The sequence below is a fragment of the Bradyrhizobium sp. HKCCYLRH3061 genome, assembly GCF_051168015.1.
GTDB lineage: Bacteria > Pseudomonadota > Alphaproteobacteria > Rhizobiales > Xanthobacteraceae > Bradyrhizobium.
In genome coordinates, this window is the sequence record NZ_JBNPUE010000010.1 from 54,947 (window position 1) to 111,716 (window position 56,770).

The window sequence follows — 56,770 nt, forward strand, 5'->3', positions numbered from 1 at the left end:
CTGCAGAACATTTCCCTGACCCTGTTTGCCAACGTGGCGATCGCAACCTCGCTGGCGCTGCTGCTGTATCTCAGGGAGGGCGGCACCCTCATCTTCGGCTGGCTGGGCGCCGCCATCGTTTTCGCCGCATTCCGCGCCGGATGGGTGTCGTACCTGAAGGCATCCGGACGGATCGAGCGCGATGCACAGCGCGTGCTGCGCAATCTCACCATCATGGCCTTCGCCAGCGGCGTGCTGTGGGCGATCGTCCCGATCGCGCTGCCGGCCTTCTCCCGCGCGCACAACGTCAACGACGTCGTCTTCATCATGGCCGGGACCACCACCGGCGCCATCATCCAGAGTCTCGCTTATTCGCCGATGGCGATCGCCTTCGGCGCGCCACTGATGGGCGCGACCGTGCTGCGGATGCTGATCTCGGGCAGCGACGTCGACTACGTCGTCGCGGCCGACGTCGCGTTCCTGACCTTCATGCTGTTCCGCGCCTCGCGGCTCGGCGAGCGCAACTTCATCGCGAGCCAGAATACCGCCATCGAAGCGACGGTGCTCGCGGAGTCGGTGGCCGAGGCCAATCACGCCCTGGAGCGTCTGGTTCGCACGGACTCGCTCACCGGGCTCGCCAATCGCAGTCACTTCCGCACCGTGGCCGCCGCGGCGTGCCGTTCCGGACGCGGGGTCGCATTCCTCCTGATCGACGTCGACAACTTCAAGACCATCAACGACGCGCGCGGCCACGATGCCGGCGACCGGGTCATTCAGGCCATCGCCGCGCTGCTGCAATCCGCCTGCCGCGGTGAGGATCTGCCGGTCCGCCTGGGCGGCGACGAGTTCGTCGTCGTCATGCAGGGCGACGATGTGGCGAGCCGATCCGCCGCACTCGCCGAATGGCTGATGGCCGCCCTCGCGCAGCCGCTCGCGATCGCGGGCCAGTTGCTGCCCGTCAGCTGCTCGATCGGCATCGCGACGCAGGCGGAAGGCCCGATCGATCTGGAAGAGCTCTCCGCCCGCGCCGACGTCGCGCTCTACCGCGCCAAGGACGACGGCCGCGCCTGCATGCGCGTGTTCGACGCCAAGATGCAGTCCGAGCTGACACTGCAGCGCCGGCTCGACGCCGAGCTGCCGGCGGCGCTGGCCCGCCGCGAGCTCCACGTCGAATTCCAGCCTCAGGTGGCGATGGCGACCCAGGAGGTCATCGGCTTCGAGGCGCTGCTGCGCTGGAAGCATCCGAGCGCCGGATTGATCCCGCCGCCGGACATCGTGTCCGCGGCGATCCGGTTGCGCCTGTCGGGCCAGCTCACGGAGTTCGTGGGCGAGCGCGTCTGCGCGTTCCTGCGCGCGCTCGACCGCAAGAAGGCGCACGGCATCCGGGTGTCGATCAACGTCTCGCCGCGCGAATTCCCGCTTCACTCGCCGGCGCAGACCCTGAAGACCGTCTCCGAGCGCTACGGCGTCGATCCGCACCGGATCGAGATCGAGGTGACCGAAGAGGCGATGTTCGATCCCAGGCGCTGCGCCGACGAATTGAAGCTGATCGACCAATATGGCTTCGGTCTTGCGATCGACGATTTCGGCGTCGGCCATTCCTCGATCGCCAACCTGATGGCGGTCGAGATCGACACCATCAAGATCGACCGCTCCTTCATCCACGGCATCGCCGGCAACCGCCGGGACCAGCAGCTCGTCGCCGCGATCACCGCGGTGGCGCTGCCGCTCGGCCACCGCATGATCGCCGAGGGCGTCGAGAGCGAACAGGATGCCGAGTGCCTTCGCATGCTCGGCTGCTCCTACGGACAGGGCTGGCTGTATGGCAAGCCGATGAAGGAGGACGACGCGATCGCGTGGCTCGTCCAGCATCGCAGCGGCGCTGCGGCCGCGGTCGAGCCCTTGCCGCGCAGCGCGTAGGCGCTGCGCTCGTCTCACGGAAGGATCAGCATCTGCGCAAGGCTCGGACCGAGGGCGCCGGCCCAGGCGGCGGCGATGACCAGGATGAGTCCGGGAACGAGGCGCAGGGCGAAGGACGACCCGCCGCTGGTCCACGCCACCACGATCTTGCTGATCGTGTTCGCCGACAGCGCCGCCAGCACCGGCGCCACGGCATCGGCGGCGCCGATCTTGCCCGACGCGGCAAGCGTGGCCGCGGCCACCGCCGGCGCATGGGTGTCGACCAGGCCGGCGACGGCGGCGCTCGCCACCAGGCCGGCTTCGCCGAACGCCTCGCGCAACGCGGCCGAGAGCACCAGCACCGCCGAGATCGTCAGCGCCAGCAGCAGCGCGCCCGGCAGGCTGAAGGCGCGCCCCGTCGGCAGGTCGGCGGCGCCGCTCTGGCGCAGCCCGACGATCGTGAAGATCCCACCGTAGATCGCCGCCGCCGCGCCGGCACAGAGCAGCGGAATCAGCAGCGCGTGCAATGCCGGCAGGCTGGTGACGGCCAGCACCGCGGCGAGCTGGGCGATGGTCGCCACCGTCGACAATGCCGCGCCCGCGGCGGCGGCACCGCCAAGCTCCGGCGCCTTGCGCGCCCGCGCGCCCATCGCGCCGATCGTGGCGGTGCTGGAGACGAAGCCCGAGGCGAAGCCGGACACCGCGAGCCCGCCGCGGGCGCCGAGCAGACGCATCGAGACATGTCCGGCGGCGCCGATGGCCATCATCAGCACCACGAGCGTCCAGATGCCGCGCAGGTTGACCGCCCCGAACGGACCGATCGGCTGATCCGGAAGCAGGGGCAGCACGACCAGCGTCGCCGCGGCAAAGATCAGGCCGTCCTTGAGCTCGCTCTCGCTGAGCACCGAACGGACGAAATCGTGCAGCATCGGCCGCGCCGCGAGCAACACCGCCAGCACGACGGCGACGCCGGCCGCCAGGGCCGGACGCTCGGTGGCGAGGCCGCCGAGCAGGACGGTCAGGATCAGCGCCGCCTCCGAGGTCAGTCCCGGATCGTCGCTGCGCGAACGCCAATAGGCGATCGCCGTCAGGACCATGATTCCAGCGGTGACGACGGCCAGCAGCAGCTTGCCGCCGATCAGCATGCCGATCGCGCCGGCCAGCGACGCCACGGCAAAGGTCCGCAACCCCGCGGACGAGCGACCGGGTCCCTCGCCCTTGCGCCGCTCGCGCTCGAGACCGATCAGCAATCCGATGCCGAGTGCGACGACGATCGCGATGATCTCGGGACTGAGGCTCATGACATCCGGCATCGCCATCGTCCTGAATCACACCTGTTCACGGCGCGACGAATGCGCTGACGATCATCAGCAGACATGTGATGAGACCGAGTGCGGGAATCCATAGCGGCACCCTGACATGGGGAGCATCCGACCCGATGCGCCGGATGCGAATCCGCAGCAGGCACAGGTTGACGATGGCAAAGATCGTCAGCGTCGCGAGCGAGGTGCCTTCCGCCAGCCGCTCCAGCGGGAAGGCCAGCGCCAGGATCGCGACCGCCAGCATGACGAGGCCGGTTGCGATCAGCGGCGTTCCGGTGCGGGGATCGACCCGGCCGGCGATGCGCGGCAGGTCGCCCTGCCCCGCCATGCCGTAGACGACGCGGGCCGTCATCGTCATCTGGGCGAGAATGGTGTTGAGCGTGGACACGATCGCGATCGCATTGAAGGTGGCCGGACTGATGCCGGCGACGGCATTGAACACCAGGCTGAGCGGCGCCGGCGAGGCCGACAGCACGGCCGGCGGCACGGCGGTCACCGCGATCGCGGCAATCAGCACATAGAGCGCGGAGGTGATCAGCAGCGTCAGCGCCATCGCCCACGGAATGTTGCGCTGCGGGCGCTTGGCCTCTTCCACGACGTTGGCGAGGTCCTCGAAGCCGACGAAGGCGAAGAACGCCAGCAGGCCGGCGAAGGTAATGCCGGAGAGAACGCCGAGCTCGAGCGGCGGCGGGATCAGCAAGGCCGGGCCGAACGCGACGCCGGAGTGGACGGCCGAGACGATGATCCACAGCAGGCCGCCGGTCTCGATCAGGGTCAGCAGTCCGGCGAGCATTACCGATTCGAGAATGCCCCAGGACGCCACCATGCCGAGCGCGACCACGATCGCCATCGCGATCAACGGCGTCGGCAGGTCGATGAGCTGCCGGATGTAGCCGGCGCCGCCGAGCGTCACCGCGGCCGCGGCAATGATGCCGGTGGCGAGCCGCAGCGTGCCGACCGCGGTCGACAACAGCCGCGACTTGAAGGCCGCGCGGACATAGGCGGCCTCGCCGGCGCTCACGGGATAGCGGGTCGCAAGCTCGGCATAGGAGGCGGCGGTGAACGTCATTACGAACGCCGCCAGCGCAAACGCCCAGGAGGAATGGATGCCGGCATGGCCGGCGACCGCGCCGATCAGGACGTAGATGCCGGCTCCGACGGTCACGCCCGTGCCGTAGAGCACGAGCAACGGCAGTCCGAGGCGACGCCGCAAGCCGGACGCAGGCACGATTGGATCTTGCGGCACCACGAATTCCATTCCTGATCACGACGAACAACAGAGTTGTAGGGGCTTAGGGGAGCAGGCGCGAGCCCTGTTGATCTCGGTCAACCGGGACCTGCGCAAGATCCGCTCGGCTGCGGCATTCGACCGCCTGTCAGCGCAACGCGGGTCGCCGACGCACCGGCGCCCAGTCGCGTTCGTGCTACATGCGTCTGCCGAGACACGCGTCTGCGCTCTCGCGGCGCAATCCGCCCGAGCCGTGCTGATAGAACTCCCTCTCTGCAATCGAGAGGGTGCAGGGAAGACCGAGCCTCGGCTGAGGCCCGTGGCCCCCGTGCGGAGAAAATGCACGGGGCAGGAACCACAGGTACAGCCGGATCGACCCGGCCTTCCCCGCGCGATGGTTTTCACGGCTGCTCCGCGCTCTCCCCGGGGACCGGCTTGTTTGCCCCCGTCATCCGCACGACACGTCATGTCGCAGCAGACTTGACGCCAGCGTCGGGGCGCCAGGACCACACGGCTTGACCGTCCGTCACGGCGTCAGTCGTCTGCGCGCGAACGCGCCCGACATCGCAACGGCCACCACTCCCCACCCCAGCGTATCGTGACGACGCGTACGCCCCTCTGCATGAGGCGGGATGGCGATAGATGACCACAAATTCCGAAAACAAGAAACAAGAATCTTTTTCGTCGAGGCTCTGGACAATGTCGGCCGATTGCGCGCGAAACATTGACTGATTTGGCCGGCGGGCAGCCCCGCACGACCTGAATACGCCTGAGCGACTCCATCACACGCGCGTTCGCCGCCTTCCACCGCGAGCCGCAGCGGCTTAGGATGCCACAACATCGCATCATTCCGGAACAGGCACTGTGCCCGAATTCGAGCCGCTCTACACGACAACCAGCGCCGAGAGCATCGGACGCTTCGTGGCCCATCACTACGTGCTATCAGAGCCGCTCGCGTGCCGAATGGTGAATCGCGGTTTCAACGACGTCTATCTTGTCACGACCGCGAGCGGCGACCGCTACGTCTTTCGGCTGTCGCATCACCGCGCCCGAGGCGCGGCCGATGTCCGCACCGAAACCGACTTTCTCGCGCATCTGGCGCGCTGCGGCGTGCCCGTAGCCGCGCGGCGAGGCGGCGGAAGGCCGACGGGAAGGCGTGCTGTTTCCCGCAATCGATGGACGAATGCCGGACGTCGCCTCGCAATCCGATGCTCACGCCAACGGCGTCACGCTTGCGAGAGTCCACGATGCGGCGATGTCTTATCAGCCGGGAGCGCCGCTCTACCGGCTGGACCTCGACCATCTGTTGCACCGGCCGCTCGCGCGCGTTGAGAATCTCTGTCGCACCATCGGATCCGACGACGGCGGCTTTCTTCAGGAGGTCTGTGCGCGAACAGCCGCCGGAATCGAGGCGATGCAAGGCCTGGCGTGGACGCATTGTCACGGCGACTGCCATGGCTTCAATGCGCGTATCGGCGCCGCTGGCGAGGCCGTCTTCTTCGATTTCGACGATGGCGGCCGCGGCTATCTGGCCTATGACCTGGCTGTGTTCCTGTGGGCCAAGCTGTCGTTCGGTCGGCGCTTTCACGCGGCGTGGCATGCTTTCGTCGACGGCTATCGATCGGTCCGCCCGATCTCGGCGGCGGATTTCGAGGCCGCGCATGCCTTCGTGATCGTCAGGCACATCTGGCTGATGGGCGAACAGGCCAGCCGCTCGCGCGAGTGGGGCAGCGAGCCGGTCCGCTGGATCACGCAGCAGCGTGAATTCCTTGAAGGCTGGGAGGCGCAGCAGCTGGGGGCACGCCTTATATGAGCTTGACCGACGGCAGCATGGGAGACTTTGAACCATGACTGATACGATCGTTCGGGTACGCCGGCTCGGCATCATCGGCTGCGTGGCGGACATGTCGCTCAGGTCGCAGCGCTTCCGTCGCATGGGGTGCTCCCGGTAATCGATCCGCCACCGTCCTTCGACAAGGTCATCGTCGACGCATCGATTTCCTGGCGTTGTTCTGATCGCTGCGGCGGTTGCCGTGTCGCGTCCGCCACAGCCAGCAGATCAACTCATCAGACACATTGTCAAACCACGAACGATGTGATTAGTACGCCACCGGCGTCGAGCATTCCGCTCCGCCGATTGGAGAAAGACGATGACTGCGATCATCCGTTGCTCCGCCAGGAGCCGCCGGGCCTGATCCTCGCGTGAGGCGAGGTGTGGCGCGGCCTGCGTGCGCCTTCGCGCGCGCTGATCATCCCTGACCATATCTCCCTGTCTGTCTCCAAGGTACTCCCATGGGCAATTCCCATCGCGTGGACGGCCGTGCGCCGATTCACGGTTACTACTCGTCCAGCTCCTGGATCGAGGGCGCCGCCGTGCGCCAGCTCGAAACGGTGGCTGCCATCTCCGGCGTGCGTGCCGTCGCCGGCATGCCGGACCTGCATCCCGGCAAGTTCGGCCCGGTCGGCTGCGCCATTCTCGCCGACCATATGCACCCGGCCTTCGTCGGCTCCGACGCGGGCTGCGGCATGGCGCTGTTCGCGCTCGACCTCGCGTCGCGCCGCATCCGCGTCGACAAGGCGGCCGACCGGCTGCGCGACGTCGCCACACCCTATGACGGCGACATCGCAAGCGATCTCGCGAGATGTGAGCTGGCACCGTCCGACTTCGATGCCTCGCTCGGCACGATCGGCGGCGGCAATCATTTCTGCGAGCTGCAGGCGGTCGAGGAGGTGTTCGATCCGTGCTGCGGCATCGATCGCGACCGCGCGCATCTGCTGGTGCATTCGGGCTCGCGCGGCCTCGGCCACGCGCTGCTCGAACGGCAGGTCGCGGACGGGCTGAAGCCGCTCGCCCCCGACAGCGAAGCCGGTCAGGCCTATCTGGCCGCGCATGACCACGCGCTGCGCTGGGCGTCGCTGAACCGGCAGATCATCGCGCAGCGGGCCGCGACGGCCTTGCGCTGTGAGGCCGATCCGGTCTGCGCGTGCTCGCACAATTGCATCGAGCACCGCGCAGACGGCGTGCTGCACCGGAAAGGCGCGGCGCCGTCCGACCAGGGGCTCGTCGTCGTGCCGGGCTCGCGCGGCGCGCTATCCTATCTGGTCGCGCCGCTCGCGTCAGCGCCAAACGAGGCGTTGTGGTCGATCGCCCATGGCGCCGGTCGCAAGTTCGACCGGTCATCGATGATCGGCCGTGTCGGCGCCACGCGATCGGATCGCGAGCGTCTCGCGCGCAATCCGTTCGGCGGCCGCGTGATCTGCGAGGACCGCGCGCTGCTCGCCGAGGAGGCGCCGGAGGCCTACAAGCCGATCGCCGGCGTGATCGCCGATCTCGAAGCATTCGGGCTCGCGCGCGTCGTCGCCAGCTTCCGCCCGCTGGTGACGGTGAAGAAGATCGCCGTCGAGCGGCCGCGCAAGGAGGACCGGCGATGAGACGGCTGCTCCTCACGGCGGGGCGCGGTCCCGCAGAATGCCGGCTCGCGGTGGCGCATGCGCTTCAGCGGCTCGCCGACGAGGCCGAGGCGGCGGACTGCGCATGCGCGATCGCGCGAGAGCAGACCGACCGGCATGGGCCGGCCAGCGCGATCGTCGTGCTGGACGGGCCGGCGGCGTCTGACCTCGCGCGGCGCTGGACGCAGGGCTCGCTGCTCTGGGTGTGCCGCAGTCCGCTGCGGCCGCATCACGGCCGCAAGAACTGGTTCGTCGGCATCGTCGATCTGCCCCTGTCGGAACGGATGGCGGCGTTGGCGGCCACCGACGTCCGGTTCGAAAGCTTTCGTGCCGGCGGGCCTGGCGGCCAGCACCAGAACAAGACCGAGAGCGCCGTGCGCGCGGTTCACGTGCCGACGGGGCTGGTCGCGATCGCGCGCGACGGCCGCTCGCAGCATCGCAACAAGGCGTTGGCACTCGCGCGTCTCGCCGCGTTGCTGGACGGCCGCGCGCGCCTGGCGGACGCCGGCGACGCGCGCCTCATCCACGCGGCGCATGACCGCGTCGAACGCGGCGCAGCCGGGCTGCGCTTCGAGGGACCGGCGTTCAGGCCGGCGGGATGATCACCGGACAGCCGGGGGCGTGAGAGCCCCCGACTGCACCTTCGACAGGCAGGGATGCACAGTCATCTCTCCGCCAGACGACCGCCATGCGCGCCGCTCCGCATATTGGCGGATGACATCGCGCCGCCGAACGGCTAAGCGGACCGCCCCCCGGACGGAAACGAGACGAGCATGGCGGCAGCGGCCCATTGTGGCATCGACTTCGGCACTTCGAACACCACCGTCGGCCTCAGCGATCATGCCTCAGCCCAGCTCATCCCCCTGGAGGGCGAGCAGCGGACCTTGCCGAGCGCGATGTTCTTCGATTTCGAGGATCACGGCATCCAGTTCGGGCGCAACGCGATCGAGCGCTATCTGACCGGCCACGACGGCCGCTTCATGCGCGCGCTGAAGAGCATCCTCGGCACCGCGCTGATTCACGAGAAGACCTATATCCGGCAGAAGGCGGTGCCGTTTGCCGGCATCCTCGGCTTCTTCTTCGCGCATCTGAAGACGCAGATCGAGAAGAGGCTCGGCAGGGAGATCAACCAGGTCGTGCTCGGCCGTCCCGTCCGCTTCGTCGACAAGGATGATGCGGCCGACGCGGAAGCGCAGAGCGCGCTGGAGGGAATCGCGCGCGACCAGGGCTTCAAGCACATCGCGTTCCAATATGAGCCGATCGCCGCCGCGCTCGACTACGAGCAGCAGGTCGCGCACGAAGAGCTGGTGCTGATCGTCGACATCGGCGGCGGCACCTCGGATTTCTCGATCGTGCGCGTCTCGCCTGAGCGGCGCAGCAAGGCGCATCGCGAGGACGACATCCTCGCCAATGGCGGCATCCATATCGGCGGCACCGATTTCGACCGGCTGCTCAGTCTGAAGAGCGTGATGCCGCATCTCGGCTATGGCAGCCTGACCGCCGACGGCAAGCGCAATTTGCCGACGCTGTACTACCACGAGCTCGCCACTTGGCACCGCATCAACCAGCTCTACAAGAGAGGCGTGATCGGCGAGCTGCGCCAGATCCGCTACGAGGCCGAGCGGCGCGATCTGGTCGACCGCTTCATCAAGGTGGTGGAGGAGCATCGCGGCCATACGCTCGCGATCGGTGTCGAGCAGGCCAAGATCGCGCTGACGGCGGCGAAGTCGCTGACCTCGGTGCTGTCGGAGAAGGACGACTGGGCGCGCATCAAGTTCACGCGCAAGGATTTCGACCGCGCCATCGCCGATTCCATCGAGCGCGTCGTCGGCACGGTGACGAAGCTGCTCGACGATGCCGGCGTCGAGGCCGCTGCCATCAACACCATCTTCCTCACCGGCGGCTCGAGCATGGTGCCGGCGCTGCGTCAGGCCATCCTGGCGCTGTTTCCGGCGGCGCGCATCGCCGAGACCGACCTGCTCGGCAGCGTCGGCATCGGGCTCGCGCTCGACGCGCGGCGCAAGTTCGGCTGACGCCAATTTCAGGAATGGCTCATTCGGGGGAGACCGTCGCGGCCGCCCGCGCCGGCTTCTTCGGTGCGTTCTGAAGCTGGGCGCGCGGCGCCGCCGATGTCGGGACGACGGCACGGACAGCGGCAGGCTTCGCGCGCACCGGACGGGCATCAGCCGCGCCGGTCCGCCCGGGATCGCCGCTGCGGATGATGCCCCAGGGTCCCGAATCCGCCCGAGGCGGCAGCGAATAGCCTGGCACGGTGCGACTCGTCCGCCGGGTCCGAGTCTGTTCTGCGCGCACCGGCGGTGCCGGGGCCTCGCCGACCGCGGGAGCAGCGACTGCGAGGGGCGCGGCGTCAATCGCAATGACCTCGGCCTTGGTGACGGCGGCGGGGGCCGGATCGAGGTCCACGGCAGGCCCGACCGGCGCCGGCGAGCCTGCGTCCGGAACGGCGTCCACGATCTGCCTTTCAGGTTGGACCGCAGCAGAAGGAGTGTCGGCCGGATCCGGCTCGTACAGGACCACGCCGGCCATCTCGTCGGCCAGCCCGTGAAAAACATGGCTCGGCAGCAGAAACCCCGCCGCCGTCACGGCGACGGCCAGGCTTCGGCCAAGCGCGAGCTTCGTGGATGGGGGAACGGACATCGCGCCACCCGTCCGCCAAGCCAGGTCGACGCCGGCCACCGCAATGAACGCCGCAAGGCCGAGGCTGCCGCCGACCAGGGGCAGAACCGTCGAAGCCTGGACCAGAACCACGGTGAGCGTCAGCGCGGCCACGATCGGCTGCAACCGGCCTGACAGCCGCTGCGGCGAAGACATCCCGAGAAAACATCCGGCATAATAGGCATCGACGAGACAGCGTTCGTCGGACCAGAGCCCTCGCATGACCGCCATTCCGGCAAACGCCAGCGTGGCCGAGACGAAGGTGCGGGCTGCCCGCCCCGACTCTGCGACGTGCGGAAGCCGTTGCATGACCATGGTCAGGAACGTCCCGGCGAGACAGGCCGCAAGGATCGCGAGCGAGCCACCGAGCTCCTGGTCGAATTGATTCAGATGCCCCAGACGGAGCGATCCGCCTTGTCCGGCGAGCCACGGCCCGAGCGTGACGAACAGCAGCGATCCGATCGCAGCCAACACGCCGAGCCGACCACCATAGCCCTGCAACAGCACGACGCGCCGCCGGGTTTCGATCGCAGTGAAGATGCAGAACAGCAGGCCGCAGGATATCGACAGCAGATAGAGCGATGCCTCCTGTGGCAATCCGGTACGAGCGACGCTTTCGCTGAGCTGTCCGATCGGAGTCATGCCGCTGAAGCTGCCGCCATAGACCGAGGACGAAAACGTGGTCGCGGCGAGGTTGTCCGGAGACGCGACGACCAGGCCTGCGCACAGCACGACCGTCACCGCCGCCGAGGCGAGCGCGGGCGACAGGCCCAGCGCGTTCAGATGCAGCGTGGCAAGACAACCGAGAAAGGCGCCGGCGAAGGCCACGACAAGCGCAACAGGGAGATCAGAACGCCGCGGCTGAGGACGCGGCTGGAACAGGACCGGCAGGCCCGTCCGGTATGGCGCACCATCAAAGGCCTGCTGCATCTGCGAACCGCCCCCAAATGTGGATCGGCTCGGCCCTCACCTCCTCCTGACGCCGAACGACAGCCGCGATGCGGGCGAAAGATCCCACGTCGTTTGCGTCCTGACGTACGAGCAGAAGACAAGAGCCGGACGGGCCTGCATCATCCGCTAAGCACCGCTGTGTGCACGATGCAGTGAAAACATGGCAAAACGCGTGCGGAGGTATGGCCGAGTCGGGTTATGGCCGCAAAAATGCTCGCGGCCCGTCAGGGGCCCGCCAACGTCGACGGATCAGGCCGCCACTCCGGCACGGGCTGCTGCACCTCATGGCGGGCCATGATGTGCTGTCGGGTCGTCGCGTGCGGCACCACCCGTGTCTGTTGGCGCTTCAGCCGCGCAGCCAGGACGCCCGCCGGCCGACCATCGCGACCGATCCGCCGGGACGGCTCTGCAGACGCGGGCGACGCGGACTCCTGGGCCGGCTCACTCGAGGGCCGCAGGGCGAGCGGATTGGCGCCCTCCGGATTCAGGATCTGAAGCGGCAGATCCGGCGCTGTGTCAGCGGCCGAGGCCGGCTCGCCGAACGCCGCGCCATCGCGCCGATCCTCGTCGTGTAAGGGCATCGTGGTCCGCACCGGCGCGGCGGCTTTGTCCGCGTTCACGAACGGACCGTTGGGCTCCGCCACCGGCGGCTGAAACATCAGCTCGCTGGCGAGCAGCACCGCGAAAATGGCGAGTGTGGCGACGAGTCCCCGCGTCCAGGCGAGGACGGTCTGCCACGGCGATTCCCCTGCCTCGACGAACAGACGAACCGCAGCATCCACGAAGATGACCGAGACGAAGGCGATGTATCCGAGGCTGCCGCCGACGCTCGGCAGGATGGGACCGGTGAGGATCAACAGGCCCGTCAGCAGCACCGCCGCAGCCATCGCCTGCGGCAGGCTGCGCAGCCGCCGCGACGACGACATGCCGACGAAGCAACCGGCAGAATAGGCGTCGAGATCAGGGGCCCCGCTGGGCAGAAGCTGCAGCGCCACGAGGCCGGCAAAGGCCACCGACGCCGCAACGAAGATGCGTACCGCGCGGCGCGACCCTGCCACGGGCGCCCAGCGCAAGGCGGCCATCGTCGCCAGCATGCCGACCGCGCACAACGCGAAGGTGAGCGCGGTGCTGCCGAGCCCCTGCTCCAGCACGCCGCGGCGCGCGATCGGAAACAGCTCGCCCTCGGTGCCGAGCAGCGGCGCGAGACCGACGAACAGGAACGAAGCGACCGCCGCCAGCGCGCCCAGTCGTCCGCCATAGCCGCGCGCGAGCCCGCCACGCAGCCACATGTCGAGCGCACAGCCCAGACAGAACGCCAGTCCACAGAACAGCGAGAGCAGCACGAAGGCGGCGTCGAGCGGCAGGCCGGCGCGAATGACGCTTGCGTTCAACAGCGCCACCGGAGTCATGCCGACGAAGCTGCCGCCATAGGCCGACGAGAAGAACGTGCTCGGCACCAGATCCGCGGTCCGTGTCAGGATCAGCGAGGCGCACAGCAGCAAAGCCGCCGCGGCCGAGGCAATCAGCGGCGACAGCCCGGTTGCACTCAGATGCAGGGTCATCAGACAGCCGAGGAACGCGGCGATGAACGACGCCAGCGGCGGGCAGCCGAGCTGGAACAGCTCCGAGCCGTAGAACGGAACGGCACGGCCGAGCTGCCGATCGCGCCATGTGCGTGGATCGAAGCTCTGCTCCGCCTGCAGACGACGTAACTGACGATCCGCCGCTTTGCGCTTCATGTCCACGACACCCCGAATCGCGCCCGCCCAAGATCTGCGTGATGATCTCGCGGCAGACGAATGGTTGACGTTCGGGCGCAACCCTGAGCCCGAGCCGGCACAGTTTCCTGCGACGGTTGTACGCACGCTGCAGTCGCGCAGGTTGCGTGTGCCCGAATTCATGCACTGCAATGCAACGTTGTGGAAGTATCGGGCTCCAGCACGGGCGTGAAAGTTCCTGGCAACCTTAATGGCGACGCCCGATGCGAATTATCAATGACATGCGGGTCGGGCGGCGGAGCAACCCCGGCTTGCGGACGAGCTTGGTAAACGACAACATGGCGTCATGCTCACGCCCACGTTGCAGACCGCCCGTCTGATCCTGCGGCCGCTGTCGCTCGCCGATGCGCCGGCGATCCAGCGTGGCTTCAACAACTGGAACGTCATCCGCAACCTCGCAGCCGTCGTTCCGTGGCCCTATCCTCCCGACGGCGCCGAGACCTTCGTGAGGCTGCAGCTCGACAGGATCGCGACCGGCGAGGAGCTGTATCAATGGGTGCTTGCGCTGCGCGACGGTGACGGCGAGGCCATCGGCAACATTTACTTCCGGCCGCGCATGGACTCGACGAAGGGCCATCGCGGCTTCTGGCTCGCCGAGCCCTATTGGAATCGCGGGCTGATGAGCGAGGCGGTCGCCGCCGTGAACGACTTCGCCTTCGGTCCGCTCGGCCTCGATCAGTTCACCGTCTGCAACGTCGCGAGCAACATCGCGTCACGGCGGGTCAAGCAGAAGACGGGCGCCGAGTTCGTCGGCTTCATCGAGGTCGCGCACCACAATGGCGAGACCCGCTCCGAGCAATGGATCGTGCGGCGCGAGACGTGGCTGCAACGCCAAGAAAAGCAACGCGCTCCCGCCTGAGATCGTCGGCGCTACGCGCTCGCCGTCACGTCAAGCACCGCCTGCGCAAACGCCTGCGGCGCCTCCTGCGGCAGGTTGTGGCCGACGCCGCCAGTGATCAGCCGGTGTTCGTAGCGGCCGGTGAACTTCCTGGCATAGGCTTCTGGCGCCGGATGCGGCGCGCCGTTGGCATCGCCCTCCATCGTGATGGTGGGGACGCTGATGTCAGGAAAGGTCGCGAGCTTCGCCTCCAGCGCATCGTATTTCGCCTCGCCCTGCGCGAGGCCGAGCCGCCAGCGATAATTGTGCACGACGATGTCGACGTGATCGGGATTATCGAAGGCGGCGGCGCTGCGCGCGAACGTGGCGTCGTCGAACGTCCATTTCGGCGAGGCCGTCTGCCAGATCAGCCTGGCGAAGTCGCGCCGGTTCTTGTCGTAGCCCTCGCGGCCGCGCTCGGTCGCGAAGTAGAACTGATACCACCATTGCAGCTCGGCGGCCGGCGGCAGCGGCATGCGGCCGGCCTGCTGGCTGCCGATCAGATAGCCGCTGACCGAGACCATCGCCTTGCACCGCTCCGGCCACAGCGCCGCGATGATGTTGGCGGTGCGCGCGCCCCAGTCGTAGCCGGCGAGGGTTGCGATCCTGATCGCAAGCGCGTCCATCAGCGCGACGATGTCGGCGGCGACGGCGACCGGCTGGCCGCTGCGCAACGCGGACGGCGACAGCAGCCGCGTCGTGCCGTAGCCGCGCAGATGCGGAATGATGACGCGATGGCCGAACGCGGCCAGCGCCGGCGCGACGTCGGCGAAGCTGTGGATGTCGTACGGCCAGCCGTGCAGCAGGATGATTACGGGCCCATCGGCTGGACCTGTCTCGACATAGCCGATGCTGACCTCGCCGGCCGTGACCTGCTTGATCGGTCCGAGCGACGTCCCCGCCCCCGGGCGGATCTCCGGCAGCTTCGACGCCGACTTGAAGCCCTGCGCCTGCCCAGCGCTGGAGCCGAGTTGAAGGGCCGCAACGGCGGTTCCGGCAAGGGTGAGGAAGCAGCGGCGGCTGGGGCGAAGAACGGTCGGCATGGCAGAGGCTCCTGGTTCCGATGTGCCGTTGTTGTGCGCCTTGCGCCCGCGCGGCGCTTGGAGGAGGCATTGATTTTTCCTTGAGGCCGGCTTGATTTTGCTGATCGCGTGACGCGAAGGTGAAGCCGGCGGCCAGGACGGTGCATGTGGTATATTGCTTCGACGATTTCGTGCTCGATCCCGACCGCCGCGAGCTGCGCCGCGGCGGCGGCCTGATCGCGATGGAACCGCAGGTGTTCGACCTGCTCGCGTTCCTGATCAAGACGCGGGACCGCGTTGTCAGCCGAGACGACATCCTCGCCGAGGTGTGGGGCGGCCGCATCGTCTCCGAGGCGACGCTGGCGAGCCGCATCAGCGCGGCGCGGAGCGCGATCGGCGACAGCGGCGAGGCGCAGCGCCTCATCCGCACCATTCCTCGCAAGGGTGTCCGCTTCGTCGGCGAGGTCCGTGAGCAGGCCGAAGCGGTGCAGACGCCGGCGGTGTCGGCCGCGCCCGCGTTCGACGGCCCCGCCATCGCCGTGCTGCCGTTCACCAACATGAGCGGCGATCCGGAGCAGGACTATTTCGCCGATGGCATGGCCGAGGACATCATCACCGCGCTGTCCCGCTGCAGCGGCCTCGCCGTGATCGCCCGCAACTCCTCCTTCATATACAAGGGCAAGGCCGTCGATATTCGGGCGGTCGGACGCGAGCTCGGCGTCGGCTACGTTCTCGAAGGCAGCGTGCGCCGCGCAGGGTCCCGCCTGCGCATCAACGGGCAGCTGATCGATGCGGCGTCCGGCGCGCATCTATGGGCGGAGCGCTTCGACGGTCAGCTGGACGACGTGTTCGCGCTGCAGGACCGCATCACCGAAAGCATCGTGGCCGCGATCGAACCGACGCTCGAACTGGCGGAAGGCGAGCGGCGGCGGGCGACGCCGCCGCTGCATCCCGACGCCTACGACCTGCTGCTGCGCGCCGCCAGCCTGCGTGACGCCTTCACGCCCGACAGCCTCGCTGCGGCGATCGTCTGTCTGGACCAGGCGTTGGCGATCGATCCCGCCTGCGCACCCGCGATGGCGGCTTGGGCCTATTGCCAGGCGCTGCGCCACTTCCAGGGCTGGAGCGCGCCGGACGAGAACTATCGCACGGCTGCCGTGGCGCGGGCGTGGCAGGCGTGCGAGCATGCGCCCAGTGACGCGCAGGTGCTGTGGATGGCGGCCTTCGCGATCTGGAACATGGCCGAGGACATCGCCCCGGCACGAGAGCTGTTCCGCCGCTCGCTTGTGATCAACCCGAACTCGGCGATGGCGCTGACCTTGAGCGGTTGGATCGAGATCATGGCCGGACACACGGCTGCGGGACGCGCGATGATCGAACGGGCGCGGCGGCTGAACCCGCGCGATCCGCGGGGATGGTTCGCAGCCGGAGCGCTGGCGATCTGCGCGGTGGCGGAGGACGATCGCGCTGCCGCCATTCAATGGGCGGAGATCGCGCTGGCGCAGAACCGGCGTTTCGCCGTCGCGCTTCGCGTCCTGATCGTCGCCCTGGTCAGGAACGGAGAGATGGCGCGCGCCGGCGACGTCGCCCGTCAGCTTCTGAGCCTCGAACCGCATCTCACGGTGTCCGAGTTCCTCGAACGGATCCCATTTCCGGCCGGGACGCTCGCCACAACCTATGCGGAGGCGCTGCGCGCAGCCGGTGTGCCGCCATGATCCCGTTCGCGTGCAGTGGACCATGTTGCAACTGGAATTTTCGACATGAACGGCACAGCTGCGAAACTTGGCTCGACCTCGTTCATACTACCTTAGGTTCCATTCCGTAGTTTCGCGGACATCGTCCGGCGGTCCTGTCGTTGGACGGCGGAGGGAATTAATGAGGAAATTGCTTCTCAAATTTTACGAGGATGAATCGGGCGCAACCGCGATCGAGTACGGCCTGATTGCGGCCGGCATCGCCCTTGCGATCATCACCATACTCAACAAGCTCGGACTCACCCTGGAAGGCATCTTCACGACCCTGACCACGAAGCTGAACGGCGGCTGACCGATCGATTGTCTGCGATGGCGTTCTCAGGACTGGAGCAATCCGGTCGCCATGGTCGGACTGGCCGGGCCTCGCGCCCGGCCTTTGTCTTTTTAATGGGCCTCCATTCTTCGATGGAGCAGCGCCGCAACCGGCCTCTCAGTGCGTCGTGCTGCGTCCCGCCTCCTCGCAGGCGTTCATGCAGCGACGGCAGGACTCGGCGCAGATCCGGCAATGGGCATGCATCTTGGCGTGCTTCTCGCACTCCTCGGCACATCGCCGGCAAGCCGCCGCGCAGGCCTCGAGCATGCGACTGATCATCTCCTGGTCGGAGCCCGTACGCCGCGTGGCAAGCCGGCCGGTGACGTTGCAGACGTCGGCGCAATCGAGATTGAGCCGGATGCATTGCGTCAGCCTGGCGACGCTGTCCTCGCCGAGACAGGCGTCGGCGCAGGAGGTGCAGATCTGTGCGCAGGAGTAGCACTCCTCGATGCAGCGGACGAGTGCATCGTCGACTCGGCCGCGGACGTGCGGGTGGGTTTCGATCATCTGTTGAGCGTGCATGGGAGCTCCTGTCCGTTGGACCCCGCGAGCGACAATGAAGATCGGCTGCAAAGGTTCTTATCGCCGCGCCGTTCGGTGCGATGCCTGACCTGTTCCCCGTGGCGCGACCTCGACCGTCTTACGATCCGCGTGACGGAATTATCAGTCCACCTGCGTCACGGCTTCCAGCCTTTCACTCCTGCCTCATGCGTATCAGCGCCATTTCGCAGAACTGCCATCCGAAACCTGGCGCCGCGCGCGTATGGACGACCCGGTTCGGTTGAGGCACAACACCTCTCGTCACTGACGTCGGCGGCCCGAGCCGCAGACCAAGAACGGGCGCCCGAGCGAGGCGGCCGACGATGTGGAGGAATGGATGCTGATTCCGATGGCCGACGTGCCGCGCTGGTATGCGGAGCGCAAACCCAGGGATAGCGTCGCGGTCCGGCACGGCACCGATACGCTGACCTGGGAGCAGCTCGAGCGCCGCGCCAATGCGCGTGCGCGCGCCTTCGCGGCCAAGGGCGTGAAGCCCGGCGACTTCGTCGCGATCGGCCTGCCCAACGGCAATGCGCTGTTCGAGACCAGCTTCGCGGTGTGGAAATGCGGCGCGACGCCGACGTCGCTGTCGTGGCGGCTGCCGCGCGGCGAGGCCGCCGCGGTGCTCGAGATCCTCAATCCGTCGCTGGTCGTCGGGGGCGAGACCGACTGGAATGCGCCGAACGCGCTACCGGCCGATTTCATGCCCGAGGGCTTTTCCGACGCGCCACTCGCCGCGCCGGTGTCGCGCTATTGGAAGGCGATGACCTCGGGTGGCTCGACCGGACGACCGAAGGTGATCCTCGATCACCAGCCGGCGGTGACCGACACCGCCGCCGAGCCGCCGCTCGGAATCCCCAGAGGCGCATCGCTGCTCAATCCCGGACCGCTCTATCACAACGCGCCGTTCATCGTGTCGCACTACGCGCTGTTCGCCGGCGGCAGCCTGACCGGGATGGTGAAGTTCGATGCCGAGGAGACGCTGCGGCTGATCCAGGCGCAGCGCATCCAGTGGGTCAACTTCGTGCCGACGATGATGCACCGGATCTGGGCGCTGCCGGAGGCGGTCCGCAACAGCTACGACATGTCGAGCCTGAAGATGGTGTTCCACATGGCCGCGCCGATGCCGCCATGGCTCAAGGAAAAATGGATCGAGTGGCTCGGGCCGGAGCGCGTCTACGAGCTCTATGGCGGCACCGAGCGCCAGGGTCGCACCGTCATCTCCGGCACCGAATGGCTTGAGCACAAGGGCTCGGTCGGCAAGATCGACGAGTCCTGCAAACTGCGCATCCTCGATCCCCAAGGCAACGACGTGCCGCCGGGCGAGAGCGGCGAGATCTACTTCCTGCCGGCCGATGGCGCCGGCAGCACCTATCACTACCTCGGCGCCGAGCCGAAGCGGCGCGCCGACGGCTGGGAGTCGCTCGGCGACATCGGCCGGCTCGATGCCGACGGCTACCTCTATCTCGGCGACCGCCTCGCCGACATGATCCTGCGCGGCGGCGCCAACATCTATCCGGCCGAGGTCGAGGCGGCGCTGATGGCGCATCCCGACATCCGCTCCTGCGTCGTGGTCGGCCTGCCCGACCCGGAACTCGGCCAGCGCGTGCATGCGATCGTCGAGATCGACCGGGCCAGGAACGCACAGGCTATTGTCGACGGCATGAGCGCGTTCCTCGCCGACCGGCTGAGCCGCTACAAGCACCCGGAGAGCTACGAGCTGGTCGACACCATGCTGCGCGACGATTCCGGCAAGGTGCGCCGCACCTTGCTGCGCGACGAGCGCGCGGAATGGATCAAGGATGGCCGCGACTTCCGTCTCGCACCCACCCGGGCACGACCGGCCGCAGACTGACCGCACGGAAATTTTTCGAACGTTTACGATGCCGGCGTAGACTCCGTCAGGGGAAGGAGAGTCCGCGCCATGATGTCGAGACGACGGTTTCTGGGCGCCGCAGCCACGGCCGCGGCGCTGCCCCTGGCGCGGATGCCGCGGGCGCGGGCCGAGCTGCGCACCATCCTCAACGACGCCAGCCGGCTCAACCCGACGCCGGTTGCGAAGCATGTGGTGATCCGCAAGCCCGCCACCGACGATCTGATCGCGCGGCTGCGCGCCGAGCTGAAGGAGGCTGCGGCCGCGAAACGTCCGGTGACCGCGGCCGTGGCCCGGCATTCGATGGGCGGCCAGAGCCTGCCGCGCGACGGCACGGCAATCACGCTCGACGGCGGCGCGATCGAGCTCGACACGGCGGCAAAGACCTATCGGACCGCGGCCGGCAACCGCTGGTGGGACGTGATCGCCGCGCTCGATCCCAAGGGCTTCTCGCCGGCCGTGATGCAGTCGAACAGCGATTTCGGCGTCGGCAGCACGTTCTGCGTCAATGCCCATGGCTGGCCGGTGCCGTACGGCCCGTTCGGCTCGACGGTGAAATCGATCCGCATGCTGCTCGCCGACGGCACCTTGGTGCAGTGCTCGCGCACGGAGAATGCCGAGTTGTTCGGGCTCGCGATGGGCGGCTATGGCCTGTTCGGCCTCATCGTCGATCTCGAGGTCGAGATGGTGCCGAACCTGCTGCTCGAGCCGCGCTTCGAGCGCATGGCGCCGGAGAAATTCGCCGAGCAGTTCACACGCAACATCGATGGCGACGCCAATGTGAAGATGGCCTATGGACGGATGTCAGTGTCGCGCAAGGCGTTCTTCGACGACGCCCTGCTCGTCACCTTCCGCCCCGCCCCCGATGCTCCGGCGACCCTGCCCGCGGCCGTGAGCTCCGGCAAGCTCACCGGCGTCGCCAACACGATCTATCGCGCCCAGACCGGATGGGAGGTCGCCAAGGGCCTGCGCTGGTTCATGGAGACCCGGCTCGGCCCCGCCATTTCCGACAGCCGCTACACCCGCAACTCGCTGATGGCCGAGCCGGTCGCCAATCTGGCGCAGAAGGACATGCACCGCACCGACATCCTGCACGAATATTTCGTGGCGCCGGAGCGGTTCGGCGAGTTCCTCACCGCCTGCCGCGAGATCATTCCCAAAGCGCGCGCCGAATTCCTCAACGTCACCCTGCGCTACGTCGCCGAGGACAAGACACCCGCGCTCACGATCGCGCCGGTGCGCCGGATCGCAGCCGTCATGTCGTTCTCGCAGGCGACCTCGCCCGAAGGCGAGATCGACATGCTGCGGACGACCGAAGCGCTGATCGACCGCATCACCGCGATTGGCGGCGCGTTCTATCTGCCCTATCGTCTGCATGCCCGCCGCGACCAGGTCGAGAAGGCCTATCCGGCGGCCGCGCGTTTCGTCGCCGCCAAGCGGCAGTATGATCCGAACCTCCTGTTCCGCAACGCGATGTGGGACGCCTATTTCGCATGAATACATCAGCAGCAGACGGCTTCGCATTGGACCGCTATCGCATCGCCGCGCTCGCGCTCGCCGTGGCGCTGCTATTCGCGGCCGCGACCGACTACATCCCTGCCTTCATCGATGCGCAGGGCCGCGTGTTCGGCCTGTTCCAGCTCGACATCTACAAGGATGCGCTGCATGTCGTCTCCGGCCTGTGGGCGCTGGCGGCGATGCTGACCCGCCGCAGCGCGGTGTTCTTCCTGCGCGTGTTCGGCTCGCTGTATTTCCTGGACGGCGTGATGGGCGTCTTCACCGGCTCGGGCTATCTCGACCTCTCGATCGTCATCGACGGCATCCGCGACACCTCGTGGCTGGTGAAGGTCCTCTCCAGCCTGCCGCATCTCGCGCTCGGCGCGATCGGCATCGCGGTCGGCTGGTCGCCGTGGCGTAGACAGGCTGCCGTCGCATGAGCCTGCGTCGCAAAGCGCTGTATCTTCTCGGCGTCGTCTTGGCAGCCACGGCGATCGGCATTGCCACCACCGTGATCAGCGTCGAGACGGTCTGCGTGGCCGACGTCCCGACCCCGGTGGTGAACTCCGACTTCGGCATCACCGATCCCGCCTATGCGAGGTCGCAGGGTGACAGCTTCCTGACCTTTCCTGAATGGTACATCGTCCACGCCTATGCCGACCTCGCTGCGGTGACCGGGCAGGCCTCGGAGTCCGACTTCCACTATCTATCGAGCGTCTCCGGCTTCTGGCGCAGCCTGTGCCGGGCCACGCGCCAGGCGGCCGGCTCCGGTCCCGCCACCTCGGAGCAGAAGCTGACGAACTACATCATCGGCTTCAGCTTCACCGCCGAGATGGCGTTGCAGGGCGCTTACGAGAAGAGCATCGGGGCGATCAGCTGGGAGACCACGGACGGCGTCAAGACGGCAGAGGACGTCTTCAACCTCGCTCTGCTGAAGGATTACGCGGCATTCCTGTATCAGACCCCCTGGTATCGCTATCCCTTCGTCGCCAAGCTCGATCAGTTCTGGCGCGAGACGCCCTTCGTGCCGTCGTTCCGCGCCGTGGAGCGGCGCGTCTCGCTCAGCCTGCAATATGCCGGGCGCGCCGCCTATGCGGCCGTCATCGGCTATGCGGCGGGCTACGATCCGGCCGTGCTGGCCATCCAGAGCGTCGTCACCGGCCTGCCTGCCGCCGAGCTTGCAGTCATGCCGGGCGTGAAGGTGATCCGTGAGGTCACGGACGCCAAAGGCATGAAGGGCGTGCTGGTGGAGACCGAGCGCTACGCCAAGTTCGATGCTTTCGCCAAGGAGCTCGGCCGTCATGACGGCGCCGGGCTCGGCGAGGTCGCGGGCAACCATCGCATGCTGGTCACGATCATGGTGCCGCCGGGCGACGGACGGCTGGCAGCTTTCGATGGGCTGCCTATATTCAGCGTCCCGATCCAGTCGCGTCCCGGTGCCCGCCGCATCGGCGTCGACGTACCGGTGCGGTCATTGGTTCAGGACATCGGCCGTTTCGAAGCCGCGGGATATACGTTCGAGCATGCCTACGACTATTGACCGGCCTCCCCCGTCCCGCGCCCTTCCCTTGAAGGGCGTGCTGGCCGTTGCCCTCGCCTGGTTTGCGGGCATGGCTGCCATGGCCCTGGTGATCAAGCCGGATGCGGTGGTCGTGTTCGGCCCGTCCGACCGTATGATCTCGGCGATCGTCGCCTCCGATGGAGCCTTGCTCGATGCCGGACGTTTCCACATCGCGGCCAGAACCGGAGCCTCGACTGTCGGCAGCCTGTATGCTGCCGGCGCGTGGCTGGTCTGGCCCCTGATCGGCAGGGGCTGCGGCCGCGGGTAGTCGGCACGGGCAGTTCCTCCCAGCGCCGGCGCGGGGCCCGCGGAACTGGCGCAGCCGCCCAAAGATGTTAAGCTCGCGTTCACGCTGTGGCCGTCACGCGACACGAAGCAGAAGCTTGGTCGATACATCCGGGCGTATCGACAGAGCAGGAGAACGAAATGCCTTCTTTGACCGAATGGAAAGTGCCCTCCGCCTTCCAGCCTCGCGCCGAAGACTATCAATACGATCTTGATCAAGCCCTGTCCTCGATCGTGGGCCTGCATGCCATCATTCCGTCCGACGCCTTCAGCGCGGAAACGCTCGGGACCGAGCGTGCCGGCAATGCCGTCGTCATCGACGACGGGCTGGTGCTGACCATCGGCTACCTGATCACCGAGGCCGAATCCGTCTGGCTGCACCCCAATGACGGACGCGTGGTCGAGGGCCATGTGCTCGGCTTCGACTTCACCACCGGCTTCGGGCTGGTGCAGGCGCTCGGGTCGCTCGACCTGCCCGCGCTGCCGCTCGGCTCGTCGGCGGCAACCAAGGTCGGCGATCACGTCGTGCTCGGCGGCGCCGGCGGACGGACGCGATCGGTCGCGAGCCAGATCATCGCCAAGCAGGAATTCGCCGGCTATTGGGAATATCTGCTGGACGAGGCGATCTTCACCCACCCCGCCCACCCGAATTGGGGCGGCACCGGCCTGCTCTCGGCCAAGGGCGAGCTGATCGGCATCGGGTCGCTCCAGCTGGAGCGCGAGCGCGACAGCAAGGACGAGCACGTCAACATGGTCGTGCCGATCGATCTGCTGAAGCCGATCATCGATGATCTCAGGCGCTTCGGCCGCGTCAACAAGCCGGCACGCCCCTGGCTCGGCATGTACGCGACCGAGGTCGACGATCGCGTCGTCGTGATCGGCGTCTCCGACAATGGCCCGGCCGCCCGCGCCGAGCTGAAGGCGGGCGACGTGATCCTCGGCATCAACGGCGACAAGGTGACGAGCCAGAGCGAGTTCTATCGCAAGCTCTGGGCGCTCGGCGCAGCCGGCGTCGACGTGCCGCTAACGGTGCACCATGAGGGCGTCACCTTCGACGTCACCATCGCCTCGACCGACCGCGCCAAGCTGCTCAAGGCGCCGCGGCTGCACTGAGGCGGCCGCGGGCCTGCGTTCACGCGTTGACGTGCCAGGCCGCGGCGATCTGGTCGTGCAGCTGCGCATCCGTCGGCAACTGTGATGCTACCGTGGGATCGAAGGCCGGATGCGCCTGGGCGTAGGTCGCCATCGCCTGCACGAGCTGCGACACCTGGGTATCGATCTCGAGACCGCCGGCCTTGATCTCCTGCAGCTGATAGGAGCCGCCAAGGAACCAGTCGGCGACGGTGACCTGCTGATGGGTGCCGAGAATGTCGATCTCGAGATCGTTGCCCGATTTGACGAACCAGAAATTGTCGGCCGTGTAGGCCGTTCCGAAATCGAGCGTGCCGGTCGGCTTCGACAGCGAGGCGACGCCGTTGATGATGACGTCGTTGCCGTCGCCGGGCGCATAGACGTAGGTGGCGCCGACGCCGCCGACCAGGATGTTGTCGCCGGCCCCGCCCTTGAGCACGTCGCTGCCGCCGCCGCCGATCAGCAGGTCGTCATTGGCGGTACCCGCCAGCGTGTCGTTGCCGCCGCCGGCGATCAGCAGCGCACCGTCGGAGGCGGCAATGATCGCGCCGGGCACCGGATCGACCGCGACCGAGGTCGCGGCATCGCTCAGCGCCGCGCTGAGCCAGTCGAGATTGTCGGTCTTGCCGCCCCACAGCACGCCGATCGCCATGTCGATCAGGTTGGCGTCATCGCCCTCGAAGCTCGCAACCGCATCGATCAGCGCGAGCTTGCCGAGGATGTCCACCGTAGATCCGGTGTCGGTGTGCGACCACAGGTCGGACGACAGATCCGCAACCAGCAGGTTGTTGGCCGTATCCTGATAGAAAATGCCGTGCTCATGGCCGATCACGCCGGGCGTCGCCGTGACCTCGTCGTGGTTCTGCGCCAGCAGCGCCGAATATTCCACCACGATCTCGGCCAGCGCCTTCTCGACCCCGCCGTTCTTCAGGTAGGTCGCCGCGGTGTCGGCGCTGACGCTGTTGCCGAGCACGCCGCCGCTATTGAACAGGGCCTGAACGGCGCTGTTGCCGTAGCCGCTCGCATCGGTGACGGTCGAATAGGCGATCATGTCCTTCATCTTGTCGGACGGCGCGCCTTCGCCGCTCAAACCGGCCGTGGGAATGCCGACCGCCGAAGCGATCGCGTCATCCTCCAGCGGCGCCAGCAGCACAGCCGCCGCCTTCTTCCAATCCTGGGCACCGTTGTCGCTCGCCCACTGCATCATCGTCAGCAGCGCGATCGAGTGCAGGCTGACCGGATCCAGACCGAGATCTGTGCCCGCGCCGAGCACGGTCTTCTGCTCGGACGAGATGCCGATCGCAGCATGGGCGATGGCGAGCGCGCCGGCGACCGGTCCGAGCTGCAGCAGCGCCAGCGGCGCTTCCAGCACCGGCGCCGCTGCCCGCACATATTGCAGGATCTCGCCAGAAAGGGAGACCATGTGAATGTCGGAATAGCGGTCGACCGGGTGCGACGTCAGCGCGCCCCAGAAGCCGTGCAACTGGTCGTAGCGGACTTCCGCCGCGAATTCGAACGGCATCGCGTCATACGCATAGGCCACCTTGTCGTTGAGCGCCGCGATGTAGCCGGCAAGTCCGCCACCGAGCGAATGTCCGGTCAGTGAGACGTTCGATGTCGCCCATGTCTTGTAGTAGGACTCCGCATCCGGGAACTGCGTCGGCCAGCCAGCCAGACCGGCGCCGCCGAGCCACGACGGCACGTCGGCGAGACTGTCGGTGCCGCGAAACGAAATGATCCGCGTCGATGGATCGCCCGCGAGCTGATAGGTCGCGGCCTCGAAATTGTCGGCGGTCGACGTCACGCTCGCCGCCAACAGCTCATAGCTCCCGATACGGTTGAAATTGACCACGAGCGTCGGGTTGACGCCTCTGTTGTAGACGTCCATGGCGAGCACCGCGTTGATCAACGCGGCCGACGGCGACTTGGTCATGATGCGAATCCCCCCTCGGCAACCGATCGGCAGTTTTGACCCAGGGCGGTGATCCATGAGGAACCCTCCGCTGCGCCGTCGGCTCTCACCAAGTGCGACATCGCGCCCGAATTTTGTCAATCAACTATCGTCTGCGCGTGTATTCGCGCGCGACTCACCTGTCACGCGCGACGGCAACGTCCGCACCATGTTGACTTGCGGGAGCCGCATCGCGAGATTGCGGCTTCGCGGAGCGAACACGCGTTCGGAAAATGGTCATTGCCCGGACGGCCGATTTTGCGTTGCATGACAGCGCTCGCCGGCAAACAGACGAGACGGCCAGACCCGCGGTTCGCGTATCAAGGAGACCTGCATGACGGATGCCGTGGTGGATGACATTCTCATCGTGTTGCCGCCACTGCTGCAGACGCTCGAAGCCCTGTCCTACGTCGCGCGCTACCTGAATCCGCCGGATTTCGATCGCGTGATGGCTGATGTCGGCGATCCGGAGCAGGCGCTGCACACGGCGCGGATTCATCTCACGTCGTGGCCGGCGGACTTCGCCCATATCCGTATCGCTTTCGACACCGCAGCGGACGCCGCGCTGATGTCGTTTGCCGGCCTGCGCGCCGTTCAGCGCGGCGAGGGCGACCTGGTCGACGTGTTCAGGGCCCTGCGTCAATTGCCGCGCGCACTCGAGGCGCTGTTTCCGCTCGCCGCGACGCTGCCGCCGCTGAGCGAATTCTTCCTCGATCCCGCCGTCGACGGCGACGACGGGCTGCGCCGGTTGCTGGCCACGTCCTCTGCAGGCAAGGACGCCGTGTTTCACGACCATAACGAGATCGGCAATCGCGGCGGCTTCTCGCTGTATGTGCCGGAATACTACACGGCGGACCGGGCCTGGCCGCTGGTCATGGCGCTGCATGGCGGCAGCGGCAACGGCCGCGACTTCCTCTGGAGCTGGCTGCGGGCCGCGCGCAGCCTCGGCGCCATCCTGGTTGCCCCCACCGCGGCCGGACCGACCTGGGCGCTGATGGGCGAAGACGCCGATACGCCGAACCTGCTGCGCATTCTCGACCTCGTCCGCAGCCGCGTCGCGATCGATCCCACCCGCATGCTGCTGACCGGGATGAGCGACGGCGGCACGTTCTGCTACGTCAGCGGACTGGCCGCAGGCTCGCCGTTCACGCACCTTGCGCCGGTGGCCGCGACGTTCCATCCGCTGATGGCTGAGATCGCCGACCGCGACCGTCTGCGCGGGCTGCCGATCCAGATCGTGCACGGCCAGCTCGACTGGATGTTCCCGGTCGAGATCGCGCGGCATACCGCCGACGCCCTGGCCAAGGCGGGCGCCGATGTCGCCTATCGCGAGATCGATGATCTCAGCCATTGCTATCCGCGCGAGGCCAATGTCGAGCTGCTGCGCTGGCTGATGCGCTGAGCCAGCGTCTCCCGACGACATGGCTGATCGGTAATGCCGCCGACACAATGTCGGCGGATTTTGTCCGCACTGGTTCTGCTCGGCCATACAGCGGGGGCGCTGCATACGGGCGGCCATGAGGCCGCCGAAGGTCCGCTCATGCCCTCGCCGCTGATGCCCTCGTCTCCTGCGTCCGTCGCGCAAGTCTCCTCCGCCCGCTCCTCCACCTCCGTCGTGCTCGCCAATGGCGTCAGCCGTCTCGAAGTGACGCTGAAGCTCACGACCGCGATCCTGGCGCTGGCCGCCGGCGTCTACACCTATCTCGGCGTCCGCGAATTGCTCAACGGCAGTCCGACCACGGTGTTCTTTGCGGCGGTCATCTACTCGGTCGCGGTCTCGGTCGGCATCTACGCCTTCTGGGTGTTCATGATGCAGTTCATGCCGCACGTCACCAGCACGATCGGGCGCTTGATGATGGCCGGCTGCATGTTGCTGGGCTCGCTGATGATCGTCGCGATGTCGTCCTGGCTGAATGCCTCGGCGCTGGCCGGCGCCGCCGCGATCCAGCAGCATCTTGCGATCACCGTGCAGAACTACACGCGCGACCTCGACCGGGCCAACAGCCAGGCCATCGCTGCGCAAAGCCTGCTGCCGGACATCCAGCTCGCCTCCTCCCGCTTCGCCAAGCTGGCGGACGCCGAACGCGCGGGCTCGCTCACCGGCACCTCCGGATCGGGCACCGTGGTCCAGCTTCTCGCGCAGATGTCGACGCAGCTCGACGGACTGGGCCAGCAGGTCCAGGAGTCGGGCAAGCGCGTCTCCGCTCTCTATGAGCAGGGCGGCAAGAGCCTCGCCAGGATGCGCGAGCTGATCTCCGACCGCGGCCCGATCGCAACGCGCAGCGATGCCTTCGCCACGGAGTCGCTCAACCTGATGGGCGTGATCGCCAATCTGCAGCAGACCTCGGTGGCCCCTGCGGTGAAGCGCGCCGCGACGTCGCTGTCGGCCGGATTCATCGCGCCTGCCCCGGGCGGACGCAGCGGCGACCTGGCCGAGCGCCAGACCGCCGTCGTCGGCAAGGTGGAGGGCGCGATCGCCACGCAGGCCGCCTCGCTCGCCGACGCCGCCGACAAGATCCTGGCGCTGCCGCGGATCGAGCCGACCCGGTTCCAGACGCTGTCGCCCGCCGAAGCCGTGCTGCGCTACGCCGGCGACTTCATCCCGAGCTGGGCGGGCGCGATCTCGATCGACCTGATGCCGGCGGTGCTGGTGCTGATCCTCTGCGTCGTCCATGCCGCCATCCGCCGTGAGGGCCTGCCCGCCGTGAGCGCCTCCAGCCTGACGGCCAGCGATCTGGTCACCGCATTGCAGATCGCGCGCGAGGTCGAGGATGCCAGGCGGGCGGCCGAGCGACGGCCTGCCGAAACGCCTGCTGAGCAGCCTTCCGCGCCAGCCATCGAGCCGGCGCCGGCCGCGGCGGATGAGAACGTGACGTCGCTGTCGTCGGCTCGGCTTGGAAAGTAGTCCCGTGGCTTCGGCGCTGAACCGACGCGTCCATGCCTGGCTCGCGGACAATCCCGATGAGAGCATTCTGCGTTGGGTCTTCCGCAGCATCCTCGTCGTCACCGTCGCAGTTCTCGCGGCGGACCTGCTCGAGCTGAATGCTCCACAGGCGCCATCGGATGCGGCCCCGTCTCAGCTCGACATTCGGCGCGACGCGCCAGACATGCCGGCCGAATCACCATCGGTGCTGGCGCCCCTGATGAAGCGGCTGATGCCGCTGCCGCAGGGCGATCGTGCCTTGCAGCAGCCGATTCAGTTCGAGCTGCGCGGCGGCGGCCGGCTGTTCGCGATCGGCACGATCACGCCCGGCAGCGCGCGCAGCTTCGCGGACGCAGTCGAACGTCATGGCGAATATATCCGGACGATCGTGTTGAACTCGCCCGGCGGCTCCGTCGCCGACGCGCTGGCGATGGGGCGACTGATCCGCGCGCGGAAATTCACAACCGAAGTGGAGGCGGGAAAATATTGCGCGTCGTCGTGCCCGCTGGTGTTCGCCGGCGGCGTCGAGCGCCGGGCCGGCGAACGGGCAATCATCGGCGTGCATCAGATCGCCGCAGTCCCCACGTCCGGGACCACCGTGAGGTCCGGCGACGACATGAGCCTTGCGCAGAACATCTCGGCGCGATGCCAGCGCCACCTCGCCGCGATGGGCATCGATCTGAAGGTCTGGGTGCATGCGATGGAGACGCCGCATGACCAGCTGTTCACGTTCAAGCCCGACGAGATGAAAGCCCTCAATCTCGTCACCTCGTCGCCGGAATCGCGGCCTGAAAAATCGCGCAGTTAGGATGTCCTGATCGCGGTGGACCGGGACCGCGGCGAGCGCGGAACCAAGTTTCGACCGCGGCGTTGTTGGCCGTCACACTGGAGAACATGACATGCGGACATTCGTGGGAATGATCCTGGGGGCCCTCATCCTGGGTTTGGGCGTCTACATCCATGATTCGATGCAGACCTCGGAGGTCGCCAACGGACCGAGCGCGCAGTCGCGCCGGACCATCGTGAACTGGGACGTCGCGGCGGACAGCTGGAATTCGCTCAAGACCCGCGCGCATGACGACTGGGTTCGCATCTCGTCGAAGTAACGCGCACGACGCTTCGTTTTCAGGGCGCCTCGGCTTCGGTCGAGGCGCCTTTGCTTTGCCAGCTAGTTGGCCGCCTTAGTTGGCCGCCTTGGCCTTGCGCGCGTCGGCGATGACCTGCTCGAACTGCGCCATGGTCAGCACGCCGGGCACCCTGAACTTGCCGACGATGAAGGACGGCGTGCCGCGGAAACGCAATCCCCGCGCCTGCTTGTCGTTGCGCGCCAGCATGGCGTCGATGGCCTTCGCGTTGGCTGCGAGGTCGCGCTTGGCGCGGTCGATATCAACGCCGGCTTCAGCGAGCAGCTCGTCGATGCGCGGCTCGGTGAGCTTCGAACTGACGCCGATCAGCGCGTCATGCGCCCTGGCGTATTTGTCCTGATATTTGCAGGCCAGCGCCATCCGCGCAGCAACCACCGAAGTCGGCCCGAGGATCGGCCACTCCTTGAGAACCCAGCGCACCTTGCCATCATCATGGATGACCTGCTGCAGCTCGGGATCGAGCTTGCGGCAATACGGGCAATTGTAGTCGAACCATTCGACGATCGCGATGTCGCCCGCGGCATTGCCGAGCACCGGCGCATCGGGATCGCGCAGCACCGCGCCCTCGTCGGGCTCATCGGCATCCTCGGCGCGACTGTCGCCGGGCCACAAGGACAGCGCCGCGGCTGCGCCAAGAAGCGTCAACACGTCACGCCGGCTGCTGGCGGAGATGATCGCAGTCGAGGGGACGCGCTTCATTGAGGTCAGCTCCAGATATGCAGCAGGCTGCGTGTCAGCATGTACAGCGCCACCACCGCGATCACGACCGAAAACACCACGTTCAATGCGCCGCGCCGTTCGGACAGATGGCGCGCCAGGCGCGTGCCGGCAAGACCTCCGACGATCCCGCCGGCGATGAACAGTCCGGCGAGATCCCAGGCGACGAGCCCTGACCACGCATAGCTCGCCGCGGTGGTAAGCCCGAAGGTCGTCACCGCGACCAGCGACGAGCTCACCGCATTCATGATCGGCATGCCCGTCGCAGCCATCAGCGCCGGCACGATCAGGAAGCCGCCGCCGATGCCGAAGAAGCCGGACAGCGTGCCGGTGGCGAGACCGAAGCCGACGATCGCCGGGATGTTGGCCATGCTCATCTTCACATCGGGGGTGCCGATGCGGGCGCGCGTCTTCAGCATCAGCATGGCGATGACCATCATCACCAGCGCGAACAGCGCCAGCAGCTTCTGGCCATCGACCATCTTGCCGAGCAGCGAGCCGGTGAAGGCGCCGACGATTCCCGCCGTTGCGAACAGCGCCGCGATCGGCCAGATCACGGTGCCGCCGCGCGCATGATTGGCGAGATTGATGGCAGCGTTGGTGGCGACCGCGATCGCGCTCGAGCCGATCGCGATGTGCGGCTCGGGCACGCCGACGACATAGACCATCAGCGGCACCGCCAGCACCGAGCCGCCGCCGCCGACGAGGCCGAGCGAGAACCCGACCATCGCGCCGCAAACCAGGCCGAGCATACCTTGGACAGCAGAGATCATGGCGAGAGCAGGGTCATTTCCCGCACCGGAAGGCAAGCCCCAAAATCACCGGAGCAGTAATGCCCCGCCACCGGCGAGGACCGCCGCGCGACCGGCGTTGAGCCCGGTCCGGCCGGCGGTCTCGCGGCGATGCATGGCGTCGAGAGCGGCGGCCGGCCGCATGATGCCCCCGGCCCGCCGGCAACGTCACGTCAATCCGGATCAGGCAGCGCCCTTCAGCTTCTTGGTGCATTCGCTGTAGTAGCCGCCGCCCTTCTGGATCCACTTCAGGCCGCCATTGGCGTTGGTCGCCTTGTTGGCATTGTACTGATCGACGCAGGTCTGCAGCCGCGCCTTGCCGGGCTTCTCCTTGGCGTATTTCGGGTCCACCGCGTTGGGGAACACGGCGGGACCGGTCGGCGCGGGAGCGGCCTCCTTGGCGTCGGATTTCGCCTCCTTGGCCGGCTTGGCCTCGGCCGCGGGTGCGGCCGGAGCCGCCGGTGCCGCGGCCGCGGTGGCATCGCTGCCGCACTGGGCCTTGCGGAAGTCGTTCCACTTCTGGCCGCCCAGCGTGCCGGCCTCCTTCGCCTGCTTGTACTTGGCGCTGCATTCCTGCGCGGTGAGCGCCTGCGCCGGCGCCGCGGCGAACGTCGCGAGGCCGATCACGGCCAGCGTGGCGAGTGATGAAGCAACCAATGATTTTGCGTGAAAACTCATCCCAGATCTCCCTGTGGAGCATGTTGAATGGGACGGTAATTCTAGCGAGACGCCTGCGACCGACAAAGCAGGCGGGAGCGTGGCCGCGCGAAAATATAATTTGCCTCGCGCGGCGATCCGGCTCATTCCATTCACTGCGGGTTCAGCATCGCCGGACATCGCACCATGCCTTTCGTTCGAGGACTTCAGCATGAGAGTAACTGCCCGGGCGGCGATTGCGGCCATCGCAATGGCCACCCTGTCGGCCGCGGGCCCCGCCCGCGCGCAACCCGGATTGACGCTGCCGGCGCGGCCCGATGCCGCCACCGACAAGTTCGCCACCCTGGACAAGGCTGCGCGCCGGACGATTTCCATCGCCTGCTCCAAGGAGGCCGACGAGCAGGGGCTGAAGGGCAAGGCACGCGGCAAATTCCGCTCGGCCTGCAAGCGCGACAAGGCGGCGGCGGCTGCCGCGACGACACCCGTGCCCGCTCCCTTGCCGACGCCGGACAAGCCGAAATGACCGGCGCCCGCGGACGCATGCGCGCATGGCGCCTGCGCAACGGCGGGAATTGTTCGCGCAGGCGGCTTTTGGCATAAGGCGGCGTGCGCCAGATCATCTCCTCCCTCCCCTTCGACCTGCCGAGCCGCGCCAAGACCCTGAGCGCGATCGAGACCCTCGTGCTCGGCACCGCCGGCGGCCTGATCTTCCTCGTCGCCCATCTGCCCGGCGGGCTGATCTCCGGCGCGATGATCGCGACCGCGATCGCCGCGATCGCCGGCCGCCCGCTGGCGATGCCGCCGATCCTGACCCAAACCGTTCTGCTGCTGCTCGGCATCTCGATCGGCGCCGTCGTCTCGCGCGAGCTGATCAACCATGTCAGCGCCTATCCGGTGACCATCGGCCTGCTGGCGCTCGCGACGTTCTGCTCGACCTTCGGCTCCAGCCTCTATCTGCAGCGCGTCCATGGCTGGGACCGCACCTCGGCGCTGCTCGCCGGCAGTCCCGGCGCGCTGTCGCAGATCACGATGCTCGCGGTCGAGCGCGGCGCCGACCTGCCGGCGATCGCCGTGGTGCAGACGCTGCGGGTGATCATCCTGACGGCGGCGCTGCCGCTGGTGCTGGCCGTGGCCGGCGTCGCACCGGCCGCGCCGATCTCGCTCGGCCAGAGCGTCGCCTCGCCGCTCGGCCTGCTCGCACTGCTGGTGGCCTCGCTGGTCGCGGCGATGCTGATGCAGCTCATCAAGTTTCCGGCGAGCTGGCTGTTCGGTGCGATGGTCGCCAGCGGCGTCCTGCACGGCACCGGCCTCGTCGAGGGCGGCCTGCCGGAATGGATGCGCGGCGTGGCGCTGGTCGGCATCGGCGCCCTGATCGGCAGCCGCTTCGCCCGGATGCGGGTGAAGACCCTGGTCGGCCATATCAGGGCCGCGCTCGGCTCGTTCGCGATCGCGGTGGCGATCTCGGCGCTGTTCGTCACCGTGATCGTGCTGGTGACGCATGTGCGCTTCTCCGACACCATCGTCGCGTTCGCGCCCGGCGCCATGGACGCGATGATGGCGCTGGCGCTGACCTTGCACATCGACCCGATCTTCGTCGGCGCGCATCACCTGTCGCGCTTCGTGTTCGTCACCATCGCCACCCCCGGCATCGTCCATCTGTTCGGACGGCCGCAGGAGGATGTCGACGACTAGGCGCGCTTCCGGGTGATGCCCCAGCCGGCGATGGCGGCGATGGCGAGCGAAATCAGCACGCTGTAGCCGGCAAGCGACAGGCCGAGGAAGCGGAATTGCACCTCGTCGCAGCGCACGACCTTGACGCTGTCGAGCCGCTCCAGGAGGCTGCCGGCGCTGCCGAGATTGCCGATCGGCCCGGTGCATTCGGTCGGGCCCGGCCAGAAGCCCCATTCGACCCCGGAATGATAGACGCCGAGCCCGGCATTGCCGAGCGCGGCCAGCGCGACCACGCCGAGCCCCGCGAGCACCAGCGCGCGCGGTGCGCCGCCTTTGGCGGCGAGCGCGATCAGCAGCCCGAGCGGGACGATCGCATAATAGGCCCAGCGCTGCTTCAGGCAGAGCTCGCAGGGCTGCAGGCCCCAGACCAGCTGCATGTACCAGGCGCCGGCCAAGGCCGCCGCCGCGATGCCGGCCGCGAGCAGCGCCGCCGCCACCGCCGGGCTCATGCTCCCCGCCGCAGGGCGCGCCATCACAGAAGTATTGGTCATCGGTCCTCCCGAACGGGGCTGCCTCCGGTCCCATGCCGGGCCGTTCCGGCTCCTACTCCGGCCCGCGAAAGCTGTCGAGATGCGCGCCCATCACGTCCGTGCGGGTTGACCCGGCCCGACCGCCCGCTATAGTCCGCCCGCTTCGCTATGGTTCCTGCACAGGCCCGGCGAATGCCCCTGTGGCGGAACTGGTAGACGCGCTCGACTCAAAATCGAGTTCCGCAAGGAGTGCTGGTTCGATTCCGGCCAGGGGCACCACGCTTCGCCCTGCGGGCTACGCGTGGCGCAGCCGCGCGAGTAGCCCGCAGGGCGAAGCGTGTCCGGCGAAGCCTCTTGGCGAAGCCGGACGTTTGAGCCCCCCAAGTCTCGCTTGAGCCGCGCTCTCTGATTTCCCATCAACCCTGTCAAACAGCCTGCGCTCGTCGCAGCTACTGACGCCCATGCCACCGCGATCTCGCGACCTGTCAGGCCCGAGCTCTGCTGCAGTCTGGCGTCCTCTTGAATTGAGAGGGCGCAGGGAAGGCCGAGTGCCGACTGGCACCCATGGCCCCCGTGCGGAAAAAATGCACGGGGCAGGAACCACAGGCTCAGCCGGAAACAACCCGGCCTTCCCTGCGCAATGGTTTGAACGGCTGCTCCGGGCTCTCCCTGGGGACCGGCTTGCTTGCCCCCGTCATCGACATCGTCGCCGACCAAGACACCAGCGTCGGGGTGTCGGGACCACACGGCTTGACCGTCCGCAAAACGACGTTCGTCCGCACCTCCATGAGATGCTGCGTCGCCCCGCGGCCACCGCTCCCCGCCGCAACGTCCCGTGACGATCGCGATACGCCCCTCTCAGTGCGGGCGGGATGGCCGGAGATGTGGAGCTGATTTGCCCGACGGCGCAAGGGGATTTTTTGCGGCCGAGTAGCACGACGGGCAGTTTGCGCAAGGCTGGGATGCGTGAGGGTTAGAGGCGTTGGTAGAAGAGTGCACCATCACCATGACTGCGCGATTGGTTGGCGGCCATCAACCAACACGTATTCGGCGCGCTCGTACGAAGAAGGGCGAATGCGTGTTCGCCCTCCCTTCGTTCGGGTTCAAAGGCACTGAATAATGCAACCGCCGGCACAGCCCAGCCAGCACTGCCAGTCGCCACCACAGGAAATACATTGGGGCGCGCAATTCTTAAGACAATCCCAATTTATCAACGGGCGGATCTCTTTCGCCGTCTTCCCGAGGTCAATGGTCACGTTGCAGCTGCCTGGCTTCGTAACGTCGTCGCAGTGAATTGTAATGGTGCCTTCAACCTTGAAAACCCCGTTGTCTAGCGGATCGAACTTGAACCATAGAACGACGTCAGCCTTCGGGTACAAAATGTCGAACTTCTTAAGTTCGATCTCGAGACCGCCAAAGCTCCCAAGCCGCTGGAAAATCAGCAAGCTACGCTTATCGGATGGGTTGTCACTGAGAATTTCCAGCGCAGGATTGCCCCGTGCGTCCAACAACGACACCCGCACATCGCTAGCCGCCAACTTCGACTGAAATTTCGTCTCAGCTTGCTTCTTGAGGGCGCCGATAGCTTCCATATTAGTACGTGAAGGCTGCTTTGATCCCGCACAATTGCAACTATTATCGCACATGATAAATCTCCTTACTTCCAGTTGGGGCGCACCGCTTCAATACGGGCAGGAAAATTCTGCCTGACCGGCGTGAAGTGAGCGTCAGACAGCTGCAAGTTCGCCGTGAAAACTCAGTTGACATGGAGATATTTGGCGACAGCAAACAGCGCGACAATCAGCGTTACGATACCGCTCATGAATATCAGCCATTAGACGCCCCAATCTATTCCACATACCATCGCATACTTAAAACTGGGACATGACCGTCGGCGGCGTTCGCCTTGCAAGCGACACGACACCCTCGTGATTTCACTTAGCCGCCAACTAATTATTTATACTTTCTATCACCACCGAGGTAGCCGGCCGCCCCAACCGAATGTCCGGCACTCAGTTGGGCTACGAGAGGCGGCTGGTTCTTATCCGAAGCCGGGATTGAGCTCGACGGAGAACCAGACTTCGCGGCAGGTTTGCAAGGCGCAGCAAGCTCTCACTCTGTCTATTGCGCCAAGTCGTTGGCGGTTTGCCCTGCCGTATGCGACGCGGCGACCATGATGATGCCTTCGTCCTGATCCCCGCCCACTGAATATTCCCGCAACAGCGCGACTCCAGGGCGTATCACCATCAGCAATGGCTGAACAATCGGAACACGGCCTCGGTTTGATCGCGCCGCGGGCAATGCAGTCGGCTAGCCAACAACGCTCAGATGCCTCGGTGGAGACAACAATGGTGTGATTTGTTTTGTCGGTCGGCGGCAATCTAACGCCGCCTCTTCTCCTTTGGCTCCTTCACCGCCGGATATCGACGCCTCGGAATGTGTCGATCGGAGCGGGGCCGGAAGATGTATTTTCCGAGCCGCGGATCGGGTGGATCGATGGGAATCGTGACCGGATTAGTCACCGCCGAATTGATGCCAACCGGCACATCCGGACTGTCGGCAGCCGGATGAGCCATCGCCCGCAGTTCGTCTGCCACCTTCCGCACGATCTGAGGCGCGGCGACGCTGGTGCCGTTGAGCTTGACAGCCGAGCCACTGAACGTGCCCGCGGCGAGGACGCCCCAGAGCGCATTGCCTTCGTCAGCGAACGCCGAGCAGTCCGGCCCCGGCCGAACCAAAGCGGGGCCGCTCGAAGTATAGTCGGAAGGGGGATGCCCCTCAGACGCCTCGGCGGCGCCGACGACGATGACATGGTCGCTCTCAATCATCGAGCCGGTTGCGATCGACGATAGGGTGTCCGCATACCTAATTGGACAACCGTCCCTCTGCATTCGATAATCGCCGGTCCGCGGATCTCGGTCATAAGCACCGGCGTGATCGAGGTAAGATTGGCGGCCGCGCCGCGGGTAGCCGAACGGCGTATCGTCGCGCTGAACGTAGACATGTGCCGTGATCGCCGTCCCGGTCAAATTCCGAAGAGACAGCTTCCAGCGACCGGAAGGTGCGATCTCGCGGCAGTCGTCGTTGCGCACGGTCGGATTGACAGCGAGCAGGATCCGCTCGCGTACGGATTTTCCGCGCTGAATGCGGTCGAAATAAATCCCAGCGATCGGACCGCCACCGATCGTCGCCTGGTGAATGTAACCCTCGCTAGGCCGAATGGGTGGGCTCGTCCTCGCGTCCTGTGCGGTCAGCCAGATCTCCACCGGTGCCTGTCCCGGCTTGCCTTCGGCGCCGGTATCGAGCCAAATCTCGACGTAGTTCGTTGCTGCACTATCGGGGTGGATGACCCAATCCAGGGTTTCGACCTCCTTTTTGAGCTCCAGTTTTGCGGCGGCGCGAGTGCGATAGCTGTTGCCCGCCGGCATGACCAAGCGGGTCAGATTGGGGTTTTGATGGCGCTTGTTGCGGTGGCGGACCATGCCGGCGAGCGCTTTTTCGAGATACTGAGTGCCATCCTTAGGACCCGCCAAAAGGCCATAGCTGAAGTTCATGACCAGCGGAATTGGCTTCCCGGCTTCGCTCAATGCATCGGCCCACGTCATGATCATCCTGACCGCCTGCAGCACATAGCTTCCCATCGTCAGCCCCGACGTGTCGATCGTCGCCACCGACGGCAATTGGACAGCGAGGATCGACACTCCTTCGCTGCCCCGACCTCCGCCTGCAGCCAGATCGAGCAAATGCGTCCCATGGCTGACGCGTGCGGCCAGTGGATTGTAGGCGCGGGTCTTGCCGAAATCGGTCGCACCAACCTTCCGGTAAATGCGGTCTTCGCTTTTGGATTCCTGCAACAACTGCTTGATCTCGTCATGCATAAGGCGGCGGCCGAATACGACGGCGTTGTCTGCCGGACTCCGCTTCTCCGTCTCCTGTAGCCACATGGCCGCGATCTTCGAGACCATACGGCGATCTCGAAATCTTTCGTGCGCAAAGGCAATCCCGTCGTCGATGATGCCGATAGCAACCTTGGTAGCCGCCAGGAAGGAAGGTTCGAAGCTGGTCGGATCGGGCTGGGGGTTGAAGTCGTTGAACTGCAAACCGATGATTGGCGGCCCCACGAAAAGAGAGCGATAAAATCCGGGATCGCGGTATTGGCCGTCGCGATAGATGAACGATTCCTGTCGATAGATGAAGAACTGCATGTCGACTTCATCGATCTCTGGCGGCTTAGGCCCTTCCAGGGCCTTGATCCACCAACTCAGGAGAGTCCGCTCGTCATCGCTCATTCGAATGGTGAATTTCTTGGCCGGGACGTCGTGGTCAGGCACGTAGCCCTCATCGACGGCGCGTTGTAGCTCGTAAAGGCTCGCAAGAGCGCTGCGCAACGGCCTGATCTGGATTTGCACAGAGCACCAGGGATCCGGGTTGGGCTTGCGCCGGGTCCGGAATTCCCAGTCCAGATAGGGATCGGGACGGTCGCAAGCGGTCTTTTTCCAATGAAGCTTCATCGCGATTTGCCTACCACTCCGATCATCAACTGACACTCCGCGACCGCCTGGTCCCAGAGATGGTTCAGATCACAGGATTTCGGCACTTCGGCGCGCGTATTTCCAGATATTTTGCGTCCGCTGTCGGACTTGGCCTTTCGCTCCTGAGGGTCGTCGACGAATTCAGATATCCAATCTTCGTAGCAGAAGTCGCCGTCGAATCCTCGCCCATCGAAAGCATGCGTCTTCAGAAAACGGCCGCCGCAGAAACGCGCAATATAGAACTCCGCCAAGGCGAGACCGAGCTTCATGCCGGCTACACTGTCGACTGGGAAGTGAACACCGGCAACCGTCCGGTTTATGGCGATGCGTTCGGCAATCCGCATCAGTTGCTCAAAAGTCGGATCGTCGCTATCGAATTTGATGCGTGCGCTTCTGGCTTGCGACAGCAACGCATAGAACACGAAAGCGGCGGCAAAGGATTCCGTCGCGTGCCCGCTTGGCAGTGAGCCGTGACCGGGCGTTGGAATCATCGGCTGGATCTGGGGCGAGTACTCGACCGGTCGCCGGCAGGTCAGCGCATGCTTGACCCGCATCTCGATTAGGCCGGTCACGTTCAGGACCAGCGTCAGCAGCTCGAACGTCCGCCGAGTTCGATCCGGGTGCAGGAAGCCCACCGAGCCGAGGAACGACAGGATGTCCGTCATCTCCGTCATGATCTCGCCGCTGCGCTCCATCCGAAGTGCCGCATAGTTATGCACAAAGATCAGTTGTTTGGCGAAATCGGATGGACTTGGCCTGATCATGTGAATCAACGCACATGTACCGTCTTCGCCGCGCCCCGATATTCGACGCAAACGGACTCGCTTGTTTCGTTGCAATCTCCGACATCGTAGTAGATTCCGGACAGCAGTTCGGCGGTCAGGGTTCGCAATCGCACCGGCGTCGACCAGCGGTCCAGCGCGTACGGTTTGGCTTCGTAGTTTGCCGGAGGGGTACCAACATCCCGCCATATCCCCACCACGCCCTCGCGACCCGAGATGAGCGCCCGTGCTGCCGTGAACGACCGGGAGCGCGCGCTTTCGCCACTTTCACCGCTCTCGCCGCTCTCGCCACTCTCGCCACTTTCACCGCTCTCGCCGCTTATCCGCGCCATTTGCGCCTCCCCGGGAAAACCCGACGAACAACCTCAGGTACGTCGCGATGCTCAGTTCGAAGCCCTGAACGGTCAAGTCGTCCGCAGTCGGAATTAACGCAATTTCACGCATATTTCACGTTGACAGGTGTTTGCCGCAGGATTTCACTCCATGGTTGAGAAACGTCTTCCGCTACCTTTGAGGGTAGCGGGCTACGAAAGACAGGGCAGGACCCTCAAGAGCGATCCATGCGAAGTTCGACAGCCAAGGTGCATCTTCGGTTATTTGGTCCGCCCAAGATCATCAATTCGAACGGTGAAGATTGCACGCCGCGGGGACGGAAGGCATGCGCACTGCTGGCAATGCTGGCGCTATCGCCTGAAAACAAAAGATCGCGCGTCTGGATCCAGGATAAGCTGTGGGGCAGTCGAGGCAAGGAGCAGGGCGCGGCAAGCCTTCGCCAAAGCCTGTCAGAAATTCGAAAGGCATTTGGAAACGATCACGGAGTGCTTTTTGCGGACAGCTATGTGCTGGCGCTCGATCCGACCTTATTTGATACGGATTTCGATCTTGCCACAAAAGCGGACGACTCCGGCGAACTCCTGGAAGGCATCGATATTGGCGAAGATGGTTTCGAGGACTGGCTTCGATCGCAACGTCAGAACTTCAGCGATCGCCGCACTACGCGCCAAGCAAGGACCGATCGCCCTGCGGACATTGCCCTCGAAGAGCCGGTGCGCGGACGTTCGATTCCACGGAATCGGATCGTGCTGGTTCGCAACTCCAAGTCTGGAGAGTCCGACGCATCGTTGCTCGCGGACAGCCTGATCGACTCGGTAGCAAAAACCATACAGGAACTCGGCGTCGCCGAGGTCATCGATTGTCGGGATACGATGGACCCGGCTTGCAACGACAAGGGCGCAGCGCCGCGCAAGACGCTTTCGCTACATTCGGACGTGTTCGGAGGCCACACGAGGCAAATCGTCCGCCTCGCATTGTCGCAGCGACCGGAACATTCCCTGAAGTGGTCGTCCACGCTGCAGCTACCCGGCATTCAGGCGCTGGACTTGAACGATGCGGATGTCATGCGGTGCGTCAATCTCGTCGTCAACGTCGCCATCGATCAGTTCATCACGGTCCGTTCGGGAGGGCCGGATGCCGAGGTAGCCTCCGATCTCTGCTATTCGGGGATTCTGCATCTTTTCAGGCTCGGCAAGATCAACTTTGCGACGGCCGATAAGCTCTTCGCGGCCGCATTCGATATTGAATCACGCGGGATCTATCTTGCTTGGCGGGCGTATCTGCGAACCTTTCTACTTGCTGAACGACAATTCAGTTGCCGTCAGACACTGCAAGCCGAGGCCCTCGACTTCATGTACCGCGCCCTCGAACTCGAACCTCACAATTCTTATGTCGCTGGCCTGAGCGCGCACGTTCAGACCATGATGCGGCGGTCCTACGTCGCCGCATACGAACTGGCCGAACGCAGCATCCAATTGAACCACGCCAATCCGATCGGCTGGGCGTGTCTGGGAATCGCCAAGAGCTATCTCGGCAAGCCCGACGAGGGCTTCCAACATACGCTGCTTGCGCGCACCATCGCCGGAACTGCACCATTCAGATACCAGATGGATGCGTTGAGCTGTATCGCGGGGACGATGGCGGGCGAACTCGATAAGGCCGTCCATCTGGCGGAGGCCAGTCATGCGCTGGCGCCGACCTTCGCACCACCCTTGCGTTACCTTTCAGCGCTCTATGCGCACGAAGGCAAGCACGATCTCTCTTCCGAGATGGTGAGGAGATTGCAGGCCAGCGAACCGGACTTCTCATACGACAAGCTGCGCGACAAGGCCTATCCTGCGGCCGGCCTGCATCGGTCATCGATCATCGATTCGTTGCCGGCGAGACAACTTTGATGACGTTGAAGTCCGCCGGTATGCTGACCACGCAGCTCATTGATCCTCATTGCACAACGTTGATGAAGATGAACCGCCGTGGACGGCTCCATCAAGAGAGCCGAATGGCCTATGGAATCATAAATCATGTGAGTAAGGCTGTGAGTACCGACTTCGGGTGCTTCCAGGAAGCCTTGGTTACAGCATTCTTCGCGGTGCTTCGATTCCGGCCAGGGCACCATTTGGACCGTTCGCCCGCATCCGCCGTCGGCCGTTTGCCCCTCAACATCAAAGACAAGCCGCATTTGCCCTTCGCTGGCGTCCGCCCCCTCTGCCGGTATTCTTGATGGAAGTTCGCGGAGGTCATGGTATCGCGAGTCGTGGGTGGAATCGAACCGGCCGAGTCCGCCCCGTATCTCCGGCACCTGAAGCCGGCAGACAAGGATTACAAACGCTGAGATGAAGGCGGGTTTTTCATGCTCGCCACCGCGGCTTTGGCGCTTCGCCTATCGTCGCCGGATTGGCGACAATACGCTCAATGCTGCGCTCTGCAGACTCGGCTGCGATAACACTGAGCGCACCACTCACGGTCTTCGTTCGCCCCCTCGGTCCCATCGAATGAAGGTGGCAGATGGAACGTGGGTGGCTGCGCGAACTGAACCACGCCAACCCGATCGCCTGGGCCTGTCTGGGAATCGCAAAGAGCTATCTCGGCAAACCAGAGGACGGCTTTCAGCACACATTGCTTGCCCGTACGATCGCTGGTGCGGCGCCTTTCCGTTTTCAGCTCGATGCCCTGAGCTGCATTGCGGGGACCATGGCGGGAGAACTGGACAAGGCCGTCCATCTTGCAGAAGCCAGCCATGCTCTTGCTCCGACCTTTGCTCCACCCTTGCGATATTTGTCAGCTCTCTGTGCCCATAATGGGCACCGTGAGCTTTCTTTCGAGATGGTTCGCAAGCCGCAGACAACGGAGCCAGACTTCTCATATGACAAGCTGAGGGATAAAGCCTATTCCGCGGCTGGCCTCCATCGAACATCAATCATCAACTCGCTGCCAGCCCGACAGTTCTAGCGGCGTCCCCCTTCATCCGAGAGGTCATGGAGCGGCAATCCACGAGCGCCTGCCGGTCGAGAGGAGCCTCGCGTTGAGACAATCAGCTCCGCTGGCTTGCTCGATCCGCATCCCCCTCCCCCGAACCCGAACATGCATCGTCGCTGAAGGCTATTCATTTCGCTGCCGCATTTCACGGCCTTTGGATCTCGCCAGCTTGCTGGAATGCTCGCGAAACAGGGCCTTGCAACCTTCCGGCGGCCGCTCTTAGACTACCTCCAGTCTGCTGACGGCAATGGGGTTGTCGCGGGTGAGGACCCATGACCAAGAATAGTTCTGTCAACCTCGCCCTATTCGCGACGCAGCAAAAGCTTCTTTTTGCGGACTTCTTCAAGCTTTACCAGACTGTCGCACAGCCGTGCCGGATCTTCGTGATCGCGGCGGACGTCAACGCGGTCGCGCGGGTCGAGAAGCTCGCAAAGCGCATCAACAAGAGCGGATTCGTCGAGGGCAAGAGCTTTGTCGAGATGGCGTTGCTGCGGGTGCCGATCTCGTTTCGAGATGTCGCAGGCCGAATCGAGAGGTGGGTGGCGCCGACCCGCAGACACGGCCCCGCCCTGCTCGTCGTCGACATGAGCTGGGGCCTCGAGACCAACTCGGCGACGGCCAATTTCGAGGGTTGGCCCGCACTTGCTGAAACGCTCACCCAGCAGTCCGAGGTCTCGATCGCCTCTCTCTATAACCGCCGGGTGCTGATCGACGAGCAGTTGCTCGTCGCGCTGCGCGGCCATCCGCAGATCCTCACCAGCGCCGGACTGGTGGACAATCCGCATTGGCTGCCGTCGCGGCTGCAGACGCGCGGCGCGTTGCGTGAGCAGGTCGATTTCTGGCTCGGCGCGATCGCGCCGGAGTTGCGGATCGGGACATCGGCGGCCGCGCTGCACGCAGCCGAAGGCGCCGACCCCATGTGGCTGTTGCGGCGATCGGCAGAAGAGCCCAGTACAGTTCATCTCGACAGCCGCGACCGCTGGAAGATCCGCTGCTTCGGACGGTTGCGGATCTATCGCAACGACGGCAGCCAGGTGAACTGGGACCCGCCCGGCGGAGCGACCCGCAAGACCAAGACCCTGTTCGCCTATCTGCTGCAGAAGGGCGGCCATGGCGCAGCCACCGACGAGCTTGCGGATCTGCTCTGGCCCAACGCCGAGGACATCGAGGCCGCGCGTAACCGCCTCTATCACACCGTGCGCTATCTGCGGCTGGCGCTCGGCCAGCCCAACGGACGCGACGAGACGCGCAACTATGTCCGACGCGAGGGATCGCGCTACGTGCTGGTGCCCCCGGAGCGCAGCTGGCTCGACATTTCAACCTTCGAACAGCTCTGCCGTCAGTCCCAGGGTCACATCAAGGCGGGCGCCAGCGACGAGGCGCTGATCTGTCTGCAGGCGGCGGACCGTCTGTACACCGGAGACCTGTTCGAGGACATTCCGGTCGAGTACGCCGACGATGGCGAGCGCGACTGGTGCTGGAGCAAGCGCTATTGGCTGCGCGACATGTTCTTCAAGGTGCAACGCGACGCGGCACGGATCTATCTCGAACGCAACGACCACTCGGCCGCGCTCGCGCATTGCCAGAAGGCGCTGGCGATCGATCCCTTGTGCGAGATGGCGCACGCCGAGGCAATGCAGGTGTTCAAGGCGCAAGGACGACGCGAAGCGATCGACCGCCAGTTCAAGCTGTACCTCGACTCGCTCAAGCATTTCGACAACCGGCCGAAGAGCGCCTCGCTTCAGGAGCTGCACCGCAAGCTCACGGCGTAAGGCCGCTCGTTCGCGACCGGCTCGGCAACGCGACCTTTGCCGGCCAGGCCATGCGCCATGGGGCTGCCGCCGCCCGCATAATTGACGATTTGTCTCAAATTGTCATAGAGTTAAGGGCTAAAGAAAACCCAAAGGCCGCCGCTTAGAGTGAGCCCATGACAACGTCGCCACCAAGGGCGGCGAATGGGAGGACGACATGCCAGGTTCGGCAGCTCAGCTGGCGCGGTGTCCCTACAGCGACGCCGCCAAAGACTTCGATCCCTTCGAGATGCGCGATCCGTTCCCGTTCTATGAATGGGCCCGCGCCGAGGCGCCTGTCTTCTTCTCCGACGAGCTGAAATATTTCGTGGTGGCGCGCCACGCCGACATCAAGGCTGTGTTCGACGACTGGCGCACATTCTCCTCGGAGAACGCCCAGGCCCCGCTTCGCCCGATGTGCGAGGAAGGCAAGCGCATCATGCGCGAGGGCGGCTTCACCGCCTATTCCGGCCTGTCGGCGCGGGTACCGCCCGATCACACCCGCATCCGCAAGCTGGTCCAGGGCTGCTTCGGGCCGCGCCGGTTCAGGGCGATCGAGCCGGAGATCAAGGCGATCGTCAACCAGGCGATCGATGCCTTCGCCGATCGCGGACATGCCGACTTCTTCCGCGAGTTCGCCTATGATGTGCCGGCGCTGGTGCTGTTCAAGCTGGTCGGCATTCCCAATATGGACGTGCCGCGCGTGAAGTCCTGGGCGGTGAGCCGCGCGCTGCTGACCTGGGGCGACCTCAGCGACGACGAGCAGATCGTGCATGCGCGCAACATGGTCGAATACTGGACCTACTGCCGCGCGCTGGTGCGTCAGCGCCACGACGATCCGACCGACGATCTGCCGGGCGATCTGGTCCGACTGCAGAAGGACGGCGCCGAGATCAGCGACGAGGAGATCGCCGGCGTTCTCTACAGCGTACTGTTCGCCGGCCACGAGACCACGACGACCCTGATGGCCAACGGCATGCGCGAGCTGCTGCAGCGGCGCGACAACTGGGAAGCCATCATCGCCGAGCCGCAGCTCATTCCGAAGGCGGTCGAGGAATGCTTGCGCTTCAGCCCGTCCATCGTGGCCTGGCGCCGGCGCGCCCTGAATGACACCCAGATCGGCGGCGTGCCGGTGCCGAAGGATTCCAATATCCTCCTGCTCATCGGCTCCGCCAATCGCGACGAGGCGGTGTTCTCCGCGCCGACCCGTTTCGACGTCCGGCGCACCGACGCGAGAAGCCATCTGGCCTTCGGCTACGGCATTCACACCTGCGTCGGCCAGCAGCTGGCCCGCATCGAGTTCGCGATCGCGCTCGGCGAGCTCACCCGCAGGCTTCCTGGTCTCCGGCTCGCTGCCGACCAGACCATCGACTTCGTTCACAACATCTCGTTCCGCGTGCCGACGGCGCTTCGGATCGAATGGGACGTGACCTGACGCGACGATCGTCACTTGGCCGCGTTTCACAAGCAACAACAAGTCCGGAGCCGATCCGGGCCATAAGGTGGGGAACAGACGCATGGGCGCCAACGCAGCCGCATCCTTCATCGTGCCGTTCGAAGTCGCACGCGAGGACGACTTCCCGCGCATCGGCGGCAAATGCGCGAGCCTGGCGCGCATGATCGCCCAGGGCGTGCGCGTTCCCGCGGGATTTGCGGTCGCGACCGACGCCTACGCCCTTCATCTTCGAAGCAACGGACTCGAGGCGACGATCAGCGAGCGCCTGTCGCGGATCGTGCTCGACGATGTCGATGACGAAGAGAAGTTGTCGCACGAGATCCGCGACGCAATCATGGCGCAGCCGATGCCGGGCGCGGTCGAGCAGGCGATCCGCGAGGCGTATCGCCGGATGTCGCCCGACGGTCAGTTGCCGGTGGCGGTTCGCTCGTCGGCGACCGCCGAGGACCTGCCCGACGCCAGCTTCGCCGGCCAGCAGGATACCTATCTCTGGGTGGTCGGCGAGGACGCCGTGGTCGAGAAGGTCAAGGCGTGCTGGGCCAGTCTCTTCAACGCGCGCGCGATCTCCTACCGTGCCGAGAACGGGCTCGGCCAGATCGACGTGCTGATGTCGGTCGGCGTCCAGAAGATGGTCAACGCCGCCGCCGCGGGCGTGGCGATGACGCTGGATCCGATCAACGGCGACCGTACCAAGATCGTGATCGATTCCGCCTTCGGGCTCGGCGAGCCCGTGGTCTCCGGCGAAATCACGCCCGACAATTTCGTCGTCGAGAAGGTGCTTCTGCAGGTCATCAAGCAGCGCATCGCCGAAAAGGACTTCGAGCTCGTCGCCGATCGCGCCGAGCGCCGGACCGTCGAGCGCGTGATCGCGCCGGAACGTCGTACCCTGCCCTCCCTGTCCAATACCCAGGTGCTCGCCGTCGCCAGGCTCGCCAAGTCGCTCGAGCGCAGCATGGGCTGTCCGCAGGACGTCGAATGGGCGATCGATGCCGATCTCCCTGAGGACGAGAACCTCGTCGCGCTGCAGAGCCGGCCGGAGACCGTCTGGAGCCAGAGGAAGAAGCAGTCGACCGCGATCTACGAGACCGGGATTGCGGGTGTACTTGGAACGCTGCTGGCCCCGGTCCAGGCCAAGCGGTGAGCATCACGACAACAAACAACAGATAACCGAGGGGAAACGACAATGACGGCGCATGCGAAATTCCCAAGTCCCTATGACCTGAAGACGCCGGTCGGCGCCGAGGGCTGGGAGAAGCTCTACCCCTATTATCTCCAGTTCCAGAACAGCCTGCGCGACAAGGAGGACGGCAAGTTCTGGTTCTGCGACTCGCAGCACTGGCCGAGCCCGTTCAAGCCGTTCGACGCCGTCACGGTCGAATTCGCGGTCAAGTGCCTCGGCCAGTACAATACGCGGCACTATCTGATCCCGCCGGCAAACGGCGTCGAATACCGCATCCACAATGGCTATTGCTACATGAGCCCGGTGGCGGTGGCGCCCGAGCTGATCGCAGGCCGCGTGCCGCATTTCATGGAGCGCGCCGGCTACTACTTCCAGAACTGGGATCGCCTGCTGGCGAACTGGGACAAGAAGGTCCGAGCCAACATCGCCGATCTCGAGGCGCTCAACTTCGAGCCGCTGCCCGAAGCCGTGCCGCTGGAGTGGATCACGGCGGGAGTCGGCCTCGACAACACCTACGCGCTGATGGAGACCTATGACCGGGCGATCCAGCTGCTCTACAAGACCTGGCAGTATCATTTCGAGTTCCTGAATCTCGGCTACGCGGCCTATCTCGACTTCTTCAGCTTCATGAAGGGGCAATTCCCCACCATTCCCGACCAGGCGATCGCCAAGATGGTGCAGGGCGTGGAAGTCGACCTGTTTCGTCCGGACGACGAGTTGAAGAAGCTCGCCAAGCACGCCGTGACGCTCGGTGTCGCCGATGCCCTGAAGAGCGGATCGGTTGACGAGGCGCTGGCCGCGGTCGGCCGTGCGCCGAACGGCGCCGAATGGCTGAAGGCCTGGAGCGAGGCGCAGGATCCCTGGTTCAACTTCACCTCCGGCAACGGCTTCTACTCGACCGACAAGTACTGGATCGAGCATCTCGACATCCCGCTCGGCTATGTCAGGGACTACGTCGTCCGCGTGCAGCGGGGCGAGGAGATCGACCGGCCGACGGAGGCCATCGCCAAGGAGCGCGACCGCATCACGTCCGAATATGCCGAGATGCTGGACGCCGATGCACGCGCCGCCTTCGAGGGCAAGCTGGGCCTGGCCCGGACCGTGTTTCCCTATGTCGAGAACCACAATTTCTACATCGAGCATTGGTCGATGAGCGTCTTCTGGCGCAAGATGCGCGAGCTCGGCGCCATCTTCCGCGATGCCGGCTTCTGGAAGGACGCCGACGACCTGTTCTATCTGAATCGTCAGGAGGTCCGCGACGCGCTGTTCGACTACGGCAATGGCTGGGCCGTCGGCGCACCGGCGATCGGTCCGACCTATTGGCCGCCGGAGATCGAGCGGCGGAAGAAAATCCTGGCTGCGCTCGCGACGACACCGCCGCAGCCCGCGCTCAACAATCCGCCCGACGTCATCACCGAGCCGTTCACGATCATGCTGTGGGGCATCACCACGGAGAGCATCGGCCGATGGCTCGATGGCGCTGCCAACACCACCAAGCTGTCCGGCATGGCCGCCTCCCCCGGCCTCGTCGAGGGCCGCGCCCGCGTGGTGCGCTCCGCTGACGAGCTCGGCCAGATCCAGCAGGGCGAGATCCTGGTCGCGCCGGTCACCGCGCCGAGCTGGGCGCCGATCTTCGGCAAGATCAACGCGATCGTCACCGACATCGGCGGCATGATGTCCCACGCCGCGATCGTGTGCCGCGAATACGGCCTGCCCGCCGTCACCGGCACGGGACGCGCCAGCTCCTCGATCAAGAACGGACAGATGCTGCGCGTCAACGGCTCGACCGGCGAAGTGACCATCCTGTCCTGACCCAATCGAGAGAGGCCGGCAGCGCCGGCCTCTCTCCGCATATGGAACATTGCAATGCTCGATAGGTCCGATGTCGGCAACCGCTATGACGAGGTCTGGCGCATCAGCGAGCCGTACATGCGCGCGCGCAAGAACGACGTCCACATTCCCCTGTCCTATGCCTACGCGCGCAAGCTGCTCGTGCACTATCCGGACGCGGACGAGGACATCGTTTCGCTCGCGATCATCCTGCACGACATCGGCTGGTACGCGATCGACATGAAGGACATCATCGAGAAGGGTTTTGGCCCCAACATGATGCAATCAGACGTGCGCTTTCTGCACGAGAGCGAAGGCGTGCGCATGTCGCGCGAGGTGCTGGAGCAGGCCGACTGGCCGGAGTCGGTCATCGTCGCGGTCGGCGAGATCATCGACGGCCACGACACCCGTCCCTACCCGCGCTCGCTGAACGACCGGATCGTGCGCGACGCCGACAAGCTGTGGCGCTACACGACCACCGGCGTTGCGGTGGCCTGCGACTGGTTCAAGATGACGCCACGTCAATATGCGTCGCGCCTGACGACCCAGCTCGCCGTGCTCGAGACCGAAGCCGGACGGCTGATGGCCGAGGCGGCGTTGGGCGAGACCCGGGCCGCGCTGATGCTCGACCTGATCTGAGCGAGGGGCGCGGACATGGACATGTTCATCGGCGGCCGCAGGGTTGCAGCCCAAGGCGGCGCGACCTTCGACGTCGTCGATCCGGCAACGGGCGAGACGATCGACAGCGTTCCGGAGGCCGGGCCCGCGGATGTCGATGCCGCGATCCACGCAGCCGAGATCGCATTCCAATCGTGGAAAACGACGCCCGTGGCAGAGCGCGCCCGCCTGCAGAAGAACGCGGCGCGGCTGATGCGCGAGAGTGCCGGTGAGGTCGGCCGCCTGCTGACCAGGGAGCTTGGCCGTCCGCTGGCGGGAGCCATCAGCGAAATTCAGCGCTCGGCCGAACTGCTCGACGTCTACGCCGAGGAAGGCCTGCGCCTGCACGCCGAGATGCCGCTGACGGGTGTGGCCGGCGAAAAGATCGTCATCACCCGCGAGCCGGTCGGCGTCGTCGTCGCGATCACGCCCTTCAACTATCCGGTGACGCTGCTCTGCTTCAAGCTCGGCGCCGCACTGATGGCCGGCTGCACCGTCGTCGCCAAGCCTGCCGAGGACACGCCGCTGTCGACACTGCGGCTCGCCGAGATCTTCCATGCCGCCGGCTTTGCCGAGGGCTGCTTCAATGTCGTCACCGGCCGCGGCCCCGACCTCGGCATGCAGATGATCGCGCATCCGACACCGCGCAAGATTGCGTTCACCGGCGGCACCCGGGCTGGCAAGGCGATTGCCGCTGCAGCCGCAGGAACGATGAAGCGGATCACGCTCGAGCTCGGTGGCCAGTGCCCGGCCATCGTCTGCGCCGACGCCGATATCGGCGCAGCGGCCGCTGCGATCGCCCGTCACGCGTTCGCCAATTCCGGCCAGTTCTGCTACCGCGTCAATCGCGTCTATGTCGAGCGCCCCATCTACGCGGCCTTTCTCGCTGCGCTCGCCGACAAGGTCGCGCAGCTCGACGTCGGCAACGGGCTGACCTCGAATTGCGCACTCGGACCTGTTGTCAACGAGAAGATCTACCGCAACAGCGAGCGGCAGATCGCCGATGCCCGTGCCAATGGCGCAACCGTGCTGACCGGCGGTGCCCGGTTGACGGGCGGACTCTACGACAAGGGCTGGTTCCTGCCGCCGACCGTGATCGCCGATGCGCCCCCCTCCGCGCTCGTCATGACCGAGGAAACGTTCGGTCCTGTGCTTGGTGTCGCCCCATTCGACGAACGCAGCGAGGCGCTGCGGCTCGCAAATGCGACAGTCTATGGACTGGCCGCCTTCGTGTTCTCGCGCAACCTGGCGACAGGACTGACCTTGGCCGAGCGCCTCGAAGCCGGCTCCGTGTGGGTCAACGACATCCAGCGCTCGAACCAGCGCGCGCCGTTCGGCGGCATGAAGCAGAGCGGGATCGGCCGCGAGAAGGGCCGCTACGGTATCGAGGACTATCTCGAATACAAGACCATCTATCTCACCTACGACGCGGAGCTGCGGTGATGCATTTTCTGCGCGACCAGGATTGGCCGGTCTGGCTCGCGGCGCGGCCGTGGCTCGACGTGCGCTCCAACGACGAGCATACGCTGATCTCCTATCGTCTCGGCCAGGCGCTGTTGCGGATCCATCCCGAAGCGGACGCCTCCGTGGTGCTGCCGGCGATCCTCATGCACGACGTCGGCTGGAAGAAATTCCCGCCCGAGCAGCTCGCCGCCGCCGTCGGTCCCAATCCCAGATATCCCGAGCTGCAGCGCGCCCACGAGATCGAGGGCGTGAAGATCGCGGCCGAATCGTTCGCACGGCTGGCGATTCCAGGGCTGCAGGTGGAGACCATCCTGGCGATCATCGACGGCCACGACACCCGCAAGAAGGCGATCTCGCACGAGGATGCGCTGATGAAGGACGCCGACAAGCTGTGGCGCTTCACCGGCCATGGGGTCGCGACGATCGGCGGCTGGTTCGATACGCCGCCGAAGGAGACGCTCGCGATGCTGGAAAGCTTCGTGCTGCCGTCGATGCTGACCGAGGCCGGCACCACCATGGCCCAGGCACTGATCGCCGAGGGCACAGCGTCTGCCTTCATGACGGATCTGCTGCACATCGAGGCTTCAGCATGAGTGCGTTCCAGCTGCATGGGAAACGTGTGGTCGTCACCGGCGCCGCCGGTGGGCTGGGCCGCGGCTTCGCGCTCGCCTTCGCTGCGGCCGGCGCCGAGGTCGTGGCCGCCGACATCCGTCTCGGCGGCGCCGAGGACACCGCGCGGCTGATCCGCGACCGCGGCCACAAGGCGCACGCCGCCGAGGTCGACGTTGCCAACGAGACGTCCACCACGGCGCTGGCGCAATTCGCGCTTGCGCGCATGGGCGGCCTCGACGTGCTGGTCAACAATGCCGCGATCTATGCCGGGCTCGCGCGTCGCGGCTTCGAGGCGATCCCCGAAGCCGAGTGGGACCAGGTCATGCGCGTCAACGTCAAGGGCGTGTGGATGATGAGCAAGGCGGCCGCGCCGCTCATGCGGCGCGCCGGCGGCGGCGCGATCGTCAACGTGTCGTCGGCGACCGTCATGAGCGGATCACCGATGTGGCTTCACTACGTGTCATCGAAAGGCGCCGTCATCGCGATGACCCGTGCGCTGGCGCGCGAGCTCGGCGACGACAAGATCACTGTCAACGTCATCGCGCCGGGCTTCACGCTCACCGAGGCCAGCCTCGGCCTGATCGAGAACGCCGCCGAATATGGCGTGTCCCGCGGCGCCCTGAAGCGCGCGGCCGATGTCGACGACATGGTCGGCGGTGCACTGTTCTTCGCGTCACACGCCGCGGCCTTCATCACCGGCCAGACCCTGATCGTCGACGGCGGCCGGCAGTTCAACTAGGGACCCGAAGATTCATGCCCAGGATCACCTTCATCGAGCCCGACGGCACCGTACGGACAGTCGATGCAGAGCTCACCGAAAGCGCCATGCAGGCGGCGAAACGCAACGGCGTCGACGGCATCATCGGCGAATGCGGCGGCTCCTGCATCTGTGCCACCTGCCATTGTCACGTCGACAAGGCCTGGCTCGACCGTGTCGGCCCCGCCGGTGACATCGAGGCCGACCTGCTCGAATTCGAGGCCGCCGACGTGCGCCCGGAGAGCCGCCTGGCGTGCCAGATTTCGATCACCGATAAGCTCGACGGTCTGGTGCTTCAGGTCGTCGGCCCCGGCCGTTGAACGGCCGGAGAGTTGCACCGGTCTTTGATCCCGCCGCACGCATCATCGGCAGCGGGACGATGACGGGCATCGAGCTGCTCGCTTGAACAGATCGGCCCGCTTGGTCGATACGGCCGCGCCGATCCTCGCCGCCGCCTTCCCTTCGCATTGCATCATCTCGTCACCTGCGTAGCAGCAGGAATGCGGTCGCCTGCGCTCCCGATCGCGCCCGAATACACTCGATGTTCGTGCGCATCCGCGACCTAAAGAAAAACCAAAGAATGCGTCCTACACTGGATCGTACAACATCGCGCGACGATCTATCAGGTCCAACCGCCTGACTCGTACGCCATCGCCACGCGCCGCACAACGTTCGCCCATCAAGGGCGGCAGCGGACCGCAACGAAGAGCAACGAACGCGATCACATAGCTCGGGAGGAGCAACGCATGCCGAAGCTGCAGCGGCGGGACTATTACGACACGGCCCGCGACATGAACTGGGCTTTCTCCTACGTCAGCGAGGACGAGGTCTTTCCAGAGGAGCTATCCAAGAGCTTCGGCATCCACGGCGAGGAATGGTGGGTCTGGGACGAGCCGTACAAGCTGACCTATCGCGAATACGTCCACAACCAGGCCGGCAAGGACGACGGCATCTACTCGATCCGCTCGACGATCGCGCGCTCCAATCTGTACGACAATCTCGACGCCGGCTGGAAGTCGGCGATCAAGGCGCATTACGGCGCGATCCCGGTTCCGGAATATTTCGCCTCGATCGGCGAGGCGCGCATGGCACGGTTCGGCCGCGCCGCAGCCTGGCGCAACATGGCCGCGTTCGGGACGCTCGACGAATGCCGCCACGGCCAGGCGCAGATCTACTTCCCCTATTGCCTGCTCGGAAAGGACCCGCAGTTCGACTGGGCCCACAAGGCGATGCATACCAACGAATGGGGCGTGATCGCGGCGCGCAGCCTGTTCGACGACATGTTCACCGCCAACGACGCGGTGTCGACGGCGATCCAGCTGACCTTCACCTTCGAGACCGGCTTCACCAATCTGCAGTTCCTCGGCATGGCGTCCGACGCGCTGCATGTTGGCGACATCGAGTTCGGCGCGCTGATCTCCTCGATCCAGACCGACGAGGCGCGGCATTCGCAGCAGGGTGAGCCGACGCTGAAGATCATGATCCAGAACGGCAAGAAGGCCGAGGCGCAGAAAATGGTCGACCAGATGTTCTGGCGGTCGTGGAAGCTGTTCGCGTTGCTGACCGGCATCTCCATGGATTACTACACGCCGCTGGAAAGCCGGACGATGTCGTTCAAGGAGTTCATGCAGGACTGGATCTGCCGGCAGTTCATGGACCAGTTCAAGGACCTCGGCATGAACGTGCCATGGTACTGGGAGGAGCACTTCCTGCCGGAGCTGGACTGGGTCCATCACGCCTATCACATGGGCGTCTGGTTCTGGCGGCCGACGGTGTGGTGGAATCCCGACGCCGGCGTGTCCGCCGCCGAGCGCGACTGGCTCGAGCAGAAGTATCCCGGCTGGAACGATCGATTCGGCAAGCTGTGGGATGTAATCGGCGACAATGTCCGCACCGGCCGGATCGAGAAGACCTATCCGGCGACGCTGCCGATCGTCTGCAACTGCTGCCACATCCCGATCTGCAGCCCGAGCATCGGCCAGGCGCCGCGGATCACCACGCATAATGGACGCAAGCTGAACTTCTGCTGCGAAGTCTGCGAATGGGTGTGGAAGAGCCAGCCCGAACGTTACGACACCCATCTCTCCGTCGTTGACCGCTTCCTGGCCGGCCATATCCAGCCACCGACCCTGGAAGGCGCCCTGCAATATATGGGCATCACCCCCGATGTCGCCGGCAACGATGCCCAAGCCTATGCCTGGGATGGCGCGTCGCGGCTCGCGGCGGAGTGACCCGGCCGCGACGGACGGCCAGCACGGAAAGGGGCGCCGCTCGCGAGCGACGTCTCCAATCGAAAAGACCACCGACATAACAACAATCCGGGAGGCACACATGGCCCTGTTTCCGCTCCAAGCCAATTTCCGCGGCGACTTCGTCGTCCTGCTGATCCCTGTCGACGACGGCGACGACATGAGCATCGTGGCAGACAAGGTCGCACAGCACGCGGTCGGACTTCGCGTCGCCGAGCAGAAGGCACCAAAATGCGTCTACTACAACGGTCGCGAGCTGCCGTCGGCGATGACGGTGGCGCAATCCGGCATCGCGCCGATGGATTGGATCGAGGTGGCCTATGTCTGACGATGCCGACGTGACATGGACGCAGGTCGCAACGCTGGACGATCTTTGGGAAGGCGATTTCATCGGCGTCGAGGTCGACGGCGAGGAAGTGATCGTGATGCATCTGCCCGGCGGCGACTTGCGCTGCTTCCAGGGCATGTGCCCGCACCAGGAGATCCTGCTGGCGGACGGCAAGGTCGATTTCGAATCCGGCACCATCACATGTTCGGCCCATGAATGGGAATTCAGCATGGATGACGGCCGCGGCCTCAACCCGCGCGACTGCCGCCTCTTTCGCTACGCCGTGAAGAAAGACGGTGAAGCCATTCTGGTTGGCGTGCCGAATGACGGCCGGCTGCGCCGCCTCCGTCACAAGACCGAGCAGGACGCATAGGACAAGCCCATGACCACGACAGCAGCTCCGAAACTGGTCGGCCCCGTCATCAGGGGCGTCGACGAGGACATCATCGACGCCGTGATCGCGGCGAGCGAGCAGGACAATCCGGACGTCGAGATCGTCATCGAGGACCGCGGCGGCTACGTCCGCGTCCAGGCCGACCGCAACTTCCGCCTGACGCAGAAGAGCATGCAGGCGGCGCTGGGGCGGCCGTTCCGGCTCGCCGAGATCGAGCCGAGCCTGGTGTCGTTCGGCGGACGACTCGAATCGATGGACGACGAGTGGGTCTGGACCATCCACACATAACAAATCCCGGGAGGACACGTCATGACCGCAATGACCGCGAAGCCGGCTGCGCGCAAGCAGAAGAAAACTTGGAGCCTGTGGACCGAGCGCCGGCTGCCGTCGGAATACGAGGCCGTCACCTACAAGTTCCACAGCCACTTTCGCCGCGCGCCGGCGCCATTCGAGCTGTCCGAGAACTGGTCGATCAACCAGTTCTACCTCACCAATCGCGAAGGCTCGAAATTCGCGCTGGACGACTGGGAGGGCTATCGCGATCCCCTCACCTACACCTATCGCCGCTACGTCGGCGATCAGAAGGACCGCGAGGTGTATTGCGACAACCTGATCGACGAGTTCGAGCGCCAGGACAGCTATCGCAAGCTGTCTGCGCCGTGGCTCGACTTCCTCGGCCAGGCCTATCTGCCGGTGCGCTTCCCGGGACACGCGATGCAGATGAGCGCGGCCTATGTCGCGCAGATGGCGCCGTCGGCGTTCGTGACCAACACTTTCTACTTCCAGATGGGCAATGAGATGCGCCGGGTGCAGCGCCAGGCCTATCTGGCCAAGGCGCTCGCGCTCGACACCGGACGCGAGGAGCTCGCCGACAGCGGAATTGCCCGTACCGTCTGGACGCAGGCGCCG

Annotated in this window: 50 protein-coding genes, 1 tRNA gene and 1 pseudogene (2 of these 52 cut by a window edge); 37 read left to right on the plus strand and 15 right to left on the minus strand. The window is 65.7% G+C overall.

The features are described 5' to 3' along the window. Positions 1–1,899, plus strand: partial view of a putative bifunctional diguanylate cyclase/phosphodiesterase gene (locus ACQR2C_RS17600; RefSeq protein WP_434881719.1) — the 3' portion only. The gene continues 63 nt to the left of window position 1, outside the view; 1,899 of the gene's 1,962 nt are visible here — the last part of the coding sequence; the start codon falls outside the window, past its left edge; the stop codon is at positions 1,897–1,899. A gap of 14 nt (positions 1,900–1,913) precedes the next feature. Here the strand turns inward: ACQR2C_RS17600 and ACQR2C_RS17605 are convergent, their stop codons facing one another. Together ACQR2C_RS17605 and ACQR2C_RS17610 are read right to left on the minus strand one after the other, a co-directional pair. Beyond that, positions 1,914–3,191 (minus strand): MgtC/SapB family protein, encoded by a 1,278-nt coding sequence (locus ACQR2C_RS17605; RefSeq protein ID WP_434881720.1) that lies wholly within the window; start codon positions 3,189–3,191, stop codon positions 1,914–1,916. Between the two features lie 25 nt (positions 3,192–3,216). Next, on the minus strand, positions 3,217–4,446 hold the full coding sequence (locus ACQR2C_RS17610) for an APC family permease (RefSeq protein WP_434874359.1): 1,230 nt from the start codon (positions 4,444–4,446) through the stop codon (positions 3,217–3,219). An 846-nt stretch (positions 4,447–5,292) separates the two neighbouring features. Here ACQR2C_RS17610 and ACQR2C_RS17615 point away from each other — a divergent pair. The 4 genes and pseudogenes from ACQR2C_RS17615 (at position 5,293) to ACQR2C_RS17630 (ending at position 9,911) form a co-directional block, all read left to right on the plus strand. Further along, positions 5,293–6,241, plus strand: a pseudogene (locus ACQR2C_RS17615) (phosphotransferase enzyme family protein). 479 nt (positions 6,242–6,720) lie between these two features. After that, positions 6,721–7,860, plus strand: a complete 1,140-nt coding sequence (locus ACQR2C_RS17620; protein WP_434881721.1) for an RNA ligase RtcB family protein — start codon at positions 6,721–6,723, stop codon at positions 7,858–7,860. Next, positions 7,857–8,480 (plus strand): peptide chain release factor H, encoded by a 624-nt coding sequence (gene prfH / locus ACQR2C_RS17625; protein WP_434881722.1) that lies wholly within the window; start codon positions 7,857–7,859, stop codon positions 8,478–8,480. The genes ACQR2C_RS17620 and prfH overlap by 4 nt, the downstream gene beginning before the upstream one ends. 171 nt (positions 8,481–8,651) lie before the next feature. Further along, positions 8,652–9,911 (plus strand): Hsp70 family protein, encoded by a 1,260-nt coding sequence (locus ACQR2C_RS17630; RefSeq protein WP_434881723.1) that lies wholly within the window; start codon positions 8,652–8,654, stop codon positions 9,909–9,911. 19 nt (positions 9,912–9,930) lie between these two features. Here ACQR2C_RS17630 and ACQR2C_RS17635 read toward each other — a convergent pair whose 3' ends face one another. After that, entirely contained in the window at positions 9,931–11,382 is a 1,452-nt protein-coding gene (locus ACQR2C_RS17635) for a hypothetical protein (RefSeq protein WP_434881724.1), read from the minus strand. A 347-nt stretch (positions 11,383–11,729) separates the two neighbouring features. Then, a complete protein-coding gene (locus ACQR2C_RS17640; protein WP_434881725.1) occupies positions 11,730–13,244 on the minus strand; it encodes a hypothetical protein in 1,515 nt (504 codons plus the stop codon). A 325-nt stretch (positions 13,245–13,569) separates the two neighbouring features. Here ACQR2C_RS17640 and ACQR2C_RS17645 point away from each other — a divergent pair, with 325 nt between their 5' ends. Continuing rightward, on the plus strand, positions 13,570–14,142 hold the full coding sequence (locus ACQR2C_RS17645; protein ID WP_434881726.1) for a GNAT family N-acetyltransferase: 573 nt from the start codon (positions 13,570–13,572) through the stop codon (positions 14,140–14,142). Between the two features lie 11 nt (positions 14,143–14,153). Here the strand turns inward: ACQR2C_RS17645 and ACQR2C_RS17650 are convergent, their stop codons facing one another. Next, positions 14,154–15,203 (minus strand): alpha/beta fold hydrolase, encoded by a 1,050-nt coding sequence (locus tag ACQR2C_RS17650; protein WP_316237122.1) that lies wholly within the window; start codon positions 15,201–15,203, stop codon positions 14,154–14,156. Positions 15,204–15,349: 146 nt separating this feature from the next. On the opposite strand from ACQR2C_RS17650, the gene ACQR2C_RS17655 reads away from it, so the two are divergent. Then, a complete protein-coding gene (locus tag ACQR2C_RS17655) occupies positions 15,350–16,897 on the plus strand; it encodes a winged helix-turn-helix domain-containing protein (protein ID WP_434881727.1) in 1,548 nt (515 codons plus the stop codon). 160 nt (positions 16,898–17,057) lie between these two features. Next, on the plus strand, positions 17,058–17,228 hold the full coding sequence (locus tag ACQR2C_RS17660) for a Flp family type IVb pilin (protein ID WP_315736183.1): 171 nt from the start codon (positions 17,058–17,060) through the stop codon (positions 17,226–17,228). A 138-nt stretch (positions 17,229–17,366) separates the two neighbouring features. Here ACQR2C_RS17660 and ACQR2C_RS17665 read toward each other — a convergent pair whose 3' ends face one another. Then, positions 17,367–17,771: a four-helix bundle copper-binding protein gene (locus ACQR2C_RS17665; protein WP_315804543.1), complete on the minus strand. Its 405-nt coding sequence runs from the start codon at positions 17,769–17,771 to the stop codon at positions 17,367–17,369. Between the two features lie 355 nt (positions 17,772–18,126). Here ACQR2C_RS17665 and ACQR2C_RS17670 point away from each other — a divergent pair, with 355 nt between their 5' ends. The 6 genes from ACQR2C_RS17670 (at position 18,127) to ACQR2C_RS17695 (ending at position 24,118) form a co-directional block, all read left to right on the plus strand. Next, a complete protein-coding gene (locus ACQR2C_RS17670) occupies positions 18,127–19,644 on the plus strand; it encodes an AMP-binding protein (RefSeq protein ID WP_434881728.1) in 1,518 nt (505 codons plus the stop codon). Between the two features lie 69 nt (positions 19,645–19,713). Further along, complete coding sequence (locus tag ACQR2C_RS17675) at positions 19,714–21,159, plus strand: FAD-binding oxidoreductase (protein ID WP_315804545.1); 1,446 nt, start codon at positions 19,714–19,716, stop codon at positions 21,157–21,159. Next, positions 21,156–21,599, plus strand: a complete 444-nt coding sequence (locus tag ACQR2C_RS17680) for a DUF4383 domain-containing protein (protein ID WP_315804546.1) — start codon at positions 21,156–21,158, stop codon at positions 21,597–21,599. The genes ACQR2C_RS17675 and ACQR2C_RS17680 overlap by 4 nt, the downstream gene beginning before the upstream one ends. After that, positions 21,596–22,699, plus strand: a complete 1,104-nt coding sequence (locus ACQR2C_RS17685; RefSeq protein ID WP_434881729.1) for a hypothetical protein — start codon at positions 21,596–21,598, stop codon at positions 22,697–22,699. Before ACQR2C_RS17680 ends, ACQR2C_RS17685 begins: the two co-directional genes overlap by 4 nt. Further along, a complete protein-coding gene (locus ACQR2C_RS17690) occupies positions 22,683–22,988 on the plus strand; it encodes a hypothetical protein (RefSeq protein ID WP_315804548.1) in 306 nt (101 codons plus the stop codon). The genes ACQR2C_RS17685 and ACQR2C_RS17690 overlap by 17 nt, the downstream gene beginning before the upstream one ends. A gap of 158 nt (positions 22,989–23,146) precedes the next feature. After that, complete coding sequence (locus ACQR2C_RS17695; RefSeq protein ID WP_315804549.1) at positions 23,147–24,118, plus strand: S1C family serine protease; 972 nt, start codon at positions 23,147–23,149, stop codon at positions 24,116–24,118. Positions 24,119–24,137: 19 nt separating this feature from the next. Here ACQR2C_RS17695 and ACQR2C_RS17700 read toward each other — a convergent pair whose 3' ends face one another. After that, a complete protein-coding gene (locus ACQR2C_RS17700; protein ID WP_434881730.1) occupies positions 24,138–26,069 on the minus strand; it encodes a calcium-binding protein in 1,932 nt (643 codons plus the stop codon). A 352-nt stretch (positions 26,070–26,421) separates the two neighbouring features. On the opposite strand from ACQR2C_RS17700, the gene ACQR2C_RS17705 reads away from it, so the two are divergent. The 4 genes from ACQR2C_RS17705 (at position 26,422) to ACQR2C_RS17720 (ending at position 30,116) form a co-directional block, all read left to right on the plus strand. After that, on the plus strand, positions 26,422–27,489 hold the full coding sequence (locus tag ACQR2C_RS17705; RefSeq protein ID WP_434881731.1) for a phospholipase: 1,068 nt from the start codon (positions 26,422–26,424) through the stop codon (positions 27,487–27,489). A gap of 138 nt (positions 27,490–27,627) precedes the next feature. Then, positions 27,628–28,992 (plus strand): hypothetical protein, encoded by a 1,365-nt coding sequence (locus tag ACQR2C_RS17710; RefSeq protein WP_434881732.1) that lies wholly within the window; start codon positions 27,628–27,630, stop codon positions 28,990–28,992. Between the two features lie 4 nt (positions 28,993–28,996). Beyond that, on the plus strand, positions 28,997–29,818 hold the full coding sequence (locus tag ACQR2C_RS17715) for a hypothetical protein (protein WP_434881733.1): 822 nt from the start codon (positions 28,997–28,999) through the stop codon (positions 29,816–29,818). A gap of 91 nt (positions 29,819–29,909) precedes the next feature. Next, a complete protein-coding gene (locus ACQR2C_RS17720) occupies positions 29,910–30,116 on the plus strand; it encodes a hypothetical protein (protein ID WP_315804553.1) in 207 nt (68 codons plus the stop codon). Between the two features lie 75 nt (positions 30,117–30,191). On the opposite strand, the gene ACQR2C_RS17725 is transcribed toward ACQR2C_RS17720, so the two are convergent. From ACQR2C_RS17725 to ACQR2C_RS17735, 3 genes are all read right to left on the minus strand, one after another. Further along, positions 30,192–30,854: a DsbA family protein gene (locus ACQR2C_RS17725; protein ID WP_434881734.1), complete on the minus strand. Its 663-nt coding sequence runs from the start codon at positions 30,852–30,854 to the stop codon at positions 30,192–30,194. Between the two features lie 5 nt (positions 30,855–30,859). Further along, positions 30,860–31,645 carry a sulfite exporter TauE/SafE family protein gene (locus ACQR2C_RS17730; RefSeq protein WP_434881735.1) on the minus strand — a complete coding sequence of 262 codons (786 nt, stop codon included), beginning with the start codon at positions 31,643–31,645 and terminating at the stop codon, positions 30,860–30,862. Positions 31,646–31,846: 201 nt separating this feature from the next. Beyond that, positions 31,847–32,341 carry a hypothetical protein gene (locus ACQR2C_RS17735; RefSeq protein WP_315804556.1) on the minus strand — a complete coding sequence of 165 codons (495 nt, stop codon included), beginning with the start codon at positions 32,339–32,341 and terminating at the stop codon, positions 31,847–31,849. Between the two features lie 190 nt (positions 32,342–32,531). Between ACQR2C_RS17735 and ACQR2C_RS17740 the strand changes: the two genes are divergently transcribed. Both ACQR2C_RS17740 and ACQR2C_RS17745 read left to right on the plus strand, forming a co-directional pair. Next, a complete protein-coding gene (locus ACQR2C_RS17740) occupies positions 32,532–32,843 on the plus strand; it encodes a PsiF family protein (RefSeq protein WP_316237131.1) in 312 nt (103 codons plus the stop codon). Positions 32,844–32,926: 83 nt separating this feature from the next. Next, positions 32,927–34,012: an AbrB family transcriptional regulator gene (locus ACQR2C_RS17745; RefSeq protein WP_434881736.1), complete on the plus strand. Its 1,086-nt coding sequence runs from the start codon at positions 32,927–32,929 to the stop codon at positions 34,010–34,012. On the opposite strand, the gene ACQR2C_RS17750 is transcribed toward ACQR2C_RS17745, so the two are convergent. Next, complete coding sequence (locus ACQR2C_RS17750) at positions 34,009–34,542, minus strand: disulfide bond formation protein B (protein WP_315804559.1); 534 nt, start codon at positions 34,540–34,542, stop codon at positions 34,009–34,011. The two genes, ACQR2C_RS17745 and ACQR2C_RS17750, sit on opposite strands and share 4 nt — an antisense overlap. A 173-nt stretch (positions 34,543–34,715) precedes the next feature. Here ACQR2C_RS17750 and ACQR2C_RS17755 point away from each other — a divergent pair. Further along, a tRNA-Leu gene (locus ACQR2C_RS17755) sits at positions 34,716–34,800 on the plus strand. Positions 34,801–35,624: 824 nt separating this feature from the next. On the opposite strand, the gene ACQR2C_RS17760 is transcribed toward ACQR2C_RS17755, so the two are convergent. The 4 genes from ACQR2C_RS17760 to ACQR2C_RS17775 form a co-directional block, all read right to left on the minus strand. Then, positions 35,625–36,167, minus strand: a complete 543-nt coding sequence (locus ACQR2C_RS17760) for a hypothetical protein (RefSeq protein ID WP_434881737.1) — start codon at positions 36,165–36,167, stop codon at positions 35,625–35,627. Positions 36,168–36,902: 735 nt separating this feature from the next. Continuing rightward, complete coding sequence (locus ACQR2C_RS17765; RefSeq protein ID WP_434881738.1) at positions 36,903–39,032, minus strand: hypothetical protein; 2,130 nt, start codon at positions 39,030–39,032, stop codon at positions 36,903–36,905. Continuing rightward, on the minus strand, positions 39,029–39,817 hold the full coding sequence (locus ACQR2C_RS17770; protein WP_434881798.1) for a phosphatase PAP2 family protein: 789 nt from the start codon (positions 39,815–39,817) through the stop codon (positions 39,029–39,031). The genes ACQR2C_RS17765 and ACQR2C_RS17770 overlap by 4 nt, the downstream gene beginning before the upstream one ends. 5 nt (positions 39,818–39,822) lie before the next feature. Beyond that, complete coding sequence (locus tag ACQR2C_RS17775; protein WP_434881739.1) at positions 39,823–40,167, minus strand: hypothetical protein; 345 nt, start codon at positions 40,165–40,167, stop codon at positions 39,823–39,825. Positions 40,168–40,395: 228 nt separating this feature from the next. Between ACQR2C_RS17775 and ACQR2C_RS17780 the strand changes: the two genes are divergently transcribed. The 16 genes from ACQR2C_RS17780 to ACQR2C_RS17855 form a co-directional block, all read left to right on the plus strand. Continuing rightward, positions 40,396–42,063, plus strand: coding sequence for a hypothetical protein (locus tag ACQR2C_RS17780; protein WP_434881740.1), 1,668 nt, complete (start codon positions 40,396–40,398; stop codon positions 42,061–42,063). Positions 42,064–42,673: 610 nt separating this feature from the next. Then, positions 42,674–43,117, plus strand: a complete 444-nt coding sequence (locus ACQR2C_RS17785; protein WP_434881741.1) for a hypothetical protein — start codon at positions 42,674–42,676, stop codon at positions 43,115–43,117. A gap of 299 nt (positions 43,118–43,416) precedes the next feature. Continuing rightward, the gene (locus ACQR2C_RS17790) at positions 43,417–44,916 is read left to right on the plus strand and encodes an AfsR/SARP family transcriptional regulator (RefSeq protein WP_315804565.1); all 1,500 of its coding nucleotides are present in this window, start codon (positions 43,417–43,419) and stop codon (positions 44,914–44,916) included. A 196-nt stretch (positions 44,917–45,112) separates the two neighbouring features. Further along, positions 45,113–46,369, plus strand: a complete 1,257-nt coding sequence (locus tag ACQR2C_RS17795; RefSeq protein ID WP_434847141.1) for a cytochrome P450 — start codon at positions 45,113–45,115, stop codon at positions 46,367–46,369. A gap of 82 nt (positions 46,370–46,451) precedes the next feature. Continuing rightward, positions 46,452–47,531, plus strand: a complete 1,080-nt coding sequence (locus ACQR2C_RS17800) for a PEP/pyruvate-binding domain-containing protein (RefSeq protein ID WP_434881742.1) — start codon at positions 46,452–46,454, stop codon at positions 47,529–47,531. Positions 47,532–47,573: 42 nt separating this feature from the next. Then, positions 47,574–49,382 carry a PEP-utilizing enzyme gene (locus ACQR2C_RS17805; RefSeq protein ID WP_434874341.1) on the plus strand — a complete coding sequence of 603 codons (1,809 nt, stop codon included), beginning with the start codon at positions 47,574–47,576 and terminating at the stop codon, positions 49,380–49,382. Positions 49,383–49,436: 54 nt separating this feature from the next. Then, on the plus strand, positions 49,437–50,039 hold the full coding sequence (locus ACQR2C_RS17810; RefSeq protein ID WP_315804569.1) for an HD domain-containing protein: 603 nt from the start codon (positions 49,437–49,439) through the stop codon (positions 50,037–50,039). Between the two features lie 15 nt (positions 50,040–50,054). After that, the gene (locus ACQR2C_RS17815; protein WP_316218017.1) at positions 50,055–51,500 is read left to right on the plus strand and encodes an aldehyde dehydrogenase family protein; all 1,446 of its coding nucleotides are present in this window, start codon (positions 50,055–50,057) and stop codon (positions 51,498–51,500) included. Further along, positions 51,500–52,114, plus strand: coding sequence for an HD domain-containing protein (locus ACQR2C_RS17820; protein WP_315804571.1), 615 nt, complete (start codon positions 51,500–51,502; stop codon positions 52,112–52,114). Before ACQR2C_RS17815 ends, ACQR2C_RS17820 begins: the two co-directional genes overlap by 1 nt. Continuing rightward, complete coding sequence (locus ACQR2C_RS17825; protein ID WP_434881743.1) at positions 52,111–52,872, plus strand: SDR family NAD(P)-dependent oxidoreductase; 762 nt, start codon at positions 52,111–52,113, stop codon at positions 52,870–52,872. Before ACQR2C_RS17820 ends, ACQR2C_RS17825 begins: the two co-directional genes overlap by 4 nt. A gap of 14 nt (positions 52,873–52,886) precedes the next feature. Beyond that, complete coding sequence (locus ACQR2C_RS17830) at positions 52,887–53,210, plus strand: 2Fe-2S iron-sulfur cluster-binding protein (RefSeq protein ID WP_434881744.1); 324 nt, start codon at positions 52,887–52,889, stop codon at positions 53,208–53,210. 426 nt (positions 53,211–53,636) lie between these two features. Continuing rightward, positions 53,637–55,121, plus strand: coding sequence for an aromatic/alkene/methane monooxygenase hydroxylase/oxygenase subunit alpha (locus tag ACQR2C_RS17835; protein ID WP_316181166.1), 1,485 nt, complete (start codon positions 53,637–53,639; stop codon positions 55,119–55,121). Positions 55,122–55,221: 100 nt separating this feature from the next. After that, entirely contained in the window at positions 55,222–55,467 is a 246-nt protein-coding gene (locus tag ACQR2C_RS17840; RefSeq protein WP_316181165.1) for a toluene-4-monooxygenase system B family protein, read from the plus strand. Beyond that, complete coding sequence (locus ACQR2C_RS17845) at positions 55,460–55,840, plus strand: Rieske 2Fe-2S domain-containing protein (protein WP_316181163.1); 381 nt, start codon at positions 55,460–55,462, stop codon at positions 55,838–55,840. Before ACQR2C_RS17840 ends, ACQR2C_RS17845 begins: the two co-directional genes overlap by 8 nt. A gap of 9 nt (positions 55,841–55,849) precedes the next feature. Next, positions 55,850–56,149, plus strand: coding sequence for an MmoB/DmpM family protein (locus ACQR2C_RS17850; protein WP_315716254.1), 300 nt, complete (start codon positions 55,850–55,852; stop codon positions 56,147–56,149). Positions 56,150–56,170: 21 nt separating this feature from the next. After that, positions 56,171–56,770, plus strand: partial view of an aromatic/alkene monooxygenase hydroxylase subunit beta gene (locus ACQR2C_RS17855; RefSeq protein ID WP_316181162.1) — the 5' portion only. 426 nt of this gene lie beyond the right edge of the window; 600 of the gene's 1,026 nt are visible here — the first part of the coding sequence; its start codon is at positions 56,171–56,173; the stop codon falls past the right edge of the window.

Excerpts from the sequence above, each read along its gene's own strand:
- ACQR2C_RS17760 (WP_434881737.1), bottom strand. The coding sequence starts at position 36,167 with ATGTGCGATAATAGTTGCAATTGTGCGGGATCAAAGCAGCCTTCACGT.
- ACQR2C_RS17835 (WP_316181166.1), top strand. The coding sequence starts at position 53,637 with ATGCCGAAGCTGCAGCGGCGGGACTATTACGACACGGCCCGCGACATG.
- ACQR2C_RS17680 (WP_315804546.1), top strand. The coding sequence starts at position 21,156 with ATGAATACATCAGCAGCAGACGGCTTCGCATTGGACCGCTATCGCATC.
- ACQR2C_RS17800 (WP_434881742.1), top strand. The coding sequence starts at position 46,452 with ATGGGCGCCAACGCAGCCGCATCCTTCATCGTGCCGTTCGAAGTCGCA.
- ACQR2C_RS17825 (WP_434881743.1), top strand. The coding sequence starts at position 52,111 with ATGAGTGCGTTCCAGCTGCATGGGAAACGTGTGGTCGTCACCGGCGCC.
- ACQR2C_RS17660 (WP_315736183.1), top strand. The coding sequence starts at position 17,058 with ATGAGGAAATTGCTTCTCAAATTTTACGAGGATGAATCGGGCGCAACC.
- ACQR2C_RS17805 (WP_434874341.1), top strand. The coding sequence starts at position 47,574 with ATGACGGCGCATGCGAAATTCCCAAGTCCCTATGACCTGAAGACGCCG.
- ACQR2C_RS17645 (WP_434881726.1), top strand. The coding sequence starts at position 13,570 with ATGCTCACGCCCACGTTGCAGACCGCCCGTCTGATCCTGCGGCCGCTG.
- ACQR2C_RS17830 (WP_434881744.1), top strand. The coding sequence starts at position 52,887 with ATGCCCAGGATCACCTTCATCGAGCCCGACGGCACCGTACGGACAGTC.
- ACQR2C_RS17795 (WP_434847141.1), top strand. The coding sequence starts at position 45,113 with ATGCCAGGTTCGGCAGCTCAGCTGGCGCGGTGTCCCTACAGCGACGCC.
- ACQR2C_RS17630 (WP_434881723.1), top strand. The coding sequence starts at position 8,652 with ATGGCGGCAGCGGCCCATTGTGGCATCGACTTCGGCACTTCGAACACC.
- ACQR2C_RS17705 (WP_434881731.1), top strand. The coding sequence starts at position 26,422 with ATGACGGATGCCGTGGTGGATGACATTCTCATCGTGTTGCCGCCACTG.
- ACQR2C_RS17665 (WP_315804543.1), bottom strand. The coding sequence starts at position 17,771 with ATGCACGCTCAACAGATGATCGAAACCCACCCGCACGTCCGCGGCCGA.
- ACQR2C_RS17695 (WP_315804549.1), top strand. The coding sequence starts at position 23,147 with ATGCCTTCTTTGACCGAATGGAAAGTGCCCTCCGCCTTCCAGCCTCGC.
- ACQR2C_RS17785 (WP_434881741.1), top strand. The coding sequence starts at position 42,674 with ATGGAACGTGGGTGGCTGCGCGAACTGAACCACGCCAACCCGATCGCC.
- ACQR2C_RS17725 (WP_434881734.1), bottom strand. The coding sequence starts at position 30,854 with ATGAAGCGCGTCCCCTCGACTGCGATCATCTCCGCCAGCAGCCGGCGT.
- ACQR2C_RS17700 (WP_434881730.1), bottom strand. The coding sequence starts at position 26,069 with ATGACCAAGTCGCCGTCGGCCGCGTTGATCAACGCGGTGCTCGCCATG.
- ACQR2C_RS17820 (WP_315804571.1), top strand. The coding sequence starts at position 51,500 with ATGCATTTTCTGCGCGACCAGGATTGGCCGGTCTGGCTCGCGGCGCGG.
- ACQR2C_RS17670 (WP_434881728.1), top strand. The coding sequence starts at position 18,127 with ATGCTGATTCCGATGGCCGACGTGCCGCGCTGGTATGCGGAGCGCAAA.
- ACQR2C_RS17735 (WP_315804556.1), bottom strand. The coding sequence starts at position 32,341 with ATGAGTTTTCACGCAAAATCATTGGTTGCTTCATCACTCGCCACGCTG.
- ACQR2C_RS17840 (WP_316181165.1), top strand. The coding sequence starts at position 55,222 with ATGGCCCTGTTTCCGCTCCAAGCCAATTTCCGCGGCGACTTCGTCGTC.
- ACQR2C_RS17710 (WP_434881732.1), top strand. The coding sequence starts at position 27,628 with ATGCCCTCGCCGCTGATGCCCTCGTCTCCTGCGTCCGTCGCGCAAGTC.
- ACQR2C_RS17640 (WP_434881725.1), bottom strand. The coding sequence starts at position 13,244 with ATGAAGCGCAAAGCGGCGGATCGTCAGTTACGTCGTCTGCAGGCGGAG.
- ACQR2C_RS17730 (WP_434881735.1), bottom strand. The coding sequence starts at position 31,645 with ATGATCTCTGCTGTCCAAGGTATGCTCGGCCTGGTTTGCGGCGCGATG.
- prfH (WP_434881722.1), top strand. The coding sequence starts at position 7,857 with ATGAGACGGCTGCTCCTCACGGCGGGGCGCGGTCCCGCAGAATGCCGG.
- ACQR2C_RS17780 (WP_434881740.1), top strand. The coding sequence starts at position 40,396 with ATGCGAAGTTCGACAGCCAAGGTGCATCTTCGGTTATTTGGTCCGCCC.
- ACQR2C_RS17620 (WP_434881721.1), top strand. The coding sequence starts at position 6,721 with ATGGGCAATTCCCATCGCGTGGACGGCCGTGCGCCGATTCACGGTTAC.
- ACQR2C_RS17750 (WP_315804559.1), bottom strand. The coding sequence starts at position 34,542 with ATGACCAATACTTCTGTGATGGCGCGCCCTGCGGCGGGGAGCATGAGC.
- ACQR2C_RS17850 (WP_315716254.1), top strand. The coding sequence starts at position 55,850 with ATGACCACGACAGCAGCTCCGAAACTGGTCGGCCCCGTCATCAGGGGC.
- ACQR2C_RS17765 (WP_434881738.1), bottom strand. The coding sequence starts at position 39,032 with ATGAAGCTTCATTGGAAAAAGACCGCTTGCGACCGTCCCGATCCCTAT.
- ACQR2C_RS17775 (WP_434881739.1), bottom strand. The coding sequence starts at position 40,167 with ATGGCGCGGATAAGCGGCGAGAGCGGTGAAAGTGGCGAGAGTGGCGAG.
- ACQR2C_RS17790 (WP_315804565.1), top strand. The coding sequence starts at position 43,417 with ATGACCAAGAATAGTTCTGTCAACCTCGCCCTATTCGCGACGCAGCAA.
- ACQR2C_RS17685 (WP_434881729.1), top strand. The coding sequence starts at position 21,596 with ATGAGCCTGCGTCGCAAAGCGCTGTATCTTCTCGGCGTCGTCTTGGCA.
- ACQR2C_RS17845 (WP_316181163.1), top strand. The coding sequence starts at position 55,460 with ATGTCTGACGATGCCGACGTGACATGGACGCAGGTCGCAACGCTGGAC.
- ACQR2C_RS17605 (WP_434881720.1), bottom strand. The coding sequence starts at position 3,191 with ATGCCGGATGTCATGAGCCTCAGTCCCGAGATCATCGCGATCGTCGTC.
- ACQR2C_RS17815 (WP_316218017.1), top strand. The coding sequence starts at position 50,055 with ATGGACATGTTCATCGGCGGCCGCAGGGTTGCAGCCCAAGGCGGCGCG.
- ACQR2C_RS17675 (WP_315804545.1), top strand. The coding sequence starts at position 19,714 with ATGATGTCGAGACGACGGTTTCTGGGCGCCGCAGCCACGGCCGCGGCG.
- ACQR2C_RS17650 (WP_316237122.1), bottom strand. The coding sequence starts at position 15,203 with ATGCCGACCGTTCTTCGCCCCAGCCGCCGCTGCTTCCTCACCCTTGCC.
- ACQR2C_RS17770 (WP_434881798.1), bottom strand. The coding sequence starts at position 39,817 with ATGATCAGGCCAAGTCCATCCGATTTCGCCAAACAACTGATCTTTGTG.
- ACQR2C_RS17810 (WP_315804569.1), top strand. The coding sequence starts at position 49,437 with ATGCTCGATAGGTCCGATGTCGGCAACCGCTATGACGAGGTCTGGCGC.
- ACQR2C_RS17740 (WP_316237131.1), top strand. The coding sequence starts at position 32,532 with ATGAGAGTAACTGCCCGGGCGGCGATTGCGGCCATCGCAATGGCCACC.
- ACQR2C_RS17720 (WP_315804553.1), top strand. The coding sequence starts at position 29,910 with ATGCGGACATTCGTGGGAATGATCCTGGGGGCCCTCATCCTGGGTTTG.
- ACQR2C_RS17690 (WP_315804548.1), top strand. The coding sequence starts at position 22,683 with ATGCCTACGACTATTGACCGGCCTCCCCCGTCCCGCGCCCTTCCCTTG.